We start from the raw sequence: 57,671 nt of genomic DNA, 5'->3' as shown, positions 1-57,671 counted from the left end.
CCTTGGTAAGCCGTCCACATCTTTTTGTAATAGGATTCCAATTCAGGATTGTTGTCGAATTGTTCGTAATCCCGGCCACGCTTCTTGATCCGGTGAAGAATGGTGTCGAAGTCGGCGTCAGCGTATACTAACAAATCTGGTGCCTTCTTTGGGAGTTCGTTCAGTTCAGTCATCATGTTGTCGAGGAGTTGTAAGTAAACCTCGAGTTCGGTGTCCGTAATGTTCCCTTCAGCGTTGTTTTCTCGTGTGAACAGGGCGTCTTCATAGATCGAACGGTCGAGGACGTTGTTGTCGTCCGCGAGCGCGCGCTTGATCATGCTAAAGCGCTTGTTCAAGAAGTAGATCTGTAGCAAGAAACCATATTGCTTTGGGTCCCGGTAGTAGAGTGGTAACACCGGGTTATCACCGACCGGTTCGAAGAATGCTTGCGTATTTAAGTGTGATGCGATTTTTCCAGTTAGAGTCGTTTTACCGACCCCGATCATTCCAGCTGTAATTATCACCATGATAGCCCCTCTTTAATTAGAAATACAAGATATAGTGTACCATAAAATGACTGACTACTACATCTGCCGGGAAGAAAAATTTCCGCCATTTCCAGTACTTTGGTCATTGTTGTATAATGAAACCGTTGGTATTAGTGGATTAGGAGGTTGATTAAATGTATCAAGCAATCGTCTTTTTTGACTTGGATGGAACATTATTTGACGACGACAAGAATGTTTTACCGACAAGTGTCGCAGCCATTCAAGAAATGCAACAACATCATATTCTACCAGTTATTGCGACTGGAAGAAACATTTTTGAAATTCAATATGTCCTGGATGCCACGGGAATCGATGCTGTGGTCAGTGCGAACGGCAGTTACGTCCAGTATCAGGGCAAAAAATTAACTGCGGCCGTAATCGACCAGAAGACGTTAGCGGCCATTACGGCCTTCGCCAAGGAGCAGGGTGATCCGTTGGGTTACTTCAATAACCAGGGATTTCGCCTGAGCCAGGCGAACCAGGATACGACCGATAACTTTAAATTATTGCGCTTAGACGCGCGGGTTGATCCCACCTGGTATCAGTCCCAAGATATTAACTTCTTGAACGTCTTTAACCGGGATAAAGAAAAAATCTATCAAGAAAAGTTTGCGGGCACGCTGTCCTTCGTCCGCAACAACCCACGGGCTCTGGATACCATGCAGACGGGCGTCACCAAACAGACGGGTATTCGCACATTTCTGAAGAAAGCTGGTCTCGAGAAGGTCAAAACCTATGCCTTTGGGGACGGTTTAAATGACCTGCAGATGTTTGACGAGGTCGATATTCCAATCTCCATGGGTAATGGGGTCTTTCAGGCCAAAAATAAGGCGGCGTATGTCACGGCCAGCAATATGGACGACGGTATCGTCAAGGGTCTGCGTCACTTCGGCTTGATTCGATAAGTTAGAGGACCAGTCTCGTTAGTATAGCGTATTTCGATTGGGAAAAATAGGTCAAAAAATACAGGCGACACTCAGTCCGTTCACTCACCGTTGCGGTGGGGGATGGCTGGTGCTGCCTTTTTATTATTGAATTTGTGAGAACCTAAATTTTTATAAAGTTGTCAGAAAAGATGCGACAGATTTCCCATTTTTTACATTAGTACTAAGTAGGAACAACACAAAAACGCCACCGTTCCATGATAGGAACAGCGGCGCTATATGCTACAGGTATAGTTTTAGCCTAATTTCTTCGCAATGTTAGCGAGTGTGACGTCAGCCGTGTCCGCAAAGACCATGTCGGCGGCCCCAAGTTCGGTGGCATCACCGATACCTAAGGAGACTTCACCAGCAGCGTTGATGGCTTGGACGCCGGCAGCGGCATCCTCGACCCCAATGCATTGTGCGGGTGGCAGGTTTAATAGCTGTGCCCCCTTGGTGTAGATTTCGGGATCTGGCTTACCGTGCGTCAGGCTAGCAGGGTCGACGACTTTAGGAAAGTAGTCAGCTAACTGTAGCTTGTCCAATACACGAGGGGCGTTCTTAGAAGCAGAAGCCAGGGATAATTGATAGCCCTTAGCCCGCAGATCGTCCAGGAAGGCCTTCATGCCAGGCAGAATGTTGGCGGGCGTCATCTTGTCGACTTCGGCCACGTAGTTCGTGTTCTTCTTGGTAGCTAATTCTACCTTTTGGGCTTGAGTATAGTCGTTTTCCTTGCCCCCAGCCTTGAGAATCATTTCCAGGGAGTCCATCCGACTAATCCCCTTGAGACCGTTAGCGAGCTCATCGCTCCAAGCCACGTCGAGATAGTCGGCCAGTTGGTGCCAAGCGGTACCGTGTAAGATGGAAGTATCGGTGATAACCCCGTCTAAGTCGAAAACGAATCCTTTAATATCAGCAAATTTTGTCATTGCGAAACACTCCTTAATATGAAATTGTTGCGGGTTGTTGCGGTTTTAGTGAAACTTTATGTTGACCAATAGTTAGTGTGGCAGCGTGATCGGCGGTTACCGTGACTTGACGGTGGTCAATCGCAAAGGTATAGCGAATGCCTCGAACCAGTTGGTGAAACCGCAGAGTTTGCCAGTTCTCTGGCAAGTGAGGGTTCACCGTGAGCTGCGGTGCCAGGACATCGACGCCGGCATAGTGCCGGGTGGACATCAGTGTGACGGCACCCATGACGCCGAGGTGAATCCCTTCGGCAGTGGTGCCTCCCTGGATGTCGTAATAGTCGGATAACAGGGCCTGTGAGAAGAGTTTCCACGACTGATCCATGTTCCCCGCCATTGCAGTCAAAACGGCGTAGACGATACGTGAGAGGGTGGAGCCGTGGGTCGTTCGGTCGAGGTAGAACTGGAGGTTCTTCATCAACGCTTGCTGTGGTAAGTCATAACCCAATTGTTTGAGTAGACCCATGACGGCTGTGGCATCTAGACTGTAAAAGGCCATCAGCGCATCGGCCTGCTTGGCGACCTGGTAAGCGTCGGGTGTTTTACCCTCAGCCTTTAAGATCCGATCCATCCGCGAGATGTCCCCGTACTTCTTCTGGTATTTACTAAAGTCTAGGCGTGGGAGCTTAAAGTAACCCTCAAATTGGCCGATGATGCCATCTGGATTGATATCGAGCTTGAGATGATGGCTCACGTCGGCGACCTTTTTAGCCACGGCTTGATTAAAGCCAGTCTTCTGATCGACGGCTGCAACCTGTGACTGTGGTAAGGATTGCCGTAAGTCGGTCAATTGATTGAACAGCCAGGTGACCATCAGGTTAGTGTAGGCGTTGTTGGCCAGTCCGGTCGAATCGGCGTTAGGATAATTTTCGTGGAATTCGTCGGGCCCCATGACCTGGTCGATCGTATAGCGGCCGGTCTTGGTGTCCAACTTGGCCTTGCTGAGCCAGAACTGCGAGATTTCTTCCAGCATTTCCAAACCGTAGTCGGCCATGAAGTCGGTGTCACCGGTGATGTGGGTGTACATGATCACGTTGTAGGCAACGGCCAATGAAACGTGGCGTTGTAGTGAGGAATAGTCCGGGTCCCAGGTGTTGGTCAGGGGGTTCAAGTGAACGACTTGCGATTGTTCGTCGCCAACTTCACCGGATTGCCACGGGTACATGGCTCCAGCAAAGCCCGCGTCCTTGGCATTCTGCTTGGCTGCGGGCAGCCGCCGGTAACGGTACATCAGAAGCTGCTTAGCGAGTTGTGGATCGTGCAGCGCGTAAACGGGAAGATCGAACATTTCATCCCAGAAGACGTGCCCCCGGTAGGCTTCACCGTCGAGCCCTCTGGCGTTGACGGAAGCGTCAATCTTGCCAGAAGCAATAGCTTGTGCCGAGGAGAACAGGTGATAGAGGTTGACCCGCGTTAGCTTCTGCGCGGTGATGTCACCGGTAATTTGGATGTCGGCGCCGGCCCACCGCTGTTGCCAGTAGGCTGTTGAGCTAGCTAGGGTATTGGCAAAACTGGCTTGTTGGAGTTCTGACGTAGCGGTTGCCATGAGATCCGTCTTGGTTTCGCGGTTCGTAAAGAGAACCACGTTTTTTTCAAAAGTATAGGTTTGATTAGGTTGGACGGCGACCGAGCGCATCTGTTGAATGTGTTGTTCGGCATTCGGCCGGGTGTCGACGGGGGCATCGAGGGCCTTACCGGGACCGACGAGTTGCGAACCAAAGATGAAGTCGACCTTGGAGGCTCTGGTTTGGCCTTCCAAGTAGATGGTATCGGGTTGTTGGCCGGTGCCAGTCACCTTGATGTGGTGCTGATCGAAGGCGGCATAGCGGTCAACATTGCTGTTGATAACGCTACCATCAATTTCTGAATAGATCTGCAGGGTGCCCGCAAAGTTGAGGGGGGTCACACTGTAGCGAATGCCGAGGCGATGCCAGTCTTTCATGTTGGCGAGCTTCGTTGTCTTGATCTGTAAGCTGTGGCCGGTGGGCAACTGGACCAGCATGGTCGTCGTCAAAGCACCGGTGTGGAGGTCGAGGCTGCGGTAGATGTCTTGAATGTCGCTAGCCTTGATCTGAAACGGATTCTGATGATCCACGCCAAAGGTCAGTGCCTGCGCATTAGGTAGGTTGACCAGGTCTTCGTTCGTGACTTGACGACCGTTGATATTGGTCGACAGTTGGTCGTAGAGACCCGCGGCGTACATGCCAGGATAGTTGTCGTGATCGGCATGGGCCTCGGTGTAGGCGCCCCGTAGACCGAAGAAGCCGTTGCCCACAGTGAGCATGGCTTCTTGACCATAGTTACGCTTACCTTGATACTGACCATAATAATCGAGGTGCCAGCTCAGGTAGTTACGCTTGGCGGTGAGAGCCGCATTTAACCCCTGATCGGCAATCGCTTGACTGCTGACGACGGGGATGTTGAGCATGTTGGTAATGGCAAGCCCGATGTCGATCCGTTGGTGATTGATACCGACGACGGTGTCGGAGAAGGGGTAGCTCAATGCATTGTCGATGACGGCAGCGTCCACATCGAGACCCGCTAACTTCAGTCGTAGGTTTTCCAAATTTTCGCCGATGGCTTGATCCGAATTGTAGGCAATCGTGAATTGACGCTGGGCAGCGGGTTGGCCGGCCGGTGCGTAACTCACCTGCAAGGAATCATCTAAAACGTGTAATGTAATTATTTTCAAGCTTGATCGTCGTCCTTTCTGCTAAAACTTAGCGTATTATTCACTATTAATCTTAGGTTACCCGCTGACAATAAGCAATTAATTCCCCTTAATTTTGATAAAATTTACGTGAAGTAAAACGCTAAAGCGGCGCCGTTGCAAGCGATTGCACGATTTGAGATTTTACCCATTGGTTCGACCAATTGGATAAGCGAACGTCCGTAAAATAGGCTTCGATAAATTGGCAGAAACGTGGTAAGCTTTTGGTATTGAACTTGTGAAGGGAGCTAACGCTGTTGAAAGTGTTAACGATGATCCTAATTGTCTTGGCGACTGGCCTCATTATCGGTGGCACCCTCTGGGGATTGCTGGCGTGGGCCCTCGTTGGTTGGGTGAAGATTGCGGTCGGTTTTGGCGGGTTACTGCTGGCGACGGTGGTCAACTTCTTCTTGTACTGGACGTTGTGGCCACACCGACCATTTGAAGATGACGATGAATAGAGCATTTTCTAGAAGACAAAGCCTTTAAAAATAGACACAAAAAAAGCCATTACGATAAGTCGCAATGGCCAAAGAGTAAGGTTACAACATAATTGGGGGATTATGTTGTAAAAATTTCATCTACTTTGGGGGAGTAAAATGAAATCTGTCTGTTGAATGAGGACAGAAGCCTCACGCGTAAGCAGAAGGTTAGTTCAAACTTACCCGCAACCTTATAGTAACGCAGAACAAGAAAAAATGCCATTAAAAAATAAATATTTGGCAAACTTTTTGCGGTTTTTAATAGAACTCGAGAAACAGTGGTAACCTAGACGGGTTATGGGTTTGTTCGGCAAAAAAACAAAGTGATAGAGGGAATGATAACGTGAAAACTAAGCAGCAACCAAATAATTATTGGAATTTTGGATGGGTCTTGATTATGATCGTCGTGACGTCGGTGGTTCAGATTCCACTGAATTTTATGGCGCACGGCACCACGCTGAATCGTGGGCTGTGGGCGGCTGGCTACTTGGTTGGTTTTGCCGTGGCAATTGCGTTGGGTGCTTGGATCTTTCGGCAGGTGCATCCCGTGCACTGGCAGCGATTGACACGGCAGGACTGGCAATTGATGGTCAAGGGATACGTGTTCATTATTGCTGCGGAGATTGTGTTAAATGTGGTCAATAACGTTTTCTTCGGTGAAACCAGTACGAAGAATAACACTCTGATTGCTGACATTATGGGTCATAGCTCGCTGACCCTGGTGATGCTCAGCCTGACAGCCGTTTTAGCCTCGCCATTTCTGGAGGAACTGACCTTCCGGGGAATCCTCGTTGGGGGATGTTTCCCAGCCAAGATGTTTTGGATACCAGTCATCACCAGTGGCGTTGTCTTCTCGCTGGTCCACCAGAGCGACAACATTATTAGTTGGCTGATCTACGCCTTGATGGGGGGCACGTTCGCCTACATTTACCGGAAGACGGACAAGCTTCAGACAACGATTATCCTGCACGGATTTAATAATTTGATTGCGGTGGCTGTGATGATTGCGACGCTGCACTAAGACAATTGTGTAAACCAGAATCGATAATTTTTAACCAGTAGGGATGACAAAAAAGGCCAACGCACTCGCAAATGGGGGCGTTGGTCTTCTTTAATTAACTTTGTCGACTTCTTTTGTAATGAGCCGTTCGTTGCTAACTGTGTCGAGTTGATGCTTAACGGTCACCAGTTCGGTCATCATTGAATCAATTTCCTCTGACGACATGTCAAGTAACGTTTGACACTGACCAATTCGTGAGTAGACTTCATCACGCTTGGTCGTAGCCATTTCAGTCAAGTGAATCAAAACCTGTCGTTCGTCGATTTGACTTCGAACCCGAGTGACCCAGCCTTGCTTTTCCAGCCGTTTTAGTAACGGCGTCAATGTGCCACTGTCTAATTCCAAGCGTTCGCCAAGTTGGTGAACAGTTAGAGGGGCCTTTTCCCACAGAACAAGCATGGCAATGTACTGGGGATAGGTTAAGCCAAAGGGTGCTAAAGCACTCTGGTAAAAATGATTGAATTTCTTGCTGGCCGAATAGATCGAAAAACATAACTGTTCATCCAACAATACGGGGTTAACGTCTGCCATCGTATTGGCCTCCTTTCGTTTACTTTCCAGTGTATTGTATACAATTAAATTGCTGCTGGCAAGTAAAGTACCTCAGATTGCTCGTCATGAACATGACTTGGTCACGTGAACAACCAAAAGACGAGACAATCTGGCTAAAATGTAACATCATCATGATTATATATCATGTCTATAGGTGAATACAGCAATTGTTGACATGATTAGCCTTATCCTACATTTAACATTTAGGGGAGCAGCCAATTTGTGAAAGGTATACGCAATTACTGCGAGTAACTTATGATAACTTAAAAACTAAACTGCCGCGATAACTATAGTGGCGTCAACCTGATAAAAAAGCTTTGTGAAAATATGATTAAAGTGGTCAATTGATTACCTGGTTGACAAGACTGCTTAAGTATACCAGAAGATTTTGAAATGAAAAGTTAAATTTTATAGATATGATAATGAAAAACTAGTGAGAAAAAACGATGATTCAATGCAAAAGAGGGGAAGCCAAGTGATGGCCACTGAATACAAAAAATAGGAACTTCATTAGACGTTAATCTAACGAAGTTCCTATATCAGTTATTCATGATGCCCCGAGCAGGATTCGAACCTGTACTTGATCTCTCAAACAGCGACCTGAACGCTGCGCGTCTGCCAGTTCCGCCATCGGGGCAACTCAACAACAAATAATATATTACACTATCTGTGTATAAATGTGAACCCTTAATTTAAAATTTTTTTATTTAGGGAATTTAACGGCTGTCCCGTAGCCATGAACGACCAGAAATTTTGGGGCAACATTCATCTGAGCAATCTCAGTGTTAAAGCGCACCTCAATCAGACCGTCTGCTCCCATTTCCTGAGCTTTCTTCATCAACTCTTGCTTAGCCTCGTCGAATAGGCCGTCGAAGAGTTCAAACTGATCCGGCTTTTCCGACCGCAACATGGTGTGCGCCGTTGCCGTCAAGATACCTTGAATTTGGTGGGACCGGTTTAAGCCCCCAGTCGTCATAAACATAGGTAGTTCCTCCTCATTTTAAAACCTGATAATGGCGTTGCAGGATCAACATGCATGCCGCGCCAATGATCACGCCCGTACAGTTTGTTAGGACGTCGTTGATGTCGACCCAACGCCCCAGACCGACTAGCCAATTAAAAATTGCCTGACCACTCTCAAGGGTCAACCCAGTGGCGAGACCGGCGAGTAGCCATTGGCGCCATCGATGTTGACTGTGATTGTATTGCCAGACGATGCCTTGGGGAATAGTCATGACAATATTTAGCCAAAATGACAGATCGATACTGGCTGGTTGTAGGGGCCAAATGACCCAGGTACCACCGGCGATCCAAAAAGTTTGAATATGACCAACACTGCTTCCCAACGTAATCGCGACTGGCGTCCACGTCAGGGCATTTAGTCCCCAGCACCCCAGCCACCACCAAATTCGTCGAAAGCGGCGGTTATGCAAATCCCTAAGACTCAGTGTGGCCCACAGCAGGCTGACGCCGATGAATGGTAACCAACGGATCATATTTTCCCGCCTCCTAACGTTTCCAGTATACCGATTTGCCGGAGTGGGGACAATTGCTTTTGTCTATTTAATTTTTTGTTAGAATTTGTCGTGAATCGTCTGGACAAGTTTGATTTCTGCTCGGGGATTCATTTTTGAAAAATGTCCTTACCATACGCCTTGATCATGGCCTTTCGCCAGTTGCTGTATGTGAGGTAGGGGCCCATCCCCAGTTCGCCGGTCTGCGGATCGAGATACTGCCGATTCGTGGTCGTTGGGAGATCACCCGTGCAGGGGGTAGCGATGCACCGGCAACCGTCGTGGAACGGGGGATAGTTGATGCCTGGGCGGGCTTCGTCTGTCCGGTAAACGCGGCCATCTTGTGCACCGCAGTCCGGACAAGTTTCCCGGTCAAGCACACAGGTGATCTGGTAGTAATCGGTGTAGGGGGTTCCAACTGGCTGCTGGGGTTGCTCGGCTTGTGGTCGGTTAAGGCCAACTAGGCGGCCAATCTGGGGAAATAACCAGTAGATGATGGCTAAGACCAATGCGATGACCGTGGACCACGTAATGGCGTATCCCAGCGTGTAGAAGATGACGCCAAGAATCACATCTAGAATTAAGAAAACGATGACACTAATTGAAATGCCGCTTCTTTTTTTCACGGGAATTGCCTCCATAAAGTAAGATTTGAAAGTCCTATCACCGTATTATACACGAGACGCTCGCCGATGTGCGAAACAGTTCGCGAGTCCGACAATTATCACAGGCAGTTACCCAGGGGAACGACTACTTCGGGGCTAAAACGATAGTTAAGCCGTAAACCTGAATTTTCAAGGCAATTAGGGTAGAATAAAAGCACTGACTAATTTCGAAAGGGATCCCGGTGGCGGGATTGCTGGAGGTCAACTGGTCGCGACCGGGACACCAGCCGCGGTCAGCGAGAATCCAACGAGTGTCACGGGTCAGTATTTAAAGGCCCATCTAGATCTATTCGCCTAAATTTTGAGACAAAAAGAGCGCCGACAAATCAATCTTCGTCGACGCTCGTTTTATCTAAATTAAAGTTAAAGTTTCTTGGAAATTTGGTAACGCTCGCTGGCCGCGTGGCCGGTCTGGCCATTTCCCAGTTGTGATTCTGCTAGGAAGATATCAAAGGAAGGCTCACCTTTTTCGCTCTTCACTACCAAAACGTGACCGGCATCTGTATGCCGTTCTTGATAGATCTGCGCCGATTGGACGGCTTCGTGATAATCGTGAAAGTTACCAATTGAATCGCCAGGATTAAAGAGTACAACTTCATCCATTATAATCATTCCTTTCAGGGCTAGCTGCTAATTTCATTATACCGCACTTACTCTGAAAACGGTATCAATTCACAAATTCTGGTCCATGGTAAATGAGAGTTGCGACTGTTCAGCGTTGGCACAGAGCAACTTGCCAGCCTGGGCTTCAATTTCCGTTGCAAAGCGTTGTGCGGTGTCCGCATTGAAACGACCTAGACTGGTGTCATCGGTCGCCGTCAGCGCATCGCCAGCGGTCACGCGCTGAATCCCCAATGATTGCGTGTGTTTCAAGAAGTCCGCGATGAGCTGGCGGTTTTGGTGATAGTGTGTCTCGCTTAGGTCTTCGAGCAGCTTGCCGGCCCAGTAGGGATTTTGTGGTGAGAACTGCTGGTTGTCGGCCGCATAGACCGTACCGAACTGGTCGCCATTGGCATAGAAGGGAACGTACGGATTGAACGCGGGGTTGCCCAGACACTGCCAAATGAGGCCGGCCAATTGTGGAACCACGTGGCGTCTGATTTGCAAAATGTGAGAATTTTCCGTGCGCGAGAGGCCAATCGACCGATAGAGGTGGCGTTCAGTTTCGCTACCATCACCTAACGGATCGTAAGGGGTCTCCTGATAGTGAGAACCCAAGAGCTCCGCGACGTCCGGGACACTGATCTTGCGCTCCGCGTGCCGAATGAAGGGCAGTTCCTGATCGGTGGGATTTTCAAAGGCACTCGGGGTAAAGAGCTTGTGCCCGTACCAGACGCGGGGCGTATTGTAGTGGGCGTCGAAAACGGTCTGGGTGCCGAAAATATGGCGGGAGTTGAAGCGATTGCTGTCTGGATTAAGATGGTTAGCTTGAACGAAGTGCCGAATATTGGCGGAGGTCAGAAAGTCTCCAGGACGATCGAAGTCGATGTCCTGAATAGCCAATTGATTGGCAACAACGGCATACATGTCATCCGGAATACGCTGGGCAACCCAGTGATGACCACTGACGATTTCCATGTACCAGACCTCGTCGCTGTCACTGAAAAGAATGCCGTTGGCCTCGGCGGCACCATTGGTTTCAACGAGGTAGCCCAGGCGCTTAATGCCGGCTTGAGCCGAGTCCACGTAGGGTAGGACGACCGTAACCATGGCGTCCTCGGCGATGCCGTCGTCGACGAGTGGGTCCACGCCCAGCACCCGACTATTAGCGTAAGCCGATTCCGTGGCACTCATGGCGACGTTATGACTGTTGATGCCGCTCTCGGCGTAATCGCCTTCGCTGGAATCACTGTCAGGGACGGCGGTGTAGTGCGCCGCGTGGACGGGAAGCGTTGTCGTGAAGTGGTTGTTTTTAGAAATAAAAGTGGTATTCGCGTTGTCGGTCGCCGGGTACACGACCGCTTGTTTAGGCCAGATGGCGACACCGTTATCCTCGTTGCGGGCAATTAAGGGACTACCGTCGATAGTAGCCAATTTACCAGCGAGAAATGAGGTGCAGGCCTGATGGGTTTGACGAGACATGGGGGTTCCTCCTTCGAAAAAGTGCTTAAATATAAGATTTACTATAGCATATTTTGACCGAATAAGCCGTTGCGCACCGTTTCTATCCAATTGTTTGCTAGAATAGACCGTGGATAGTTGTTTAATGTCGCAAATAGTGATTGATTAAGTATCAAACTGGCGCCAGCAATCGGGCTGTGATAATCGAGAATCAAAATCTTAAAGGAGATGTCGTAATGGAAAGTGTCCATACGCATGAACATTCGATTGAACGAGAATTAGAGTGTGTCTCACAGGTGCCAATTTTTCAGCGGTTGTCTGGCGAGCAGATGACCTCGGTGGCCCAAGTAACCCGACCGATTCACGCGGAAAAAGGTGGCGCCGTCTTTAGTACGGGCGAGGTCTCACAAACGCTATATATCGTGAATCAGGGTCAGGTCCGGCTGTACCATTTGGCTGAGGATGGCCGCGAACAGGTCTTACGGGTTCTGAATCCGGGAGATTTCGTTGGCGAAATTGCGCTGTTTACGGATGAAATCCATGCTTCCTATGCCGAAGCAACGAAGACGACGGAACTGTGCACCATTTCGCGAGCCTCACTGACGGCACTGATCAAGAAGCTGCCGCCACTGTCGATGGCACTACTGGGTGCTTTGGCCGATCGGTTGAAAGCCGCCGAACGTCAAGCAACCTTGTTGGCGATTCCAGATGCGCTGCCCCGTTTGGCAGGCTACTTGCAGGAACTCACTGGCCATACGACCGGGACGATTGACTTGCCGATGAGCAAGCAGGACTTGGCCGCCTATTTGGGGATGACCCCAGAATCATTGAGTCGCAAGCTGCGACAGCTGGCAACCGCCGGAATTATTGAAACGATTGGCCGTCGGCAGGTCAAAGTAACCGATTCCATTAAACTTAGTGAATTGGCCCCATCATAGGGCATTTTCAGCGAACCGTTTAAGAATCCTTAATAATATGGTATTCCCGAAATAAATTTGCTAAAATGATGGGTGTTGTGTTTCATTTAAATTTTAATGAACGACCAAATTAGACTTAATAATAAACAGGAAAAAGGGGATACGCACATGTGTGGATTCGTTGGCTACGTGAACCAAAAGGATGTTCCGGCTACCACGATTAACGATATGGCAGACCGCATCAAGCACCGGGGGCCAGATGACGAGGCCTACTTCAGTGATGACCAAGCTGTCATGGGCTTCCGCCGCTTGTCGATCATTGACTTGGCTCACGGTAAGCAACCAATGTACAACCGGGACCAAACCAAGGTCTTAACTTTTAATGGTGAAATTTATAACTACAAGGAAATTCGAGCTGACTTACAAAAGCTCGGCTACGAATTCCAAACGGACGTGGATTCTGAAGTTCTGATCCACGGTTACGATGCTTGGGGTCCTAAGTTGTTGGACCGGCTTCGGGGGATGTACGCCTTTGCCATTTACGACAAGACGAAGAACGAAGTCTTTGGTGCCCGGGATCACTTCGGGATCAAGCCAATGTACTACTACGACGATGGCAAGACGTTCCTGTGGGCTTCTGAAATCAAAGCCTTCCTCGAACACCCAAACTTCAAGAAGGAATTCAACGAAACCTTATTGCCAATCCATTTGAGCTTCGAGTTTATCCCATCACGGGACACCATGTTCAAGAACGTTTACAAGGTATTGCCTGGTCAATACTTCATTCATCACGCGAACGGGGAAACGGAAACGCACCGTTACTTCAAGTTCAACTACGATCACATTGACAACAGCCAAACGGTTGAAGAGGATGCCAAGAAGATTCGTGGCATCGTTGACGAATCCGTTAAGGCGCACATGATCGCCGACGTTGAAGTAGGGAGCTTCTTGTCCAGTGGGATCGACTCTTCCTACGTATTGAATGAAGCCTCCAAGCTCAAACCAATTCAATCCTTCTCCTTAGGGTTCAAGAACTCTAAGTACAGTGAGTTGAGCTGGTCTACTGAGTTTGCCAAGGAAATCAAGCAAAAGAACACGCCACTCTACATGACGGGTGAGGATTACTTCGATATCCTGCCAACCATCATGTACTACATGGACGAGCCGTTATCTAACCCTTCAGCAATGCAGTTATACTACCTGTCTAAGGGGACGCGTGAATCCGTAAAGGTTGCCCTGTCTGGTGAAGGGGCCGATGAATTCTTCGGGGGTTACAACACTTACCTCGAAGCCATTCCATTCGAGCGCTACCAGAAGTGGGTACCAAAGGGCATTCGGAAGATGCTGGGTGGCATCGCCGAAAAGTTCCCACGGTTTCATGGACGGCGTTTCTTAGTGCGTGGTGCACAGCCATTGAGCGAACGCTACTACCGGGTCAACTACGTGTTTGACTACCATGACCGGAACAAGATTCTGAAAAACCCGAAGCTCAATCAAGATGCGGGTGCTTACACCAAGCACTTGTTTGATGACGTTAAGGGCTTGGACGAAATGACCCAAATGCAATACTTCGACATCAACACCTGGTTACCTTACGATATCTTACACAAGGCTGATCGGATGAGTATGGCGAACTCTCTGGAAGTTCGGACCCCATTGGTTGATAAGGAAGTGGCAAAGTTTGCCGCGACCATGCCAGTGAAGACGCGGATTCACACAGATGAAACGAAGGTTTCTCTGCGGACTGCTGCCGAAGCCGAATTGCCAGAACGGGTAGCGAAGAAGGAAAAGATGGGCTTCCCATCTCCAATCGCTACTTGGATCAAGACGGAACCTTACAAGTCACGGATCATTGAAGCCTTCAATTCTGACGTGGCCCACAAATTCTTTGATACCGAAGCCTTGATGGATATCTTACGTGAACACATCAACGGTAAGTCCAGCATGCAAAAGATCTTTACCATCTACACGTTCATCCTCTGGTACGAAGTTTACTTCCCAGAAGACACGACGGCCAAGACGGTTGATCTGGTCCACCGGACACAAGTTTAATATAATTTAAGATGCGCCGTGCATTCACACGGCGCGTACATAACGCTCAAGGTTGCTATTGGACTCGTCCGCTAACAACCTTGCTTGCGTTTAATCAGATAAAAAGTAGTTGTGAAGGGACTTTAAAATAGTTATGGAAAACAATGGCGTAAAATTCACCCCAATTCTGTTGGGGAGTGACTTCAACGTTTACGGGATGGCCCGGTCATTTTACGATCTGTACCACGAACCCGTTCAGGCCTTCGCCAGCATTCAGTTGGCCCCGACCCGCTACACCAAGGTGGTTAATCTGGAACTGATTCCCGGATTCGATGAGGATCCCGTGTGGATCGAAACCATGCGTAAACTCAAGGAACGGTATGCCAATCATCCCGAACCCGTTATTTTAATCGGTTGTGGGGATGGCTATGCCCAACTGATCAGTAAGCATAAGGCCGAACTGGAAGATGTCTTTATTTGCCCATATATCGATTACGACAAGTTGCGGCACCTCAACAACAAGGAAAACTTCTACAAGGTGTGTGACCAGTACGACTTGCCTTACCCGGCAACGCGAATCATCACCAAGGATGAAGCGGCCAGTGGGGATGTTGAACAACCCTTTGACTACCCAGTTGCCCTGAAGCCAGCCAACAGTGTGGAATGGCTCGACGTGCACTTTGAAGGTCGGAAGAAAGCTTTCCGGATTCAAAGTGAAGCCGAATTCAAGGACATCGTGGTCAAGGCCTACGCCAACGGGTATACCTCCGACCTGATCTTGCAAGACTTCGTGCCCGGCGATGACAGCAACATGCGGGTACTGAATGCCTACGTGGATCAGCACCATCACGTGAAGATGATGTGCTTGGGTCATCCCCTGTTGGAAGATCCCGCACCATCGGCCATCGGTAACTACGTGGCCATCATTCCGGAATACAACGAAACGATTTACAAAAACATCCAGACCTTCCTGGAAGCCATCGACTTCACCGGGTACGCCAACTTTGACATGAAGTATGACGTCCGCGACCACAGCTTCAAGTTGTTTGAAATCAATTTGCGGCAAGGACGGAGCAGTTTCTTCGTGACGTTGAACGGCTATAACCTTGCAGACTGGGTCGTTAAGGACTATGTTAAGGGTGAACTGGTTGATGCACCGACTGTTTATGGGAACAAGGACGAAAGTCAACACGCTTTGTGGTTAGGGGTACCGGTCAAGGTATTCAAGCAGTATACGCGTGAAAATGCCGACAAGGAACGCGCCCTCAAGCTGATTGCAGCGGGCAAGTACGGGACCACGTATCGTTACGATCAAGACATGAACTTGAAGCGTTGGGCCCTGATCCAGTGGATGCAACACAACTACACGGTTAACTTCAAGAAGTACTTCGCAGAAAACAAGGGGTAATTGCCATGCAAAAATTCTTTACGATTATTGGCGGCATGGGCACCATGGCCACCGAAAGTTATTTACATCAACTGAACTTACGGACGCCGGCTCACGCCGATCAGGAGTATTTGAATTATATTTTGGTCAACCACGCCACGGTGCCGGACCGGACAGACTACATTTTGGATCACAGTCAGCCCAATCCACTACCGAGCTTGTTAGAAGATATTCAGCAACAGAGTCAGTTACACCCAGAGTTCTTTACGTTGCCATGCAACACGGCGCATTATTTCTATGACGACCTGCAAGCAGCCACTGACATTCCCATTCTGCACATGCCACGCGAGACCGTTAAAGAGATCAAGCGCCGGTATCCGGATGCCAAACGTATCGGGATTACCGGGACGCGAGGAACCATTGCCGATAAGGTCTACGAGGATGAGGTGAAGGCAGCAGGGTTAACGCCCGTCCTGCCAACTGAAGCTATCGAAGCCGAGACGATGAAGCTGATTTATCACTATATCAAAGAAAACAACGAAGTGAACGCCGACTTGTTCCACCGTATCATTCGTGAAATGATGACGGAACAACATGCCGACGTGGTCATCTTGGGCTGCACTGAGCTTTCATTGGCTCAGGAACGGGAGCCCGAGACGACCTTCCCAACGGCCGACAGCCAATCTATTTTGGTCGACCGGACGCTGGAACTGGCTTTGAAGATGCGTAATAAATAAGTTTGGTAGTCAAAAACGGACCTGCTCATGACGAGCGGGTCCGTTTTGTTTACAGGCCGGGGACAAAATCCCAGACGCTATTGCTATCCAATTTTATATGGTCGAAACGTGAGACAGCAGGCAGCTAGCTGCGCTTAACCCCATAAGGAGAATAATCCAAACCCGGGATTTTCCCCTTATGATGTTAATGCTTACTAGCTAATCGCCTGTTGTCCCACTCTGTTTACTACCGAAAAGCCAGTGTCAGGCCCAAACCAACCGTAATCAGAGCGACGACGCCCAGTATCCAGTAGATCAGGTGAGGGGTGTCACGTTCCATTTTACGGCCAAAGCTGACTTCAATCAGCGCGATGGTCGCAATTCCCAAGGCAAACTTGAGACTGATCAGCAGGGGTGCGTGGCCGAACGTCCGAATACTCAGGACAACACCACTAATAATCATGACCAGATAGGCCAGTCTTGCTAGCAGTAAAAATTGGGTCACTCGCTTTTCCGAGTGCCGCGTCAGACCAACGATCACCAGGATCGTCAGGACAATCCAGGTCCAAAAATGTAAGGCTAACCACATCGTAACCGCTCCCTTAAGCACTATTTGCTTCTAGCGTACCATATTGACGGGGCCAAAGGGAACTAATTTACCCGGTGATAAACGACTTCGGCCAATGGACCGTATTGATGCGTCGCGACCAACTGGTAATCTTGAGGCTGTGCCAATTCGCCGAACAAGCGCTTGCCGTTTCCCAAAAGAATCGGCGCGATTTGAATAAACAAATCGTCAACGAGGTTGGCGGCGAGTAGGGGCATTAAGACACCACTCCCACCGACCACCCAGACGTTACCCGATTGTTGGGTTAATTGCGTGGCTAGGGTCACCACATCCGTTGACGTGAAGGTGTAGCCGGGCTGAGCAGGCTTGGAGTGGCTGGTCAGTACGTAACTGTCCATTTCCGGATTGTGCGGATTCAGGGGACTTCCGGGTGCCATGGCCTGAATTGCCTCGTAGGTGACGCGACCGAGGATGGCGGTTGACATGGCGGCGAGCGTCTTAGCACCCACGTCGGCGGGAATGTTTGGCAGGCTAGTCAGCCAATCAATATTATCATTTGTCGTTGCTAGGTAACCATCGAGGGAGATGGCGCCGTAGAATTGAATTTTACCCATTTTTAGGTTGCTCCTTTAGACAAAAGGGGCGAAACACGCGCGGTGTTTCGTCCCCTAAGTTATGATGGTTTAGTTCAAGTTCAGACTTGTGGACTTTGCCCAGTAGGTGTTACCCGCAACGGAAACGCGGTACCAAGTGGAGTTGTCACTAGCCTTGTAGCCTTTTTTGTTGATCTTAGCCGTTGTACCAGCCTTGAAGTCTTGTGTGTGAGCCGTCGTCTTGGACAGGTAGTTTGAATTCAGGACGTGGTTGTATAAAGCGTAGTTCTTGGTAGTCTTTAAGGTAGGGGTGCCGCTGGCATCACTGTAGGTGACTTTTTGGAAATTCAAGACCTTACTGTAGACCCAGTACTTGTAACTGGAGTTCTTACTGAAACGAATCCGGTACCAAGTACCACTCCAGCCGCCTTTCTTAACACCACGACTGTCGACGTAGACCTTGGCGCCACGGTAGTCGGAACTCAGGTTGGACCAGCCAATCTTACGTGCACCGTTCGTGCCCTTAACGTGGTTGTAGACACTCCAACTGGTATAGTTGTTGGCTAAGGTGGCCGTTTCATTGTTGCCACCGTGGTAATATTTCACAGTCTTAGGCTTGGCCACCGTGTGTTGCGTAGACTCGTCTGGTGTTTGATCGGTCGTTGTATCAGTATCTGTATCGGTGGTAACCCCACCTAGGTTCGCGTACTGCGTCTTCACTAGGTTAACGAAGTCCGTCATGGTGTAAGTTGTGCCAAAGTAGTTTCTGGCATTCGTGGACCAGTAACCATCGGGGTCGGTATGGTTCGTTCCACCCAGTTGATTAGAGACATCGTGGTGGGAAAGAACCGTCGTGTACCGCTTCGGTGTTAACCCGTATTGTTTAAGGATGTAAGCCGTATAGTAGGCCGCGTTGTTTAATTCGGAAGCGAAGGCCGACTTGGAGTGGACTTCGACTTGTTCGAATTGCACGTAACGTTGGTTGGCTACCGGCCCAGCTCCCCAGCACAGGTATTTCGTGTTAGCAATGTTGATGATGTTACTGGCATCAACGAAGGTGTGCACGAAGGCGTTGTTGTAGTGACCAGTCATGTAGTTAATTTCACCATAAATAGTGGAATTCGGGTTAGCCGTTTCGTGGACCACAACCCCTTCAGGCTTGTTATACCGGTAGCTATTCTTTGGCAGAACCGATTGATAGGCCTTGGTGATCTTAGGTGTGCTGTAATCTTGATTACCAATGTAGGTATTGATTGCATTGGCACTAGCAGTCGTGGATGACCAGAATAATCCCAGACATCCCGCCGTGAGGGCGATTCCCCGAATCGCCCAGTGTTGCCATTTCTTCATAATAACTTCTCCTCCTACCGAATATCCTTTATCTAAAAAAAGATGTAACGCAACGACTCGATTATAACGTATTTTTCAAAGGTTGAATATTGAATAGCTTATGGGGTGATCTATCAGCCAAGTTCGGGGTTTCGGCATGTATGACGGGAAAAGGGCGGATGAACTCATCAACTATCGGATTCTTGTGATTTTTACATGGTATTTACAATCAAAGTTCGGAATTAGCTGATTGTTTCAATGTTCTTACAATTCTGTGGCAGAGATGCCGGAAGCATTTGCTTGCGGTTACGGCGGAATTTAGCTATAATTATTATTTGCATACGAAAGGAGCGACGAACAATGGCTGATGAAACGACTGATACAGAGATTAAGATTGGCGATTACGTTGCGGCAAAGAAGTTTGGTCCCCTGGAACACGATTTCACGGGTGAAGTGACCAAAGTGTATGATAATTCAGTTTTAGTTGAGATCCGCGACTACGATCCAGCTGATAAAACGGCGGTCGGGGACATGAATAACCGTGCCGTTGTACGTAAGTCAGCTGCCAAGATTACGGGCAACAAAGCAGACGAAAACTAGTTTTTAACAACTTTTTGAATTTATTTGCAAAAAGATAATGACAACTCACAGATGGTATGCTATACTTTTCTGTGTTGTGCGGGTGTAGTTTAGTGGTAAAATTCAAGCTTCCCAAGCTTGTGTCGCGGGTCCGATTCCCGTCACCCGCTTTCGAATGGGGCGGCCTTTAGGGTCGTCTTTCTTATTATTCGAAAGCACCTCAGACGAATTAGTACGGTGGTTATAATTTTCAGCGAATCCGGGAGGCTGTGAGCCGGGTAATTTCACCATCGGAACGGAGCGGCTGAGTCAATTAAATTGATCATTTAAGTGGACTTTTAAGTCAATCAGAGTGGTACCGCGGGAAATCTCGTCTCTTACAAATATTTTTGTAGGGGACGTTTTTTTATCCCACCGGTGAAATGATGTAAACTAAGAGCACAACGTCATTGATGAAGTGAATTATAGGGAGGAAAATTAGCATGGATTACAAACAAAAAGTTACTGCAGCCTTAGCCCAAGCGCTCGACGGCCAATTGACCGCTGACGAGATCAGCGCCAAGCTGGAACGGCCAAAGACATCTGATAAGGGGGACATGGCGTTCCCAACATTTACGCTGGCCAAGGTTTTACACCGCGCACCCCAACAGATTGCGCAGGACTTGGCTGACAAGCTGGATACGACTGACTTTGAAAAGGTCGAGGTCGTTGGTCCTTACCTGAACTTCTTCTTTGACAAGGGCGCTTACAGTGAAGCAACTCTGGATACGGTTCTGACGGCTGGTGCCAGCTACGGGAAGAACGAAGACGGTAACGGCGGTAACGTGCCAATCGACATGTCTTCACCTAACATTGCCAAGCCAATGTCTATGGGTCACCTGCGTTCAACGGTTATCGGGAACTCGATTGCTGAGATTCTGACCAAGAACGGTTACCACCCAATCAAGGATAATCACTTGGGTGACTGGGGAACCCAATTTGGAAAACTGATCACCGCCTACAAGTTGTGGGGGAATGAAGCCGATGTGAAGGCTGATCCCATCAACAAGTTGGTTGAATACTACGTGCGTTTCCATAAGGAAGACGTCGACAAACCTGAACTGGACGACGTTGCGCGTGAATGGTTCAAGAAGCTAGAAGACGGCGATGAAGAAGCTCACCGTCTGTGGAAATGGTTCCGTGAAGCTTCTCTCCAAGAATTCAACGATGTTTATGAAGAATTGGGTGTGAAGTTCGACACCTACAATGGTGAAGCCTTCTACAACGACAAGCTGGAAGAAGTTGTTCAGATCTTAAAGGACAAGCACTTACTGGTTGAGTCACAAGGCGCCCAAGTGGTTGATTTGAGCAAATACGACTTGAACCCAGCCTTAATCTTGAAGAGTGATGGGGCATCCCTGTATATCACCCGTGATATCGCCACGGCCTTATACCGTGACCGGACTTACGCGCCAGCTAAGAACTTATACGTGGTTGGGTCCGAACAGACTTACTACTTCAAGCAATTGAAGGCCGTCCTGAAGGAAATGGGCGTTAAGTCTGCCGACAACCTCCAACACGTGCCATTTGGTTTGATCACCGTTGACGGGAAGAAGTTATCGACCCGTTCCGGCCGGATCATCCTGTTGGCCAAGGTTCTGGAAGAATCCGTTAAGTTGGCTGGTGAACAGATCAACGAAAAGAACCCAGAATTGGCAAACAAGCAAGAAGTCGCCAAGCAAGTTGGTGTCGGTGCCATCGTCTTCGGTGATTTGAAGAACGAACGGACCAACAACATTGACTTCGTATTGGCTGACCAGTTGAAGTTCGAGGGAGAAACTGGTCCATACGTACAGTACTCTCACGCCCGTGCCGAAAGTATCCTGCGTAAGGCATCTAACGTTGACGTGCAGGCAGCTGGCAACCATATCACGGACCCAGAAGCTTGGGATACCATTAAGGCATTGGCTGACTTCCCGGCAATGGTCAAGATGGCTTGCAAGGAACTGGAACCATCCGTCATTGCCAAGTACGCCATTCGCTTAGCGAAGACCTTCAACAAGTACTACGCGCACTCCAAGATCCTGACGGAAGACGCCGAGTTACCAGCACGCTTAGCACTGGTCAAGGCCGTTTCCACGGTTCTGAAGGAATCCTTACGCCTGTTGGGTGTTCAAGCACCAGACGAAATGTAAGCTCAAATTAAATTTAAAGGTTAGAAGAAACGGTCATCAACTCGGCATAAGCTTAGTGGGTGACCGTTTTTTATCTATGGCATGGCGCAGGAAGCTAACGTCCATGAGATTGATTTAGGTGCAACACATCAAGATAGTTAGAGCAGGTACATAGCTACTGACGGTATAACCAGCGTCCTTATTAAATGCTGTTTTGGCTGAAATTGATGGCTGGATGATTAACTAACGTCGTGCTTAAACGTTAGTAAAGCTGGAGGAGGCCAGGGATGACACCGCAGTGACTGTGCGACGTAAGCGCGCACTTTGGCTGTAGGCGGTCCCCACAGTAGCAGAATCTATGATCACCGCAGGCGACAACACTTAGCCACAACAGTTCGTTAAGAAGTTTCCCGTTCCTGAGGAAGCTTCTTTTTGCGTTGAAAACGAATATTTGGTACACTTGCTTTATAAATATGCAGAGACGTGTGGCTAAATTGCGCATCCTTTGTTATACTTAATGCAATTTTATGCGGGAAGGGTGGTCGCAATGAAGAAAAGTATGCGTCAATCACGTATCGAGCAGCTGATCAATCAATATCCGATCGGTACGCAGGAAGAGTTAATGGAACACCTCGAGGAGGTTGGCATTCAAGCTACGCAGGCCACCATCTCGCGGGATATTCGGGAAATGCAGATTGTTAAGGCCCAGGATGGTCACGGCCACCTGCGCTACACAATCTTCAAGGCCGGTAATCGTAGTGAGGAAGAGCGGCTACGGGAGACCATCAACGAGGTCGTTACGGGCCTGACTCGGGTTGAATTCGTCAATATTTTGAAAACGCTCCCGAGCAACGGGAACCTCTTAGCAGCAATCTTTGATGACTTGAACTTGCCAGAGGTTGCCGGAACTTTGGCCGGACATGATACCATTTTCATTATCAGTCCTAGTGCCGAGGTAGCGGTCAAGCTCCATGACATGATCGCGGACGAAATGAACCCGGACATCGTCCATTAAACTTACCATAATTTGAGAGGGCGTAAAGCGAATAGCCGTTCGCTTTACGCCTTTTTGCCGATTCGGTAAACTTAAGTGTTGGCACCGTTAAGATTCGCGGAGCGCCAACGGAAGTGCCGCGTCAACCCAGAGTTAAGCTATTTTAAAGGTTCGTAAAGTTTTTGGGAAACGCCGGGCGGGTCGATGGACTATGCTAAAATAGTGATATTACACGTGGCGAGTTTATTTAAAATCAGAGCCGCAGGGGCGCGTCAGTTGAGAGATGACGCGACTAGCTAATGAATGCGCAAGCCAGTGCCGATTGTTTGCGACTAGTAGTCCGGATAGGTCAGCCTAGCCTGAGTGTTCAATTCTAATTGAGATAAGAAGAGGCTATTTATGAATAACCAACAACCTAATCAGAACTTTTGGTCAGGCTTCAAGGCTCGCTTCAAGTACGTCTGGCACCGATTTCAGTTAACGCGGTGGTTGATCGTCATTGTGCTGAGTGGGTTCTTGGTGTTAAGTGGCTACCTGACGTTCATGGCCAAGACGGCCAACGTCGGCGACCTGAAGGCTGCGCTGGAAAATCCAACGCAGATCTATGACCGCAGTAATCAAAAAGCCGGGACGTTGTATTCCCAGAAGGGTACCTACGTCCCATTAAAGAGTATTTCACCGAGCGTTCAGAGCGCCGTGATCTCCACGGAAGATCGCAACTTTTATCATGAGTATGGATTTTCTTTCAAGGGATATGCGCGGGCCTTCTTTCTGTATGCCAAGAACAAGGTGCTCCGGCACAACTACATTAGTGGTGGGGGGAGTACGCTGACGCAGCAGTTGGCGAAGAATGCCTACCTGACACAGGAGCAGACCTTTACGCGAAAGTTCAAGGAACTCTTTTTGTCGATTGAAATCGAAAATGTTTATACCAAGAAAGATATCCTCTCGATGTATCTGAACAATGCCTACTTCGGTAACGGGGTCTGGGGGGTTCAGGATGCGGCCGAACGGTACTTTGGAACCTCGGCCGAACAACTGACGGTGCCCGAATCGGCCGTCTTAGCGGGAATGTTGACTTCACCGAGTGCTTACAATCCCATCGACCATCCCCAGGCCTCACGCGCCCGGCGGAATGTCGTGTTGGGGTTAATGGCGGAGACTGGGGCGATTACCTCGGCTCAAGCCAAGCAGTATCAGGCTACGGCACTCACCACCAATGACAGTTATGCGTATAAGAATTCCTATAAGTACCCGTACTTCTTCGATGCCGTAATCAATGAGGCTGTCAGCAAGTATGGCCTGACCGAATCGGAGATCATGAACAAGGGTTACAAGATCTATACGACTCTGGATCAATCCAACCAGAAACAAATGCAGACGCTGTTTAAGAATACTAGTTACTTCCCAGCCAACGCGGCTGATGGCACCAAGGTTCAAGCAGCCAGCATTGCCATTGATCCGGATACCGGTGGCGTTGAAGCGGTCGTCGGCGGTCGGGGTAAACACGTCTTCCGGGGCTACAACCGAGCGACGCAGATGCAGCGACAACCGGGATCGACCATCAAGCCACTGGCCGTTTACACGCCAGCCTTGGAGAATGGGTACTACTACGATTCTGAACTGACCAACAAGAAGAAATCATATGGCTCGAACAAGTACACGCCAGAAAACTATGGCAACCAGTATACCGGTAAGATGCCGATGTACCAGGCCCTAGCGCAGAGTGCCAACGCACCCGCCGTGTGGTTGCTGAATAAGATCGGTGTGGACAAGGGTTACGAATCCGTGAAGAAGTTTGGCTTACCCGTCACGAAGTCCGATAAGAACCTGGCGTTAGCGCTGGGTGGTTTGAAGACCGGGGTATCACCGCAACAGCTGGCTCAGGCCTACACGTCATTTGCCAATAACGGGACCATGACTTCAGCCCATTACATCCGTAAGATTGTGGATGCCTCGGGGAACGTGGTCGTCAGCACGGATGACAGTAAGGCGAAGAGCACCAAGGTGATGTCGGAGAAGACCGCTAAGCAGATGACCAGTATGATGATGGGCGTCTTTAACTACGGGACTGGAACTAGCGCCAAGCCTTACGGGTACACGATTGCCGGGAAGACCGGGAGTACCGAGGCCGATGGGGATGCCGATGCAACCCGTGACAAATGGATTGTCGGCTATACCCCTGATGTGGTCGTCACAACCTGGGAAGGGTTTGACAGTACCAGCAGTAAGCATCACTTGGAGAACGTTAGTGGTACCGGTGAAGGCCCACTGTTCCAAGCAGAAATGCAAGGGATTCTACCCAACACCAAGGGGACTTCGTTTACCACCAAGGATGCATCGACGTTGGCCAAGGCTGAAAGTTCTGGCACGACCTCTTCATCCAGTGATATCTGGGATCAGGTCCAGAATGGCATCGACAATGCGGGTAAGTCATTTAACAACGCTGCCGACACGGTTAAATCTTGGTGGGAAAAGGCGAAATCCTACGTGGAATAGCTGATTCTCGCTAGGGTTGCGTGAGAAACCATGGTACAATAGTTGGTGATTAACTTATCCGGGCGGATGCCCAACAAGGAGGAACACTAATGGCAGACATGCACGCACTGGGCGAACAAGTGGCCCAAACCTTGCAAGAAACACAAGAATTCAAGGATCTTCAAGCAGCTTTCGACACGATGAAGGCTGACGATGAAACGTACAAGTTGTTTAAAGAATTTGAACAAATTCAAATGGACTTACAACAAAAACAAATGACGGGTCAACAACCTACGGACGAAGACATGAAGCACGTCCAAGAAGTTGCCGGTCGCGTTTCCGAAAAGGATGCCATCAAGGCCTTGATGGATAAGGAACGGGGCGTTAACGACCTGTTGACTGATTTAAACAAGATGATTACCGAACCCATTCAAGCTATCTACAAGGGCTAGGCGAAAAGAATCGTCGGCGCAACCATTCCGTTGGGAAGGTCGGCGCCGACGTTTTTTTTAACTGGTATTGATTTGGAGAGAATTTAGTGAAGGCTTGGAATCAATGTTGTTTGTATGAATATAGATAGTATTGTATAGGTTGTGAGTAGTATCCCTCGTCTGGGAATCAGAGTGGGAAAAAGAAGGTTGCGCTGGTTTAACATCTAGTGTAGCCGGAGGAGGCCAGGAATGGAGCCGGCTGTGTCGGTGCTGTTAGCCCGGGCGTTTGGTCCTTCCCGGGGTTACAGCATGGGACGTGTTTGGAAGCTCACCTGGTCTTGGTGAGGTTTCAAACCGAGGTGAAAGATCGTTCCTCAAGCTTTCACCGGTCCCCACAGCAGGTAGAATTCCTGGCAACCGCAGGCGACAATGTTAAACCAAGAGAAAATTAAGAAAGGCAGGCCCGAACCATGAAATTCATTCATGCGGCTGATTTACATTTAGATAGCCCGTTTTTGGGGCTGCAGTATTTGCCCAACACTTTGTTGGCCCAGGTGCGCAAGTCAACTTTTACCGCAGCAACCAAGGTTTTTGATAAAGCGATTGCCGAACACGTGGACTTTGTCCTACTCGCCGGTGATCTCTTTGATCGCGCGGAACAGAGTGTGGCGGCGCAGGCCTACTTGTTCGAGCAGTTTAACCGACTCAACGACGCTAAAATTCCGGCGCTGATCAGCTTTGGGAATCACGATTACCTCGCAGACCAACATCAGACCGTGGCGTATCCCGCCAACGTGACTGTATTCGGCCCAGAGGTCGGGACGCAGACGCTGACGTTAACGTCTGGAGAGACGGTGGCCATCAGTGGTTTCAGCTACCCGCAACGCTGGGTACCGGATGATCAAGCGGTTCAGTTTCCCACGCATGCGGCAACCGACTGGCACATCGGCATGCTACACGGTGCCGTCAGTACCGGTAGTGGCGACCACTACGCGCCCTTTACGGTAGATGAGTTATTGGCGAAACACTACGATTACTGGGCGCTGGGTCACATTCACCATCGGCAGTCGCTAAACGACCAACCGCCAATTCTGTACGCAGGAAATACGCAGGGGCGGGCCATTACCGAGACCGGCACGAAGGGCGCCTACCTGGTGACCAGTCAGAACGGCCATCTCGTGCCTGAATTCTTTGAAACGTCGGCGATCAACTGGGAGACAGTCACGCTGTCCGGTGGCGAGTCTCTCCAGACCGTGAGTCAGCAGCTGGTAGATTGGTTAACGGCGCATCCCGCGGACCGCACGACGCTCACGGCCTTCACCGTGCAATTGGCACAGCCACTGACTGGTGAGGATGCCGCCCAGCTGCAAAGCGGGGATTGGTTAGCGCTCTGGCAGCGGACGCAACAACGCACTATGCGAGCGTCCCAACGCTATGTGATTGCGGTTAATACAGCCACCCAGGCGGCCAAGATGGTTGCCCCACAATTGGACCAGCACTACTGGGAACAGGGAGCGAGCGGGGTCTTTACACCGGAGAACTTACAGCAACTTTTTGGCAAGCTTAATCAGGATCAGACGCTGGCGGCGTGGTTTGCCCAGCCAGAGACAGCAACGGAAGTGGAAGCCGCCGCGCGTCGGCAGTTAGCCGAGTTAATGGGAGAGGAGGAGAACCATGGAGCTTAACCAGTTGACGATTTACGGTTTTGGTAAATTTCACGATCGGACCTTTCCACTGAATGCAGGCTTAAATGTCCTACTAGGACCAAACGAGGCGGGTAAGTCCACGTTGACGCAATTTATCAGCGCCATTCTCTTTGGTTTTCCAACGAAGAAGCACCCGGAGCTCCGCTATGAACCCCTCGATGGCAGTCGCTTCGGCGGCGAGATTGCCTTTACACAGGATGGGACGGACTACCTGGTCACTCGTGTGGATGGGCCACGCGGAGGCAAAGTGACCCTACGCAACATCACGCTTGATTTGGTTTTGCCAGCAACCACTTTGGCTCACTTATTGGCGCCGGTCGACGCCCAGCTTTTCAGCAACGTCTACGCCATCAATGAGCCCCGGTTGGGTACCGTGTTTGCGGCATCTAAGCAGGAGCTGATTGATCGGCTGCGTCACGTGGGCGCCGTTGGGAGCGACTTTTGGCTGACACAGGCACGTCGATTGGATGATGCTGCGGATGACCTCTACAAGCCACAGGGCCGCAAGCCGCGTTTGAATCAGCAACTTCAGGAATATCAAGACTTAACTGAGAAATTAAATCGAGCCAATGCCAGCTACACCACTTATTGGGATCTTTTGCAGACGCAGCAGCAACAGCGTTCTCAGCAAACGGAGCTACAGCGGCAGTTAGCGGTGCAACGGCAGGTGGCGAGCCAATACGACCAGCAATTATCGCTGTGGTCCACCTATCAGCAGTGGCTGGATTTAGATGATACGACAACACCAGTAGCCAGCGGCTTTCAGCAGAACGATGCCACGGCCTTGGAACGGTTGACCAATCAGGTAAATGCGACGGCAACCACCCTCCAGGGAGATCAGGAGCAATTGGCGAGTTTGCAAGAACAAGCACAATTGCCACCGCTTTTTCAACAATACTTATTAGTCACGGCACAGGTTGATCCCCTGATTGCGCGGTTACCCGACGTGACCATTGCCGCGCGGGAACGCGAACGCTTGCAGACTGATCAGGCCGACCTGCAGCAACAGGCCGGTAATATTGAGCATCAGTACGCGAAGCACGGCCAGATGCCGCGGGCGTTTTCACTGGCGACCACCCAACAGGTGCAGGAGTTAACGGCGAGTCTGTCGTTGGCCAACCAGAAGCGGCGACGACTTCAGCAACAACTTAATCAGCTTAACGAACAGTATCGCCAGCAACAACCAACTCGGCAACAGCGTAAAAATCCGCTGGCTGACAAGCAGGTTGGCTGGCTGTCAGCTGGGCTAATCGTGCTGATCGGGGCGATGTTTCTTCCCGGTGCCCTGTTTAAACTAGTGGGTGCGCTGCTTGGCGTGGCCGTGGGCTACTATGGTGTCTTCATCGTGGATAGCAGCACACCAGCCAGTCGGCAAATGCAGACATTAGAGGAAGACATCCGGGATGTTCAGGCGCAACTGCGGGAGGGTGGTAGAGATATCGATCACCTGACCCAGCAACTCGATGATATTGGGGATGCCCACGGATTGAGTGATTTGGCACTGGAGCAGTGGAATGCGGCTCAGGATGCTATTGTGACCTGGGATCGACTCACGCAACGGCTGGAAAATGTCGCTGAGCAGTTGGCAACGGTGGCAAAGACGGTCACCGACTTCCAGACAGCCGTTCAGCGGGCACTGCCGGTGGCAACGACCACCAATTTTTCCGAGTTGGCACGTGAATTGCAGGACTTACAGAGCACGCAGCAGCGGTTGCGGACACAGGAGAGCGATGTCACGGCGGTGGCCGGGCGGTTAAAACGCGACCAGATTGCATTAGATCAAGCCCAACGCGCCGTCACAACCTTCTTACAGACGCGTAATTTACGCAGTACGGATGCCTTTTATCAGCAGTATCAGCAGGTACGTGAGCAGGGGAATCGGACGCAACAGCGCGCAGCTTTGGCCCAACAGCTGGGAGAACGTAACTTGGCGGCGCTGCAGCGGGTTGCCAGTCAAGCGGATCTCGGCCAACGTGCGCAGTCGGCGACGACGCAGGTCACAGACTTACAACAGCAGTTAGATGCCATGACGGAGCATCTCGCGACGATTGCCGGTCAGCTAGACCATTTGACCGCCAGCGGCACGCAGGCTAGTCTGCGCCAAAAATTAGCCAATCTAGCGGCACAGATGCAGGCGACCACGCAACAATGGTTGGTCGATCGGTTAGTGAGTCAGTGGATCGCGGCGACTTTGGCTGCGGCATCCGGCGACCGTTTGCCCCAAATCGTCAAAACGGCTAGCCAATTCTATGGTAAATTAACGGAAAACCGGTATACTGAAATTGAACTCACACCAACCACGCTCCGGGTCAAACGTGCGGATGGCGACTGGCGTGCGGTGGGGCAACTGTCACGGGGGACGGCCGAACAACTCGACTTTGCCGTGAAATTAGCCTTTGCCGTAGTCATGGCGCAGCGGGTGGCCATGCCGGTAGTCATCGATGACGGCTTCGTTAATTTTGATGCCGATCGACGACAGGCGGCTTATCAGCTGTTAGCAGCCATCAGCGACGACATTCAAGTGATTCTATTGACCGCGGATGATGGGGTTGCGGATAGATTACCCACAGAAAACTTAATTCGATTAACTGATTAGGAGGGGCTAACATGGCGGCAACAAAACAATTAATGGACTACGCAGTGGACGAGGCGGTCGACCTATTTGTGTTATTAAAGTCGGCGGACGTCCGGGTGGCGAAGAATGGCAAGCAGTACATTGCCTTAGTTTTTGAAGACCGTTCTGGAGAGATTTCAGGTAAGTACTGGGACGCTTCCGAAGAGGATGTTAAAAACTATGTCTCTGGTCAGGTCGTGCACCTACAAGGGAAGCGGGAGAATTACCAGACCCATCCGCAGATTAAGATTTTCCACCTGCGCTTAGCTAAGCCGGGAGAACCTACCGATCCAGAAATGTTTATTGAACAGGCACCGATGGATCGGGCGGCCATGGAAGATTACATCAACCAGACCATTTTTGAGATTACCCAGCCAACTTGGAACCGGCTGGTACGCAAGCTCTTGGGCGAATATCAGGATCAATTTTTCACGTTCCCTGCAGCTAAGAGCAACCACCATGCGTTTAAGGGTGGGCTGGCTTTTCATACGATTTCAATTTTGAAATTGGCCCATTCTGTGGTCAAACAGTATCCGGATTTAAATGCGCCACTGCTCTTTGCCGGTGCAATTCTACATGACTTGGGTAAGACCATTGAACTGTCAGGCCCGCAGTCGACGACCTACACCTTGGCCGGTAACCTAATAGGCCATATCGTGCTGATCGATGGGGAACTGGTCCGAGCCTGTGATCCCCTGAAGCTGGATCCACAAGCCGAGGATGTCTTACTGTTGCGGCACATGATCTTGAGTCACCACGGTTTGTTGGAATACGGTTCGCCTGTGCGTCCGGCCCTACGTGAAGCCGATGTGCTCCACCAATTGGATGAATTGGATGCTTCAATCATGATGCTGGATACGGTCGTGGACCACACGGAACCGGGAGAATTCTCGGAACGGGTCTTTGCCATGGATGGCCGCCGTTTCTACCGGCCAACGACAGATGTACCGGAAGAGAAAAAAGATTAAAGTGCAATGGGGCAATCAAGTCTCAAAATTTTTTGATAAAAATTAAGTATGATAGAAAGCCGCACCAGTTATTTTGGGCGTGGCTTTTGTTTTACGAGATGAATTTTTAAATGATTGGCTTTTGGCTGATGATGAATAATGTAAAGAAAGAGGGGGCCGGCTTGGCCTGTCATACGGGGATGTGAGTACGATGAATTTTTGTAGGCTGTTGTAATTCATCAGTGGGCGGTCGTGCAGATGATAGACAATTGTAGTGTAGCTGGAGGCAGCTAGGGTGGAGCCGGCCGTGAAGATGGTGGGGTGCCCGTTCTTACGCCATGGGATGTGTTTGGAAACTCGCGGTCTTGAGCGAGGTTTCAAACCAAGGCGGAAGCCTGTTCTGTGGCTGAAGACGGTCCCCACAGCAGACGTAACCCTGGCAGCCGCAAGCGACAGAGCCACATTTGTATTTTGCCCACCGCGTTCCAGTTTATTTTCACCGCCCGGCAAGGCGAAATGCAAAGACAAAAAAATCCCCGGTACGCCGACGGAAATCGGTGAACCGGGGATCAGTTTAATTCAGAAATTACTTAGTTGAAGATGAAGTGGTGGAAGACTTGCTTGATGATAAGTAATCAGACAAGATGTTCTTCAAATCGTTATCCTTGATGGAAACGTCACCCTTCTTCAAGACCTTGGCAACCACGTTGTGCAGAACAGTAGAATCGTTCATGTCGTTGTCAATGATTTGCTTCTTAAGTTCAGCCTTGTGTTGGTTCATAGTACCCTTACCAGGGTTCTTCAACATCAAGATGACGTGGTAACCGTATTGCGTCTTAACAGGCGTAGCGGTGTATTCACCAGTCTTAAGCTTGAAGGCAGCCTTCTTGAAGGTTGAGTCAAGGGAAGTGTCCGTGCTATCGAAGGCACTCAACTTACCACCCTTGTTCTTGGTAGCTGTATCAGTAGAGTACTTCTTAGCTAACTTCGTGAATTCGGACGTCATGTCGCTCTTCTTGGTACCCTTCAAGTCGCTGATAATCGTGTTAGCAGTAGACTTCTTGGAAACTAAGATGTGGGCAACAGTAACTTCTGGTTCGTAGCTCTTGAATTGCTTCTTGTATTGCGCATCAGTAACCGTTACGTTGTCCTTAACGGCTTCCTTCAAGAGTAAGTTAGAACGGATTTCAGTCTTTAAGCTGGATTCCGTCATCCCACTTTGAGAAAGAACGCTCTTGAATGATGAGCCATACTGTGCCTTATAGGTATTGAATTGCTTAGTAACAGCGGACTTCTTGACCTTGCTACCGTATTGCTTTTCCAAAACCTTGTTCAGGATCATCTGTTGCAGAACTTGCTTACCAGATGAAGTTCCCTTCAAACTGCTGTAGTAAGCACTTTCGGTAACCTTACCACCGCTAGTGGTTGCAACGGTTTGGTTCCCACAACCAGCAAGCGTTACAGTCAGTAACAAGCCAGCAAGGGCGATAAACCATTTCTTCATATTACTCAACACATCCATTCATCAAAATTGGTGTAAACACCATACTTGGATATCATAACACAAATATGGCGAAACCTAAAAAGGTACGCGAAGCTTTACAAAAAGTTCAAATTTAGAACTTATCCCAGCGTGAGACTGTGTCCTGAATTTCTTCCACGCGTGGGGCAATTTTAAACGCAAACTTTTCGACATCGCTTTGAATATCCTCGATGGCAGGGGTGGCGGCAGTAACGGTGGCGTTAAGGGCGGCTACCTTTGTCGTCATATTATCCTTAGCCGTCTTGACGTCGTCAACCTTGTTGGCGGTGTCCTTGACCTGGTCACCAAGTTGCTTGGCCCAGACACGGGGATCTTGCTTGGTCAACGTAAAGTAGGCTGCCAAACCAACACCGGTTGCCAGGGTGACACCGGTTAGAAATTTACCAAATCCCATGATTAATCCTCCACGTGTGCTTTGATCTTAGACTGGATAGCAGCGTAATCGTCTGGCGTGTAGTTGCCGGAGTTATCCTTAAAGATCATTTGGAAATCATCGTCGTCGGTGTAGCGGGGAACGAGGTGAAAGTGGGAATGGAATACGGATTGATAGGCCACCTTACCGTTGTTATTGACGATGTTCATCCCAGTAATGGCGGGATCTGACGCCTGAACGGCACGGGCGATGCGCGGAATCCGGGAGAAGACGGCCGCTGCGAGGTCACTGTCGTAGGCGAAGATGTCCTTGACGTGGGTCTTCGGAATGACCAGCGTGTGGCCGGGAGTCCCTTGTGAAATATCTAGGAAAGCCTTGACAATGTTATCTTCGTAAACGGTGTAGCTCGGGATATCTCCCTTTAAGATTTTGCAAAAAATACAATCGTCATCATAGTGCGGTTCGAGTGTCATTTTATCCATGAAATCTCCTTCTTTCGGGTTGATTTCGTCTATTATACACCATCGTTAGGGGCGGATTCATCTCCATCGTTCGTTCACAGTCTGCGCTATGGTATAATAGCTGAGTTATCACCGAGTATTACCTCGAATTATTAGCGTGCGTATGCTGGTCGCCTGCGACTGTCAGGGGTTCTGCCTACTGTGGGGACCGCTTGCAGCCAAAGAGCGGGCTTTCAGCTCGGTTTGGAACCTCGCAAAATCCGCGAGTTTCCAAACACGTCCCGTGGTGTAAATTGGCCGAAAACGCCAATTAACACCACAATCACGGCTGGCGCTATCCCTGACCGTCTACGGCTAGGATAGTGGCTGGAATTGCCAATATACTCGCTGATAAGGTGATTCAGTCATTACCGTTGCAATGATTTTAGCAATTGCCGGCGTACTGAGACACTGTATTCTAAAGCGCGGTAATTAAATTTGAGGTAACTAAATTTAGAAAAAATTAAAGACTGTCCAGCTAACAACAGGCGGTCAAGAAATGAGGGAATGTTTATGGCTTTAGAAGTTAGCCACGTTGTGGGGGGGTACTCCCAGATTCCCGTCTTAAAGGACATTAGTTTTGACGTTAAGGACGGCGAATTGGTTGGTTTGATCGGGCTAAACGGTGCCGGTAAATCAACGACGATCAATCATGTTATTGGGTTATTAACGCCCCACAAAGGGACGATTACGCTTAACGGTGTCACCATCGATCAGGATAGTCAGGCGTACAAGCAACAGATTGCCTACATCCCTGAAACGCCAGTGTTGTACCAAGAATTGACGCTGCGGGAACATTTGGAAGTGACCATGATGGCCTATGACTTGGACCATGATCAAGCCTGGGCAACGGCTCACGAGTTGTTGAAGACCTTCCGGCTGGATAATAAGTTAGACTGGTTCCCCGCGAACTTCTCCAAGGGGATGAAGCAAAAGGTCATGATTGTCTGTGCCTTTTTGACGCAGGCTAAGCTGTTTATTATTGATGAACCCTTCTTGGGACTGGACCCATTGGCTGTTAACGACCTGTTAAATCTGATTGAGGATCGGAAGAAGAAGGGCGCTAGCATTCTGATGTCGACCCACGTGTTGGACACGGCCCAACGGTACTGTGACCGCTTCGTCCTGTTACATGATGGCCAGGTCAAGACCGAAGGCACCCTCAGTGAGTTACAAGCCGCTCTTCCCGAAGCGGGGGAATCGCTGAACGACATTTACCTTTCTATGACGAAGGTCGATCGCGCATGACCGGTTTATTTAAGACCCGGCTGCAGCGCCATCTCCGGGAAATGGCGAAGTATTTGCGGTTGGTGTTCAATGATTTCTTTGTCTTTGCCTTGCTCTTCTTATTGGGTGGGTTAGGGTACGGTTATTCAAATATGTTAAAGACGCTGAAGACCGGTTACTGGTGGGCGCCCGTCGTGGCACTGCTGGTGTTGGTCATTGTGGCGCAAATTGGCCGGTTCGCAACGTTGATCGAGGATGCCGACCGCGTCTTCCTCTTGCCAAAGGAACGGGCGATGCACGCCTATCTGGTGGCCGCACGGCGGTACAGCCAGGGGTTGGCGCAGGCTACTCAGGTGATTGCCGTTTTCTTATTGGCACCATTTATGAGTGTGACCATGGCTTGGCCAGTACTGAGCTTGGTTGAATTGGGGCTGGCGCAGATCATCTTAAAGGATGCGCTGCTCCGCTTAGACTTAGCGAGTGCCTATCAGGTGACGGGGCAAACGCGGATGAATCGCTGGGAGTTCAAGTGGCTACTGAGCATCATTGTGCTGGCAGCCGGACTGTGGACACTGCCACTGGTTGCCGTTGGCTTAGCCTTGATTCTCGATATTGCTGTGGCTGTCTGGTTTGCGCAGCACTGGCAGAAGCAACAGATTCGCTGGCGCGAGCAGATTAAGATTGAAGATAATCGGATGCTAGGCATCTACCGGTTCTTCAACATGTTTACGGAAGTGCCAATGCTGTCTGGAACTATCAAGCGGCGGCGTTATCTCGATGGCCTATTCAAGCTGATTAAGCCACGTCACGATAAGTTTTACCTGTACCTCTACAGCCGTGGCATGGTGCGGGGGAGTGAATTCAGTGGATTAGTCGTTCGGCTGACCGTGATTGGGATGCTTCTCCTGTACTTTGTGCGGGGCGAATGGCTGCCTGTGATTCTCGCCGCACTGTTCATCTACCTGATTGGCTTTCAATTGCTCCCATTCTTCCAGCAGTACGATGACGTTGTATTCACTCACGTCTATCCGATCCTGCCGGCACAGCGCTTAAAGAGCTTCGTGACGCTGATCACTTTGATTCTGAGTGTGGCTGCCTTGCTTCTGTGGCTCGTGGTCGTGGTGGCCAATCCACACCTGATGACGGCCGGGGTGACGTTACTGGTCGAGGTGGTAGAAGTTTGGTATCTCGCCAGAATCTATACACCCCAGCGGTTAGCGCGTTCGATTGAAAATAGGGCTTGACGTGGCTTCCGTTTCCCCATAGAATTAATAATAGCTGACAAATCGAGGAGGGGTGACCATGGCACTGGATATCAGTGATGGCTGGAGTCTATATCCGCTGGGCGGGAATACCGGTACAGCGTATATGGGGACGAAGGCGTCACAAAAAGTGTTCTTAAAACAAAATGCGTCACCATTTCTTGCCGCGCTCTCGATGGAGGGCATCACACCCCGGTTGGTGTGGACGAAGCGGCTTGCCAGTGGGGATGTCATGACGGCTCAAGAATGGCTGAACGGTCGCACGTTGCATCGCGAGGAAATGCGCGAACAGCGGGTCGCTCGGCTCTTACATCGGGTTCATCATTCTCACCTACTTCATGATATGTTATTAAAAGTCGGCGGACGATTTACCACGCCCGCCCAGTTGTTAACTCGCTTACAGCCAGCCTTAGCCGCTGACTTACGGCGTCATCCGCTGATTCAATCGGCATTTGCAGCGCTACAAGCTGAGCAACCACAACTGCCCAAGACGCATTACGAAGTATGTCATGGTGATTTAAATCATAAGAATTGGCTGTTGTCTGACCGGCGACGGCTGTACCTGGTCGATTGGGATGCGGCAACGTTTGCTGACCCCGCTTACGATCTGGGGGCCTTGCTCTGTGAGTACGTGCCACTGGAAGAGTGGCAACGCTGGTTACAGGACTACGGCGAAAAGATCACGTCTGATTTAACGGCGCGGGTCAACTGGTATGCACGGATTCACTGCTTGACGGTGATTGCCGACAGCTACCATCAACAGCGTTTTCAAATTATGAATCAACATTTAATCTTACTAGAAAAACTGACGAGAGAGTCAGTGACGGACTAAGCGTCGGCGGGAGCGAGGAAGGACCTTGCGCCCGCCGTTGTGATTGAAGGAGGAATTGGACATTGCGTGTGCGTAATAAACCGTGGGCCAAGGATTATGTGGCCGAACACACTGAACGACTAGTTGAAGAACCAGAACCATTGAAGGGTAAGTGGCAGAGCCGTTTCCCTAAGGAACAGCCCTTGTACGTTGAAATTGGGACGGGGAAGGGTCAGTTCATCGTTGAAATGGCGAAGGCCCATCCCGATCGAAACTTTATTGGGATTGAAATCCAGTTTTCCGTGATTGCGGCTGCCTTGAAGAAGGTCGTTGCTAGCGAACTGACCAACATTCAATTGGTCCACACGGATGGTGAGGCAGTCAACACGTTCTTTGCAGCGGGCGAAATTGCCGGTCTGTACCTGAACTTCTCCGATCCATGGCCTAAGTCACGTCACGCCAAACGTCGACTGACATCGCCAGTCTTTCTGGCACACTACGCCGATGTCTTACAGCCTGAAGGGTCGATTCAATTTAAGACCGATAACCGGGGCTTGTTCGAATACTCCTTAGGGAGCTTGAACAACTTCGGCTTGGTCTTCGATGGGGTCTGGCTCGATCTGCACGCCGCTACGGATGATGTGGAGGACATTCAGACAGAATACGAACAAAAATTCTCGGCGAAGGGGCCAATCTACCAAGTGATTGCCCACTTCCCAACTGAAACGAAAGATTAAATGTGAGAGCCCGTGGGGGCAAACAGCGGTGATGACGCCGGTGTTTGTTCGCGCGGACTCTTTTTTGAAATAAATTTCAGAAATAAAATATATTTCGGCCCTTTTTACGGAGTTAAAGAGTAAAGGGGATGGCGACCATGTTGATTGCGCTACTGAAAGGGAAGTTGATTGATGCGGCATATGCCGAACGGCTACAAGACTACTGCTGTCCCACTTGTCAGCAACGGGTAACCTTGCACCATGGGACGCACGTGCAGCCGTACTTTGCCCATCGTCCTAGGGAAGCCTGTACAATTTTTAGTGAGGGTGAGACACAACAACATCTGAGAGGCAAGCGCCAACTCATGACGTTTTTCGAGTCATGGGGCGTGGTGTCTTTAGAGCGAATTCTACCAGACATTCAGCAGCGCGCAGACTGTTGGGTGGAACGAGAAAAGAAGTGTCCAATCGCTATCGAGTTTCAATGCAGTCCAATCATGACGAGCCAGGTCTTGGGGCGAACCAGGGGCTATCAAAAGCTGAAGGTGTATCCCTTTTGGATCTTAGGGAGTCGCTACGGCAAACAAAAACTAGGGTGGTCGCTAATTGAACGCTTCGCCACGCGACTGCGTGGGTGGGGGCTGTGCCTCCTGTTTTGGGATGTTCAGCGTCAGCGGATGCGAATCGATCACCACCTTTATCAAGATGCGCTCGGCAACTATCATCGTCGGACAACCTGGTTGCTAAATATTGGAGAATTAGTTGCCGGTAATCAGCTACCATTGCCTAAACTCGTTTTGGATTATCCGCAATGGCGCTCTCGATTGGCGCGTGACTTACAGACAAAGCGGCCTGCAGTGTTAGCCATCCAAGAGGTTCTGTATCCCACGGGCCATCACATCTTGGACGTTCCCGATTTTTTGATGACGACAACGATTACGTTGCCAGTCTTTGGACAGGGACTCTTGTTGTGGCGTGCGTTGATGATGGCCCAATTATTTGCGTTGCCGGTGCTACGGATCACAGGGGCCACGATGGATTTCCTGGTGGTGAGAAGCTTTAAAACGGTGGGTGGCCATCAACAGGCTGTCTGGTTTTCAGCGGATGAGGCGTTGCTTAAGGCGCGACGTAGTTTGCTAGCGGATTTAATGGGGCTAGGCTATTTACGACCAATTGAAGAGAACTGGCAGATTTGTCGGCGACCGAAATGGGCGGGGGAAGCTTAGTGACTGTGAGAAAATGATGAGAATAAATAAAGACCCAATACCCAACTCTCCCAACAAAAGTGGTAAACTATTGTTATGCAAAAATTAAAGGAGGATTAGGAAAATGAAACAAATTCCCGAACGCGCGGCAGTTCCCGAGGCTTTGACCTGGGACCTGACCCCAATTTATGCCGATGACGCGGCCTTTAAGCAGGCCGTTGCCGCAATCAAGGCGCAAGCCAAGCAAGTGGCAACTAAGCAAGGTCAACTCGCAGAAAGTGCAGGCGACCTTTACGAAGTGACCGCTGCAATTTTTGACCTTAATCGCCAGCTGGAAAAGGTGTACGTGTACGCCTCCCTTAAAAACGATCAAGATACCAGTGACGCCAATGCACAAGCCCTGTCCGGCCAGGCCGAAAGCCTAGTTGCAACAGTAGCTGCGGCAACTTCCTGGTACGAACCAGAAGTGCTCGCCTTACCACAGGTTGCCTTACAAGCGCTGATTGACGCCGAACCACGGCTGACTGAATACCAACACTTCTTCGATGTCTTAGGCGAACAACGTGATCACACGTTGTCTGCCGCTGAGGAAAAACTACTGGCCGGTGCCAGCGATATCTTTGGCGCTTCTGCCAAGACTTACAGTGTACTGAGCGATGCCGACCTGAAGTTCCCAGTAGTTCAAGACGAAGCAGGGAATGATGTTCAGCTTTCCGAGGGGTTATATGGCGTCTTACTGCAATCAACCCAACCCAAGGTTCGTGAGCAGGCTTTTAAGGCTCTGTACAGCGTCTATCAACAATTCCGGCATACATTTGCCAGCACGCTGTCCAGCGAGGTTAAAACGCATAATTTCAGTGCTGAGGTCCGGCATTACGGCAGTGCCCGTGAAGCTGCAATGAGTAGTAACAACGTGCCCGCTGTCGTTTACGACACGCTGGTCAAGACGGTCAATGACCACTTGGATTCTCTACACAAGTACGTGAACCTACGTAAGGAGATTCTGGGCTTGCCTGAGCTCCACATGTATGACCTGTATACGCCGATTACGGGGGAACCCAGCCTGTCGTATACCTATCCAGAAGCGCAGCAGGAAGCACTCAAGGCACTGAGTGTGCTGGGACCAGATTACGTGGCCAACGTACAGAAGATGTTTGATGGCCGTGCAATTGACGTGGTCGAAAACAAGGGCAAGCGGACTGGGGCCTATTCAGGTGGGATGTATGACACCAAGCCTTACATCCTTCTGAACTGGCAGGATAGCCTGGAAAGCCTGTTCACGCTGGTTCATGAAATGGGTCACAGCATGCACAGCCACTATACGCGGACTAATCAACCTTACCAATACGGGGATTACTCGATCTTCGTGGCGGAAATTGCCTCGACGACTAACGAAAACCTCTTAACGGATTACCTGTTAAAGACGCAAACCGACCCACAAGTCAGAGCTTACGTCTTGAACCATTATCTGGATGGCTTCAAGGGGACGGTCTACCGTCAAACGCAATTTGCCGAATTCGAAGACTACATTCACCAACAGGCGGCTGCCGGTGAAACATTGACCGCAGACTTCATGAGTAAGTTTTACGGCGACCTGAATCAACGCTACTATGGTGACGGGGTGATTTCCGATCCACAGATTGCCGACGAATGGACGCGGATTCCACATTTCTACTACGACTACTACGTTTACCAGTATTCCACTGGTTTTGCGGCCGCAACCACGCTGGCACAACGCATTCTGAGTGGGGATGCCACTAAGCGCGATGCCTACCTGAACTACCTGAAGTCCGGGAGCTCCGCCTTACCAATTGAAGTGATGCAGAAGGCTGGGGTCGACATGACCAAGCCAGATTACCTGGAGACGGCATTCAAGACCTTTGACGAACGGCTAGCTGAATTTAGTAAATTAGCCCGTGAGTTGAAGAAGTAAAACTAATGAAGACTTGCATGACTGTCGTAAACAATCTGCAATGAAAGAAAGCTGGTGTCATCGCTGCACAATATGCGGTGATGACGCCAGCTTTTTTGGTTACGCGTATGATCTGTAAGGTTAAATCGATTGCCAATCCTGTTGCCACAGTACACCCATCGTCTTTTCACCGGTATGCACGCTAATGGCAGGGCCTAACGCGCTTCGTGAGACACGAACTTGCGGGAACTGCTCGTGCAAGGCCTGTTGCCACCGGAGGGCGGTCTCTTCGTTATTAGCGTCGATGACCGTTGCATGGAGCGGGTAATCAACTTCCTGCAGACGGGCGGTCAGGTGGTCGGTGATGAAGCCAAAAGCCTTACGCATCGTCCGTTCCTTGTCGATGGCAATAATCTTACCAGTGTCGTCGAACGTCAGGAGTGGTTTGATGTTGAGGAGGTTGCCAATCATGGCTGACCGATTACTCAATCGCCCGGTTCGCGCTAAATGACTCAGGTTATCCACGGCGAAGTAGACCTGTTGTGTATCGCGGAGGGCGGTCAGCTGGGGAATAATCTGTTCGGCGGTCTGGCCGGCTTTGATCAGCTTACCCGCCAACAGGCAAAGATTAGCTTCGCCGGCACTGGCGACTAGGGAATCCACCGGGTAGATTTTCGCCTTGGTATAGGTCCGGCAGAACATCTTTAGATTGCTGAGAAACGAGGTGATCCCGCTGGAGAGGTGAATCGAGATGATTTCATCGACGCCCTGACGAGCCAGCTCGTCGTAGGCATCCTCAATCTGCCCCAGGGAGACCTGTGCAGTCGTTGGCAGTTCATTATCGGTTTTTAAATAATCGTAGAAAGTTTGTGGACTTAGTTCTGACTCGGGATACTGTTGCCCACCGAGAATGACCGTGATGGGCAAGACCGTTATCGGGTTTTGTGCGATTTGGTCGGCAGTGAGATAAGACGCAGTATCGGTAACGATGGCAGTTGTCATAAGCGTTCCCCTTTAAAAATCCAAAATAGTTGGGTCAATCATACCATACTGGATGAAACAAGGGGAGAATATTGTGTCACTTTTTTAGGGCCCCCGTAATCCATACAAAAAGGCTCACGCGATTGCACGTGAGCCTTGCTGTAAAACGATTTATAACACCCGCAGATGCGGTGGAAAAGCACCCAATGATGTTGAATTGGCTTGGTCATTTTTGGGGTAATTAGGTTCAGCCATTAACATTTCTCGCGTAGCTACACCCTGACTCTCGCAGACATCGCACAGGGAGTCGTAAGTCACATCGTTTAAGAGTAACCCACATTGGGAAACGTCACAATTGAAGATAACTGCAGATGAAGACTGTTGAATCTTCATTTCGGCTGCGAGCTTTTGATCCGTCTTAAAGGCTTGTTTCGCCAAGTCGGAGTCGCAGTCTTCCGTGAACATGTCGAGGTCTAAGCGACAGTCCTTCGCCACTTCCACTGCCAAGTCCTGTGAGAACTTTTGGTGGTCACTGACAACGGCCGTTTGCATGTCGAGTAGGAATTTCCGTCCCTTACGTTTGCCCTGAAAGAGGGCTGCTTTATAGGCTAAAATAGCCTGGTAGTAAACGTTGAAGTAGGCGTTGCGTTGGGCCAACGTGGGCCGTGCGGGCAAGGCCTGTTCAATGATTTGTTGATTTAGCAGCGGGACGAATTGAAACGACACCTTGCTATTTAAATGGTCGGCCAACCGCATAATATTCTGTTCTGAACGCATACAACGCGCGCCCAGGGGGTTGACGAACAAATAGACTTCTAACACATTGCTTCCTCCTAATATCTATCCTGTCTGACGATCAACAGGGGTCGTCAAACAAAAAGTAACAATAGCACTACTTTAGCAAATTTTCAAAAAATAGCAATCCAAACGTTTGTTTGAGGTGAATCCCGTCCGTTTAAAACGCAACCTAATCATGCAACATTTTTGGCCGGAGGTAAAGCTAAACGCCTCGTGAAATCAAAACTGGCAGGAACTTTGAAATTTAACGGGATGATACCAAGTAATTAGTCTCGGTTCCGGCTGAATTATGGTAAAATTCAAAGGTAAGCTGTGTATTAAAGGTTGGGGGATAGTCGTCATGATAGCAAATTGGGATCAATTTTTATTGCCCTATCAACAGGCCGTGAGTGAGCTGAAAGTCAAGCTCCGCGGTATCCGAAAGCAATTTGAGAATCGCAATCAGCGGCCGCCCATTGAGTTTGTTACCGGACGGGTCAAACCGGTACCCAGTATCGTGGAAAAGATGACCCGTCGGCACGTGGCCGAGGAACGCTTGGAACAAGATATGCAAGACATTGCGGGACTACGTATTATGTGCCAATTTGTTGAGGATATCTACCAAGTGGTCGACCTGCTTCGGCAGCGGACGGACCTGACGATTCTTGAGGAACGCGATTACATCCATAACGAAAAGCCCAGTGGCTACCGGTCTTATCACATTGTGATTGAGTATCCGGTCCAATTGGTCACGGGAGAAAAGAAAATTTTAGCAGAGATTCAGGTGCGGACATTGGCCATGAATTTCTGGGCAACGATTGAACATTCATTGAATTATAAGTACCAAGGTGACTTCCCGACAGAGCTGAGCGCACGGCTCCAGCGAGCGGCGGAGGCCGCTTTCAAGTTGGACACGGAAATGTCCGAAATTCGAGAAGAGATTCAGGAAGCCCAACACTATACGCCGAAAAATGGCGCTGGTGGGGATTCTCCGGACTCACCTCACAGTAAGGAAGATTGACGCAATGAAGGTTTCCATTTATGGCAATAACGGCCAGGCCTCGGTGAAGGTCGCGACGGCTTTAAAAAAAGGACTCACGGCGGCAGGCATCGAGCTGGACAGTCTGGACCCCGACATCGTGATTACGGTGGGCGGCGATGGGACGCTGTTATCGGCCTTTCACCACTACAGTGATCGCTTGGATCGGGTACGTTTCGTGGGTATTCATACGGGTCATCTCGGGTTCTATACCGATTGGCGGGATTATGAAGTTCAGGAGCTGATTGATAGTCTGGTCAAAGACAATGGTCAGAGTGTCAGTTATCCCTTGCTCACGATTAAGGTGGAGTATGCGGACGGTACCCATCCCGACAAGGCCTTGGCGCTGAATGAGTCAACGATTAAGAAGGTCTCTGGGACCATGGTGGCCGACGTCTACATCAAGGGTGAATTTTTCGAAAGTTTTCGAGGGGATGGTCTGTGTATCTCGACGCCAACCGGATCGACAGCCTACAATAAGGCTGTGGGTGGTGCCGTATTGAGTCCCCAGTTTAACGCCATTCAGATGGCAGAAATAGCCTCAATCAACAACCTTGTCTTCAGAACACTGGGGTCACCACTGATCTTGCCGGCCGACGAGTGGATTCGCGTAGAACCAGCGAGCTCGGCCAATAATGTCTTGATGTGCGATCAGCTGAGTATTGAGGGTCGGCCAATCAAGGCGATTACCTACCAGATTGCGCAGCACCGAATTTCTTTTGCGGAATATCGGCACACCCACTTCTGGCAGCGCGTCGAGTCTTCCTTTATCGGGAGGGACAACGGATGACGGCCTTTTCGTGGCGCGTGACGGGAACTAGTCCGATTCACGTGCGGACGGTTCTGATGGATCACGGGGTGACTCGGACGTTCTTGAAGAAGGTCAAATTCCATGGCGGTATCGTCACGCTGGATGGCGTGGAAGTTCGCGTTATTGCGATGGCTAACCCCGGCCAAACGGTGGGGCTGCAGTTGCCACCCGAGCAGGCCAACGACCACGTTTCAACGTCGTTTGCGCCGCTGGAGATTCTCTATGAGGACCCCCACTTTTTAGTGGTGAATAAGCCGGCTGGGATGGCGTCTGTGCCATCGCACCTCTATCCGGATGATACGTTGGCTAATCGCGTTAAAGGGCACCTGACGGCAATCAAGGCCGATAGCACGGTGACCCATATTGTGACACGGCTCGATCGCGAGACCAGTGGCGCCGTGATCTTCGCCAAACACCATTTTGCCCACTCGATTCTTGACAAGCAGTTGAAGTTACATCAGCTGGACAAACGTTACGTAGCGGTGGCCGCGGGCGTCGTGGCGCCGCGTCATCAGATGGTGACTGCCCCGATTGGCCGAGCAGCGGGCTCGTTTATTAAACGAGCCGTTCGACCGGATGGGCGCCAAGCCAGTACCGAACTTCGGGTAGTGGCCCAGTCGCAGACGGCTAGTCTGTTGGCGGTCAAGCTTCACACGGGGCGGACGCACCAGATTCGCGTGCATTGCGAGTCGATCGGGCATCCGCTTCTGGGAGACTGGCTGTACGGTACGACCACAAATCCGTGGATTCACCGCCAAGCTTTGCACTGCGCGCGATTATCCTTTTACGAACCGTTCATACAGCAGTGGGTGACGTGCTACGCGCCGTTACCGAGTGATATGGCACGGGTGATTCAACATGAGATTTATGATAATAATATTAGATAGCTAATAAGTTCCGAGTCACGGTGAAAACTGATGGCACGGGGCTTTTTCGTTTGTAAGGCCGCTTTACTTCCCTAACGGATGTTGGTGATTTGAGGTGGATTAGTTGCGTGCCAATTGAATTTAGCTTAAGTTATAATCATAGAATTGCAAGTGCTTTCATTTAGATGGGCATTTTGAAGCACGTTCGAATGAAACATTTGCGTAAAGAGGTGAGGGTGTCGTGAATTATTTTGTAGATATGAATTTGGGGTCGGCGGTGACTGGCATTGAAAAGGCCCAGTTTAACCGGATGCACTTGTTTCAAACGGCAGGTATGCCGGCAGCTCTGGTGTATTTGGCGTATGGCTCACGGTTGCATGAACATTTAAAGAAGTTTGGTTTCCAAGGCGTTGGCTTCTCCATGTATGATTATTTTCAGGAAAGTCGTCAGTATCAAGATGTGGGGCATTTTGATTGGCGCCATTATTGGCAGATGACCTGCCATTACCAGTTGCGGGACGTTCCAGACACGTATGATGTGCGGGTCGACAATGAGGATGGCCAGTTTTTAATGTATGCGCATTTTCTAGATAAGGATTATAGTCAAGTCGATTACATTAATTACTTTGATCACGATCACAACAAGATTCGCCGGGATGTTTATGACAGTAGGGGGTTCTTGAGTCGAACGAGCCTATTGGTTGAGAACAATCAGGTCAATACGGAGCTTTACTACAGTCCAGACCAACAAGTTAAAATGATTAAACAATGCAAGCAGGTCGATGGGAAGTCTGTATTGCGGTCGGTAACGCTGAAAAATTATGGTCAGCGAGATTACTACTTTAATGATGAGACAGAGTTGCAGACTTTCTTTTTCAATGAATTGGCTCAGGATGGCGATATTTTCTTCTCTGATCGCAACGGGAAGATGGCGCCGGCTCTGGATCGGACACGACCAGATATTAAAATTTGCCCAGTCTTTCACAGCACCCATGTTCGGGTGGGCCAAGACATTGTGACGGGGGCACTCAAGCATGGTATTTACGATTATATCCTGGCGCATCCAGAGCGGTTTAACGGGATCGTCGTGTCTACCGAGCAACAACGGACGGATCTTTTGGCGCGTTTCAGTAATCTGCCACCAATTACGACGATTCCAGTAGGGTATGCGACGGCCCAACCGATCGATGTGATGCGGCGGGACCCGCACCGGATTATTAGTGTGGCCCGGTACTCACCGGAAAAGCAGCTCATGCATCAGGTCAAGGCGGTTGAAGCACTCGTTCCGGAATTTCCAGACATTCAGTTACATTTATTAGGATTTGGGAATAAAATCAAAAATGAACTTCAAAAGTATATTAATGAACACAGTTTAGGAGATTATGTCTTCCTCAGAGGGTTCCAGAAGGACCTGACTAATGAGTACCGACAGGCTTCTTTAGCCCTGATGACGAGTGTTGAAGAGGGCTTCTCACTGTCGACCGTTGAGGAATTAAGCTATGGTATTCCCGTGATTGGTTACGATATTCGCTATGGACCAAATGAAATGATTCATGACGGTGAAAATGGCTTCTTGGTCCCCGTTAATGATCAGGAACAGCTCGTTGAAAAGATGCGTGAATACCTGTCAGATAGGGAACTCCAGCTGACCTTCATGGGGAATGCACAACGATTAGTACAAGCCTATTCGCCGACAAAAACGATGGAAAAATGGGAAAAATTGGTTCAATCTTTGAATAGTCAGCCAAAATGAATTTTTGAGCTGAGTAGTAATTGGTTTTAATTATAAAAGAAATTAGGTATAATTGAATGAATCGCTATGCGAACGTCTCATTTTGATGAGACCGCATACATCAGGAATACAGGAACCATTAATCAAAACGAATGGGAGAGTGTTGCACTGTGTATTATTTTGTCAACGAGTATATTCTGCAAAAAAATTCAAGTGTTGAGCATACGGCGATGAACCGGGTTAAGTTGTTTAACCACTACAAAGCACCTGCAAAGATTGTCACGAAGATCTATGACCGTCTGCTTCATCGGACGATTGGTGATTTTGGGGTAACTGACGATCAGGTTGTGAACATGTTCGATTACTTCCAAGGGGTTACGGATTATACGGATGTCAAAGTGGTGACTGCGGATAATATCAATATTCCAATCGAGTATGAAGTTACCGTTGGGGCCAACTTTAGTGGTGTCGCTGACGGGGACCGCTTGGTGGGAAATGTTGGGTTTATTCCTGGCACCATTGGCCGCGTCTTCTATCAGGAATTCTTCGATCCACAGGGTAATCGGATTGGAACCGATCTCTGGGATTGGCGTGGATTTAAATCGGCGACGCAGTACTTTGGTCAGAATGGCAAATTAATTTTACAGCGGTACTACACCCCAGCTGGGCAAACGGTGCTGGAAGAGTACTATGCCCAAGATACAGAGGGCAAGCCGTTGCCTTCACGGATGATCTTGAAGGATTATCACGGCGAGGGGGACCGCTTCTTCCAGAACGCGGACGACCTGTTCAATTTCTTCTTAAACGAATTGAGTAATCAAGACAGTGAGACGACGACCTTTATCGTCGACCGCCCAGGTACTGGGGTTCAACCATTGTTGTCCTTAAATGATGCCTCCCGGAAGTATCTCTATATTCCAATCAACCACGCAGTCAATCCGAATGACCCCGTACATGCTGAGTTGGATGGCTTCCTGGCACCAGCCTTTGAGCATTTTGGCCACTTTGATGGCTTTATCACGGCAACTTCTCAACAAGCAGAAAACCTGACGACGCGTTTCCCAAAGGCACACGTCTTCTCCATACCAGCCGTTACGACGCTACCATTATCTAAGGAGGAAACGGAGAAAGTCGCACCGGCACAGCGGATACCGCATAGCTTGCTGTATGTTGGCCGGATCGGTCAAGATAAGCAGATTGATCAACAATTGCGGATGTTTGCGCTCGTTAAGGACCGGGTGCCGGATGCCACGTTCACGCTATTTGGCTACGGCGATCCGCAGTATGTTACGGACATGAAGAAGCTCACGGGTGAGCTTAACTTGACCGGCAGTGTCTTTTTTAAGGACTACGATGCTAATTTAACTGAGCAATATGATCATTATCAGGTCCTGACGAATATGTCGCTGGCCGATGGTGGACCACTGGCTATGATGGAAGCGCTGATGCACGGGATTCCAGCTGTCAGCTACAGGTTTAACTATGGTCCAGCTGAGTTGATCACGGAAGGCCAGGATGGTTATCTGATTGATCCAGGGCAGAACCTCCAGATGGCTGAGAAGATTGTGGGCTTGTTCACTGATACGGCCAAATTAACGGCGTTTAGTGATGCTGCTTATGCGAAGTCGCATACACAGTGGACGCGGCGGAAGGTCTGGAATCGTTGGCAGAAGGCGCTCAAAGCCTAACGTAGCGGCTTGAGAAAGGAAGGTCCGGGAATGTATTATTTTTTAAATGACAACATGCAATATTCAAAATCAGGAATCGAACAAGCCGAAATCAACCGGTTACGGCTGTTTGACAAGCATCAGGTGCCAGCTAAAATCGTGACGCGTGTCTTCTCGATGGATCTCACAAACATCCTGCGGCAGGCAGGTATTGCGCGTGAAAACTTTGTGAACTTGTTTGAGTTCTTCTGTGGCAGTGTTGATGTGGTTGCCAAGTCATTTGCCATGAATGACTTCTCCTTACCGGCAAACACGACGACAACGCGGAAGGATAATCAGCTTCAGGTCTTTGCCCAGGGGAAAATGATGATGATCATCTATTTCCGCAAGGACAGTGAGGAAATTAGTAATGTCCAATACTTCGACGTTAACGGCCGAACCATTAAGATGGTTTGGTGGGACGTTCGTGGCTTCAAGAGTCTCGAGCAGCTCTTTGACTGGGAAGGCAAGATTTCTCAGGAACAGTACTTTGGGCCGGATGGCCTGGTGCATATTGAAAAGAATCATTACCTCAATCGTGCTGGCAAGGCCTGCATTTCTTGGCGGGTATTGAATTATCGTCAGAGTAACTGGGTCTTTAGTGGGATGAATGAATTGACGCGTTTCTTCTATGATGAGTTAAATGCGCAGTCAACAGCCAACGTCTTCATCTGTGACCGAACTGTGGAATGTGACTGGGCACTCTTTCACATGCAGACGTCGGCGTTTAAGGTGCTCCATCTGCACAACGACCACGTCAGCGATCCCAGTGATATGTTACACTCGCCGCTGAATAACAACTATACGAATGCGTTAAATAATTGGGACAAGTGGGATGCCGTAATTTCGGCAACACCAGAGCAATCGCAAGATATTGTGGACCGGTTCGGGACGGCAATTCCGGCATTTACCATTCCCGTTGGTTATGTGACCGACGAGGAGATTGCTCGCAAGCACCAGGCGTTCGACAAACGCCAGAAGAATCTGATCGTGCACGTGGCTCGGTTGGCACCGGAAAAACAGCAAAATCATTCTATTGAAGCCTTTGCGCAGGTGCATCAACAATTTCCGGATGCCCGCCTCGAACTCTGGGGTTACGCCAACGGTGATATTGAAAAGAAATTCAAGCAACAGGTGGTCGATGCTGGCCTGACCGATGCTGTCAGCTTCAAGGGGTACACGCATGATATTGGCGCCGTGTACGACCGTGCTCAACTGGGTGTTCTGCCAAGTCGTGCAGAAGGTTTCTCGTTGACCTTGTTGGAAGCCCAATCTCACGGGGTACCGATGGTTGCTAACGACGTGAAGTATGGACCTAGCGATATTATCCAGGATGGCGAGACCGGGATCTTAACGGAAAATGGCAAGCCACAGCAATTAGCAGATGCCTTGATTGAGTTGCTCAGTGACCGGGAGCAACTGCGCGCATACAGTGATGCTGCGTATGAGAATGCCAAGCGTTACTCCGAAGATGCTGTTTTTGAACAGTGGCAACAACTGCTGGACTACTTTACCAGTCTGACCCAAGATAAGACCGCCGTTACAACGGATTAAAGTAAAGGGAAACCGCCGAAAACGTTTTTTGTTGGGGCGGTTTTTCTATCTAAGGAGGTGTGCACATGCATCGTTCAGGAGGAATCTGGATGGCTGTAATCTTGGGAATTATTCTCGTTGGATTTTTGGGATATCAGGTCACGCAGCGTGTCGTAGGCGGTCCGAACCGACACTACTATCAGCGAACGAAGACCGATAATCGTGGGACCATTGCGCGAGGGTACTATTCCCAAGAAGAGCTGACCAAGTTGACGCAGATAACGCATGGCGGCCAATATCATGGCAATACGAGCTTGGATCTGGCCGCGACGAAGTATGCCTATCAATTGGAGGGGAAGCCACTTCCGAACATTGTTGGGCAGGATGGCGTGCTGCAGCTGTACAACAAATCTAATTTTATGACGACGGCAATGGTTCGAGATGCGGCTGCTTACTGGAATCAGATCGCAGGTGCTCAAATCGTTGAAGTTGTCGACAGTCAGCGGCTAAGCGATGAGGTGATTCATGACGATGAGATTCAGCGTGGTGTCTTAGGACGACAGGCTTACAACGGCCAAGGCTTGGTGTTTTTTCCTCAAAATTGGCACCTGAGTGGCCTCTCAGCCAAGGATCAGAAGAATTGGCAGGAAGCGGCACTGATTCATGAGATTGGCCACGCCTTAGGCATTCCACACTTGGGTGGCGGACCACTGGGTGGGAACGCGGCCAGTTCAGGAATCATCACGACGGAGTTCATGGCGCCGTGGCGACCGGTGCGTAATCCTTTGGGTGTGCGCAGTACGGCGGTTGATGCGGCGGCACTGGCCCTTGCTGGTTTGAGCTGGCAACGACCGCGTAAATTGGCTAGCTGGGTGCTGACGACCCCAACGGCTGCGGTCACCTACAATCACGGAAAATTAACGTCAACAATTCCACGGGGGAGTGAAGCATGACAAAATTAACGAAACGACTGGCCATTCTGTTAGTCCTAGCACTCGTGGTGGCGGGTGTCTTCATGGGGCTCAATCGGTTGAATGCTTCGATGACTGACGATGCGCACTATTATCAGCGGACGAAGGCGACGAATACAGTCGATGGCGTCATCAATTTAAAAACGTATAAGCAGTCAGAGCTCGAACGGCTCACCAAGATTACCCATGGCACAAAGTACACGGGTAATCATAGTTTGGATGCAGTTGCCACCCGCCACGTTTACAAAATGAATGGTAAAAGTATCCGAAACTTTGTGGGGAGCGATGGCATCTTACAGATATACAGCGAGTCTAAGATGATGACAACGCCAATGGTCAAGGATGCCGCTGCGTTTTGGAATCGGGTCGCTGGTTATGACATTGTGCAGGTTGTCGATAAAGCGAAGGCCAGCGATGAGATTATCCATGATGCCAAGAGTAAGGATAAATACATTGGTGGTCAGCAGTACGATGGCACGGGGATGAAATTCTACCCGGCAAATTGGAAGACGAAGGGATTCACCGCGGCTGAGGATCAGAATAACCGTGAGGCAGTGCTGATTCGTGAGATGGGACACGCACTGGGTATCCCGACGTTAGGCGGTGGCAAGACTGGCGGGAATGCCGGGGCCATCGGCTACATTACGCCGGAGGTCATGAGTGTCTGGGAGACCGGGCCTAACATGTTGCCAGCTAATCGCAAAGGAATTCGTAGCACGCCGATGGATGCAGCGGCAGTCGCATTGGCTGGAATCAGTTGGCAGCATCCACGTAAATTAGGAGCTGCTGTTTTGAGTGGCCAACAAATGACCGTCATTTATAATAACGGTCAACTTTCAACTAAATAGTGAGATAGGGACTCAGCATTGGTGAATACCAGTGTTGGGTCCTTTTGGTTTGTCTATGTAACTAATAAGGGGTAGGTGGCCAGCGATGAGAAAAAATCACCCGCAAACTTAAGAAGTTACAAATGGTCACTTACAAACGATTTCATTGCACCTTGAAATGACGTAAACATTTGTGAAAACAAATGAATTCGCCTATTTAAGGGATGTCTGTTCTTGAATTAAGAATAGGGTAGGTTATCAGCTGATCAAGAAGCTGTAGTTTGTATGTTACGTTTTTTAATTAGTGTGAGTAAATTGGCGTTTTGATGCAACCGGATGCACACGATTTACTGCCATATTTGCGAATCATATGCTTGCTTTATTGATGGATTTATGGCCAGTAAAAGAGGCACAAAATCATCAACCCATACAGATTTTTTAATCAAAATATCATAAAAGTAGATAAAAAAAGAAACTAACGAAAGTGCATTCGTTAATGGTATCAGCTGTATATAAAGTCCCCCCTCCAAGATGAACAATAGTTCATATCACTGTAAGTACTGATATGTCGGCACTTATAAACTGACACGAACAGTTAAAAATCTTTCATGAACACTAAAAATAGACAGTTAATCAGTTATCCTTAAAATTAGAAGTTGCTGTTATAAAATTAGAACATTTTCAATTTTTATCGTTTTTTAAGATAGACCAATGATAATTTTATCTTTAAAATAGTGTGCATAGTAAATTTATGATAAAATGATTTTGTTGAAGAGCTCGTTCATAGGGGATACTCGTTTATACGTATGACTCTTCATTGTAGAAAAGTGTATAGACCAATTACACTTAACTTGTAAACCTGTAGACATGATGCGGAACTGGGAGGCATGTCTACAGCCAACATTTCACAGACAACTTAAGGAGGACGATTAAAAGTGAAATTCATGCGGAATAAAGCTTTTAATGGCGACCCCAAGCTGCGGTACAAGATGTACAAGGTAGGGAAGACCTGGGTCTTCGCTGCACTGGCATCATTTTCGCTTTTGGGGGCTGGATCATTGACCGCAAGTGCAGATAGCACTAGTCAAGCCGATACCAGTAGTAATGCACAGGTTGTTTCATCAGCAGCAAGCTCAGCAGGCGCGGCTGCGGATGAACTAGAGTCGAACGCATCATCAACTAATACATCTGAAGCAACATCTGAGGCCGCCAGCTCTTCAGCTAGTGGTGCGGATTCTTCAGCTACTTCTAGCGCGGCTTCATCTGCGGCAACTGCCGTACAAGAGGATGAAGTAGTTGCGACTAGCAGTCATTCAGAAACAACATCTTCAAGTGCCGCGAGTTCTACTAGTGCGACGAGCACTTCTGCTGAAGCCATAAGTGCCGCAAGTGCAGTGACCGATTCGGCCACTGCTGCTAGTTTGGCATCAACGGCTAAAGTAGATGTGACGTTGACCACCAATGTGAATAAAGTGGTAACCAAGGTCGCAACTACTAAAAAGGCAGTTGTAACGCCTTCTTATGAAAGCGCTACGGTCGGATCAAGTGCTGCCAATGATAATAGTACAGCTGAAGAGAATGCGGAAGCGGCTGCTAATTTAGCAGCTGCTTCGTCCGCAGCTAGTTCGGCAAGTAGCTATGCAGCGGTTGTAGAAACTCAAAATGCGTTAGACGTTCAAACGGCAAACAGCGCCGCACAGAGTGCCTACAAGGAAGCTGCAAAAGCTTACGAATTTGTTGAGCACTATAATAGTTTAGCTGCGATGTACTCTCAGGCTTCAATCGATATTGCCGCCGGGGGTGCCGCCGGGGATGTCGGCGCGAACACTATGGCTTACGTGAATGCATTGTCTATGGCAACGTCGTACACGGCTGAAGTGAGCTCATACGCATCAATGGCAGATTCTGCCGCGATGGCTACACGGAACGCCGCAACACAACAGATCGTATACTTGGTCAGCAGTGCTAGCACCAGCATTAACGCCGCTGCCAGCACGGCCAATGAATTGGCTGCATCGGCTGCCGCTGCTGCAAGTAGTGCTTACACGGCAACACAATATGATAAAACCAATTCTGCTGCGTTATCAGCTTACTCAGCAGCTAACAGTGCCGCAGCTGAAGCAAGCAGTGCTGCTGCAGCCTTAAACGATGCTGCTACCAAAGCAGCGCAAGCTTGGACGGTGGCAAGTAATGCCGCCGAAGCCGCTGCAACTGCTACGGACGATACGGAATACAACGCTGCGATGGGTGCTCTGTCAACGGCTAATGGCTTAGCGAGTGAAGCTGTGACGACTTTGGAAACAGCTACGACGGCTACGAGCGTTGCACAGGCAAAGGCTGAGGAAGCTTCTACGTTAGCAATTTCAAACATTGCGAACAGTGCAGCGGCCAGTGCAAGCAATGCTAGTTCTGATGCAACGGCTGCTAGTAGTTCAGCTTCGGAGGCGGCACAGTATGAAGGTGACCAATCTGTTCTGTACGCTGCCGATGCCGCCAGCTCAGCAACAATCGCCGCTTCAGCAGCAGCAGCTGCTTCTACGGCAGCGGTGAATGCTGCCAATGCTTCTACAGCTAAGGATGCAACTTCCTACGCTAAGGCAGCTGCCAGTTCTGCCGCTCTCGCATCGTCAGCAGCTAGTGACGCTGCGGTAGCTGCAGCATTAGCAGAGAAATTCAATACGCACGTTACTGGTGAGCAGACTGATAAAGATGGGGCAACATTGACGACTGCAATTAGTGAAGACGCTGTGTCAGTAGGCGATACGATCACGATTACTACGGAAATTAGTAATTTGGGTGCTCTGTACGGTTTGACTGGAACGCAGACTTATACGTGGTTATATTCTACTGACGGTACGAACTGGTCACAATTGAAAACGACGACCGGAACTAAGACTAAGACGACAAATACCTTCACGTTGAACGTTGCGGGAACATACTATTTCCAAGCGGTTGTAAGTGGTAAGAAGAGTGTTGTCCTAAGTTCTACAGCATTTAAGGCAGCCTCCAACGTTTTGACAGTTGTAGTCACTGATGCAAATGGGGATTACACGGATCAAGCGTCTAACGCATCCAGTTTAGCGGCAAGTTATGCGGATGCGGCAAATGCTGCAGCGTCTAATGCTAGCAGTGCTATCTCGAATGCTTATGAAGTAGCCAACATTGATGGCATTGCCGCAGCAACTTCTTATGCAAATATGGCGAAATCAGATGCAGCTGTTGCGGCAACTAATGCCGCTAATGCAACGAGTGCCGCCTCAGCAGCAAGTACCGCATACAGTAACGCGGCTGCCTTTGAAGCGGCTAAAGATTACTCGGCTGCTAGCTCTTATGCTTTAGAAGCCGCTGCCGCTGCTTCAACAGCCAGTTCATATAACACAACGGCTAGTTCAGCAGCAAATGCCGCATTGGGCCATGTGAACACAGCTTTGGAAAAAGCGAAGGCCAATGATTACTTGGCATCTAGCTATGCAGAATTAACAGCGGCCGCAGCTAGTGAGGCAGCGAGTTTAGCGACTGTGGCTGGCTCTCATGCTAACGATGCTACTAACGCCTATTCCTCAGCGGTTGACTTCAACTCGGGAGCAACCGAGTATTACGAAGCTGCTGTCTCCGCCGCTGCTGAAGCATTGGCACAAGCACAAACAGCTTCTAGTGCAGCATCTACGGCAGCGTTGGCTGCTGCAGAAGGCGATGCCGACACAGCAGAAATGATGTATGACCAAGCGGTAACGAATTTAGCCTACACCAAGGATGCATTGAACGCGGCTTCTACAGCTGCTAGTTCAGCAACAAAAGTCATTGTCGATGCGCAACTGGATAACACGACGACCTTAGCATCCTCAGCTGCTGCGATTACATCCTCAGCGACTAGTGAAGCTAACGCGGCATCATCTGTAGCGAACTCCTTAGCCAATGCAATGCCTAATAACACAAGCTTAGGTGCTTCTTATGTGGCTCAAGCAGCTTACTATGCTCAATCGGCCTTGTTGGACGCTGCGTATGGTGATCAAGCGGCTTTAGCTGCTACCAGTTACATGACATTGGCTTCCTCAGCGGTTAGTGCGGGTAATTTCGTCGAAGCGAGTTCTTATGCCGCTGCCGCCGATTCTTCAGTTGCCGAAGCCGCTTCCTACGCGGTTGTCGCAACGGCCGCAGCATCTGATGCAACGATTGCAGCTAGTTATGCAGTGAACTACTCAAACAAGACGAACACTTATCAGAGCAAGCCTAGTGGGAACGCCTCGACACTTTGGGGGATTACGTTAAGTTCTGGTTACACGCAACAACCAGCGCCAATGACGACGACAGTTGCTGGGAACACGATTTCACTGACGGCGACATCTAAGGTCGCTGGATTAGGTAACATCTTCGGGGCCTCAGGAACTTGGTACGTTCAGGTAAATGGTAAGTGGATGACCACTGATAATGCTGTGAAAGCAGGATATATTGAATCAGCCACGCCTTCTGACAAGACCGGTGGATTTATTACAACCTCAACGTTAAGTACAACATTGACGGTCAAGACGAACAAAGACTTTACTGGAACGTTAATCTTCCAAGTGAAGTCCTCATATGGTTTGATTGGTGACACACTTTACAGCAACACCGCAGAAGTTGACATTTACGATAGTGAAATTCCAGCAACTGGAATTGAGATTAGTGGTGATAGCTATGTCTTCACGAATGATGTGACGAACTACGTTGCTAACACTAATCCATCTAGTGCCACTGGAAATGTAACTTGGACGAGTAGCAATACTTCAGTTGCTACCATCGATTCATCTGGTGTGTTGACAACTGTTGCTGACGCGAAGGGTACCACGACGATTACGGCAATCATTACCAATGCGGATGGAACCACTTATAAAGCAACGAAAGTGGTCACAGTTGGTAGTGGTCTGAATGATCAGAAGGTTAATGCCGGGGATGATTTGGAATGGACACCAGCCACTGATGCTGGGACAAGTTCTGACACGGCAACTTACCAATGGTATTTTGCAAGTACTGAAGATGGTACGCAAACGGCTATTGACGGCGCAACCAACTCAACACTTTCGTTATCCGACATCAAGACCAGTCAGGCGGGATACTACTTCCTGAAGATTACTTCTGGCGGAAATTCCACCACTCTGGGTGCTGGGTTATTGACAGTTAATGGTACAACTTCTGAAGATGCCGAAACAGCAGCCTCAGATGCAGCGTCTGCAGCAGCAGTTGCTGGCGATTATGCAGCAGTTGCGAGTTCCTACGCTAACGTTGCTGATCAATATGCGGCAAATAACAAATCAGCTGCTTCGTATGCAGCCGACGCCCAAACTGCTGCATCGACAGCCGCAACAGCTGCATCCGAAGCATCATCAGCAGCCTCAACGGCAGCAGATAATTATAGCAACGCTAAGTCAGCAGAAGCAGCAGGGGACAATGCGGCAGCTAAAGAGTATGCTTCGCAAGCACAAACTGCGGCTTCAGCAGCGCATGCAGCAAAAGACAAGGCTTCTAGCGCAGCAAACGACGCGTTAAGTTACGCAAACTTGGCAATCGCGGCTGAAGGAGATTCGGACTCCGACAGTGACTCAGACTCTGACAGTGATTCAGATAGCGACAGCGACTCAGATTCTGATAGCGACTCGGACTCTGACAGCGATTCTGATTCTGACAGTGATTCAGATAGCGACAGTGACTCAGATTCCGATAGCGACTCAGACTCCGACAGTGATTCCGATTCCGACAGCGACTCGGACTCAGACAGTGACTCAGACTCTGATAGTGATTCCGATAGCGACAGTGATTCCGACTCAGACAGTGATTCTGACTCAGACAGTGATTCTGACAGCGACAGTGATTCAGACTCTGATAGTGACTCTGACAGCGACAGTGACTCAGATTCCGACAGTGACTCAGACTCCGACAGCGACTCCGATTCCGATAGCGACTCAGACTCCGATAGTGACTCAGATAGCGACAGTGATTC

At 49.5% G+C, this 57,671-nt stretch carries 47 protein-coding genes and 2 tRNA genes (1 of these 49 running past the window's edge); 31 read left to right on the top strand and 18 right to left on the bottom strand.

Going from position 1 to position 57,671, the window contains the following annotated elements:
* Nucleotides 1-506: the 5' portion of a deoxynucleoside kinase gene (locus EKM73_RS01010; protein ID WP_125700146.1), read on the bottom strand. It extends 142 nt beyond the left edge of the window; the window shows 506 of its 648 coding nt (coding positions 1-506); its start codon is at nucleotides 504-506; its stop codon lies beyond the left edge, outside the window.
* A 155-nt stretch (nucleotides 507-661) separates the two neighbouring features.
* Between EKM73_RS01010 and EKM73_RS01005 the strand changes: the two genes are divergently transcribed.
* Nucleotides 662-1,432, top strand: a complete 771-nt coding sequence (locus EKM73_RS01005; protein WP_125700145.1) for a Cof-type HAD-IIB family hydrolase — start codon at nucleotides 662-664, stop codon at nucleotides 1,430-1,432.
* A 275-nt stretch (nucleotides 1,433-1,707) separates the two neighbouring features.
* Here EKM73_RS01005 and pgmB read toward each other — a convergent pair whose 3' ends face one another.
* Both pgmB and EKM73_RS00995 read right to left on the bottom strand, forming a co-directional pair.
* Nucleotides 1,708-2,379, bottom strand: coding sequence for a beta-phosphoglucomutase (pgmB, locus tag EKM73_RS01000; protein WP_125700144.1), 672 nt, complete (start codon nucleotides 2,377-2,379; stop codon nucleotides 1,708-1,710).
* A 13-nt stretch (nucleotides 2,380-2,392) separates the two neighbouring features.
* A complete protein-coding gene (locus EKM73_RS00995) occupies nucleotides 2,393-5,110 on the bottom strand; it encodes a glycoside hydrolase family 65 protein (RefSeq protein ID WP_125700143.1) in 2,718 nt (905 codons plus the stop codon).
* 281 nt (nucleotides 5,111-5,391) lie between these two features.
* Between EKM73_RS00995 and EKM73_RS00990 the strand changes: the two genes are divergently transcribed.
* Together EKM73_RS00990 and EKM73_RS00985 are read left to right on the top strand one after the other, a co-directional pair.
* Nucleotides 5,392-5,589 (top strand): hypothetical protein, encoded by a 198-nt coding sequence (locus EKM73_RS00990; protein WP_225421239.1) that lies wholly within the window; start codon nucleotides 5,392-5,394, stop codon nucleotides 5,587-5,589.
* A 364-nt stretch (nucleotides 5,590-5,953) separates the two neighbouring features.
* Complete coding sequence (locus EKM73_RS00985; protein WP_125700141.1) at nucleotides 5,954-6,631, top strand: CPBP family intramembrane glutamic endopeptidase; 678 nt, start codon at nucleotides 5,954-5,956, stop codon at nucleotides 6,629-6,631.
* 90 nt (nucleotides 6,632-6,721) lie between these two features.
* On the opposite strand, the gene EKM73_RS00980 is transcribed toward EKM73_RS00985, so the two are convergent.
* The 7 genes from EKM73_RS00980 to EKM73_RS00950 form a co-directional block, all read right to left on the bottom strand.
* Nucleotides 6,722-7,201: a MarR family winged helix-turn-helix transcriptional regulator gene (locus tag EKM73_RS00980; protein WP_125700140.1), complete on the bottom strand. Its 480-nt coding sequence runs from the start codon at nucleotides 7,199-7,201 to the stop codon at nucleotides 6,722-6,724.
* A gap of 574 nt (nucleotides 7,202-7,775) precedes the next feature.
* Nucleotides 7,776-7,859 (bottom strand) — tRNA-Leu (locus EKM73_RS00975).
* Between the two features lie 66 nt (nucleotides 7,860-7,925).
* Nucleotides 7,926-8,204 carry a heavy metal-binding domain-containing protein gene (locus tag EKM73_RS00970; protein WP_125700139.1) on the bottom strand — a complete coding sequence of 93 codons (279 nt, stop codon included), beginning with the start codon at nucleotides 8,202-8,204 and terminating at the stop codon, nucleotides 7,926-7,928.
* 13 nt (nucleotides 8,205-8,217) lie between these two features.
* Nucleotides 8,218-8,718, bottom strand: a complete 501-nt coding sequence (locus EKM73_RS00965) for a VanZ family protein (protein WP_125700138.1) — start codon at nucleotides 8,716-8,718, stop codon at nucleotides 8,218-8,220.
* A 128-nt stretch (nucleotides 8,719-8,846) separates the two neighbouring features.
* The gene (locus EKM73_RS00960; protein ID WP_164508810.1) at nucleotides 8,847-9,362 is read right to left on the bottom strand and encodes a minor capsid protein; all 516 of its coding nucleotides are present in this window, start codon (nucleotides 9,360-9,362) and stop codon (nucleotides 8,847-8,849) included.
* 402 nt (nucleotides 9,363-9,764) lie between these two features.
* On the bottom strand, nucleotides 9,765-10,004 hold the full coding sequence (locus EKM73_RS00955) for a hypothetical protein (RefSeq protein ID WP_020089229.1): 240 nt from the start codon (nucleotides 10,002-10,004) through the stop codon (nucleotides 9,765-9,767).
* Between the two features lie 69 nt (nucleotides 10,005-10,073).
* A complete protein-coding gene (locus tag EKM73_RS00950; RefSeq protein ID WP_125700136.1) occupies nucleotides 10,074-11,483 on the bottom strand; it encodes a C69 family dipeptidase in 1,410 nt (469 codons plus the stop codon).
* A gap of 215 nt (nucleotides 11,484-11,698) precedes the next feature.
* On the opposite strand from EKM73_RS00950, the gene EKM73_RS00945 reads away from it, so the two are divergent.
* The 4 genes from EKM73_RS00945 (at nucleotide 11,699) to EKM73_RS00930 (ending at nucleotide 16,534) form a co-directional block, all read left to right on the top strand.
* The gene (locus tag EKM73_RS00945; protein ID WP_125700135.1) at nucleotides 11,699-12,400 is read left to right on the top strand and encodes a Crp/Fnr family transcriptional regulator; all 702 of its coding nucleotides are present in this window, start codon (nucleotides 11,699-11,701) and stop codon (nucleotides 12,398-12,400) included.
* A gap of 147 nt (nucleotides 12,401-12,547) precedes the next feature.
* Nucleotides 12,548-14,431, top strand: coding sequence for an asparagine synthase (glutamine-hydrolyzing) (gene asnB / locus EKM73_RS00940; RefSeq protein WP_125700134.1), 1,884 nt, complete (start codon nucleotides 12,548-12,550; stop codon nucleotides 14,429-14,431).
* 133 nt (nucleotides 14,432-14,564) lie between these two features.
* Nucleotides 14,565-15,818 carry a carboxylate--amine ligase gene (locus EKM73_RS00935; RefSeq protein WP_125700133.1) on the top strand — a complete coding sequence of 418 codons (1,254 nt, stop codon included), beginning with the start codon at nucleotides 14,565-14,567 and terminating at the stop codon, nucleotides 15,816-15,818.
* Nucleotides 15,819-15,823: 5 nt separating this feature from the next.
* Nucleotides 15,824-16,534: an aspartate/glutamate racemase family protein gene (locus EKM73_RS00930; protein ID WP_125700132.1), complete on the top strand. Its 711-nt coding sequence runs from the start codon at nucleotides 15,824-15,826 to the stop codon at nucleotides 16,532-16,534.
* Nucleotides 16,535-16,760: 226 nt separating this feature from the next.
* Here EKM73_RS00930 and EKM73_RS00925 read toward each other — a convergent pair whose 3' ends face one another.
* The 3 genes from EKM73_RS00925 to EKM73_RS00915 all read right to left on the bottom strand — a co-directional run bounded on the left by EKM73_RS00925 (nucleotide 16,761) and on the right by EKM73_RS00915 (nucleotide 19,024).
* Nucleotides 16,761-17,102: a YisL family protein gene (locus EKM73_RS00925; RefSeq protein WP_125700131.1), complete on the bottom strand. Its 342-nt coding sequence runs from the start codon at nucleotides 17,100-17,102 to the stop codon at nucleotides 16,761-16,763.
* 62 nt (nucleotides 17,103-17,164) lie between these two features.
* On the bottom strand, nucleotides 17,165-17,695 hold the full coding sequence (locus EKM73_RS00920) for a dihydrofolate reductase family protein (RefSeq protein ID WP_125700130.1): 531 nt from the start codon (nucleotides 17,693-17,695) through the stop codon (nucleotides 17,165-17,167).
* A gap of 69 nt (nucleotides 17,696-17,764) precedes the next feature.
* Nucleotides 17,765-19,024 (bottom strand): peptidoglycan recognition protein family protein, encoded by a 1,260-nt coding sequence (locus tag EKM73_RS00915; RefSeq protein WP_125700129.1) that lies wholly within the window; start codon nucleotides 19,022-19,024, stop codon nucleotides 17,765-17,767.
* Nucleotides 19,025-19,363: 339 nt separating this feature from the next.
* On the opposite strand from EKM73_RS00915, the gene EKM73_RS00910 reads away from it, so the two are divergent.
* The 9 genes from EKM73_RS00910 (at nucleotide 19,364) to EKM73_RS00870 (ending at nucleotide 30,926) form a co-directional block, all read left to right on the top strand.
* Nucleotides 19,364-19,603 (top strand): DUF2187 domain-containing protein, encoded by a 240-nt coding sequence (locus EKM73_RS00910; RefSeq protein ID WP_125700128.1) that lies wholly within the window; start codon nucleotides 19,364-19,366, stop codon nucleotides 19,601-19,603.
* Nucleotides 19,604-19,681: 78 nt separating this feature from the next.
* A tRNA-Gly gene (locus tag EKM73_RS00905) sits at nucleotides 19,682-19,752 on the top strand.
* A 312-nt stretch (nucleotides 19,753-20,064) separates the two neighbouring features.
* Complete coding sequence (argS, locus tag EKM73_RS00900; protein WP_125700127.1) at nucleotides 20,065-21,756, top strand: arginine--tRNA ligase; 1,692 nt, start codon at nucleotides 20,065-20,067, stop codon at nucleotides 21,754-21,756.
* Nucleotides 21,757-22,282: 526 nt separating this feature from the next.
* Nucleotides 22,283-22,750: an arginine repressor gene (locus EKM73_RS00895; protein WP_020089242.1), complete on the top strand. Its 468-nt coding sequence runs from the start codon at nucleotides 22,283-22,285 to the stop codon at nucleotides 22,748-22,750.
* 378 nt (nucleotides 22,751-23,128) lie between these two features.
* Nucleotides 23,129-25,228, top strand: coding sequence for a PBP1A family penicillin-binding protein (locus EKM73_RS00890; protein WP_125700126.1), 2,100 nt, complete (start codon nucleotides 23,129-23,131; stop codon nucleotides 25,226-25,228).
* 89 nt (nucleotides 25,229-25,317) lie between these two features.
* Nucleotides 25,318-25,659 carry a YlbF family regulator gene (locus EKM73_RS00885; protein WP_020089244.1) on the top strand — a complete coding sequence of 114 codons (342 nt, stop codon included), beginning with the start codon at nucleotides 25,318-25,320 and terminating at the stop codon, nucleotides 25,657-25,659.
* Between the two features lie 449 nt (nucleotides 25,660-26,108).
* A complete protein-coding gene (locus EKM73_RS00880) occupies nucleotides 26,109-27,323 on the top strand; it encodes a metallophosphoesterase family protein (protein WP_125700125.1) in 1,215 nt (404 codons plus the stop codon).
* On the top strand, nucleotides 27,313-29,940 hold the full coding sequence (locus tag EKM73_RS00875; protein ID WP_125700124.1) for an ATP-binding protein: 2,628 nt from the start codon (nucleotides 27,313-27,315) through the stop codon (nucleotides 29,938-29,940). The genes EKM73_RS00880 and EKM73_RS00875 overlap by 11 nt, the downstream gene beginning before the upstream one ends.
* Before the next feature lie 11 nt (nucleotides 29,941-29,951).
* Complete coding sequence (locus EKM73_RS00870; RefSeq protein ID WP_125700123.1) at nucleotides 29,952-30,926, top strand: 3'-5' exoribonuclease YhaM family protein; 975 nt, start codon at nucleotides 29,952-29,954, stop codon at nucleotides 30,924-30,926.
* Between the two features lie 565 nt (nucleotides 30,927-31,491).
* Here the strand turns inward: EKM73_RS00870 and EKM73_RS00860 are convergent.
* The 3 genes from EKM73_RS00860 to EKM73_RS00850 form a co-directional block, all read right to left on the bottom strand.
* Complete coding sequence (locus tag EKM73_RS00860) at nucleotides 31,492-32,409, bottom strand: peptidylprolyl isomerase PrsA (protein ID WP_125700121.1); 918 nt, start codon at nucleotides 32,407-32,409, stop codon at nucleotides 31,492-31,494.
* A gap of 112 nt (nucleotides 32,410-32,521) precedes the next feature.
* A complete protein-coding gene (locus tag EKM73_RS00855; RefSeq protein WP_125700120.1) occupies nucleotides 32,522-32,842 on the bottom strand; it encodes a hypothetical protein in 321 nt (106 codons plus the stop codon).
* 2 nt (nucleotides 32,843-32,844) lie between these two features.
* Nucleotides 32,845-33,303 carry an HIT family protein gene (locus EKM73_RS00850; protein WP_382386951.1) on the bottom strand — a complete coding sequence of 153 codons (459 nt, stop codon included), beginning with the start codon at nucleotides 33,301-33,303 and terminating at the stop codon, nucleotides 32,845-32,847.
* A gap of 531 nt (nucleotides 33,304-33,834) precedes the next feature.
* On the opposite strand from EKM73_RS00850, the gene EKM73_RS00845 reads away from it, so the two are divergent.
* The 6 genes from EKM73_RS00845 to pepF all read left to right on the top strand — a co-directional run bounded on the left by EKM73_RS00845 (nucleotide 33,835) and on the right by pepF (nucleotide 40,475).
* On the top strand, nucleotides 33,835-34,569 hold the full coding sequence (locus EKM73_RS00845) for an ABC transporter ATP-binding protein (RefSeq protein ID WP_125700119.1): 735 nt from the start codon (nucleotides 33,835-33,837) through the stop codon (nucleotides 34,567-34,569).
* On the top strand, nucleotides 34,566-35,792 hold the full coding sequence (locus EKM73_RS00840; RefSeq protein WP_125700118.1) for an ABC transporter permease: 1,227 nt from the start codon (nucleotides 34,566-34,568) through the stop codon (nucleotides 35,790-35,792). Before EKM73_RS00845 ends, EKM73_RS00840 begins: the two co-directional genes overlap by 4 nt.
* 58 nt (nucleotides 35,793-35,850) lie before the next feature.
* Nucleotides 35,851-36,642, top strand: a complete 792-nt coding sequence (locus tag EKM73_RS00835) for a phosphotransferase family protein (RefSeq protein WP_125700117.1) — start codon at nucleotides 35,851-35,853, stop codon at nucleotides 36,640-36,642.
* 62 nt (nucleotides 36,643-36,704) lie between these two features.
* Nucleotides 36,705-37,358: a tRNA (guanosine(46)-N7)-methyltransferase TrmB gene (trmB, locus tag EKM73_RS00830; RefSeq protein ID WP_125700116.1), complete on the top strand. Its 654-nt coding sequence runs from the start codon at nucleotides 36,705-36,707 to the stop codon at nucleotides 37,356-37,358.
* A gap of 128 nt (nucleotides 37,359-37,486) precedes the next feature.
* The gene (locus EKM73_RS00825) at nucleotides 37,487-38,563 is read left to right on the top strand and encodes a competence protein CoiA (RefSeq protein ID WP_225421236.1); all 1,077 of its coding nucleotides are present in this window, start codon (nucleotides 37,487-37,489) and stop codon (nucleotides 38,561-38,563) included.
* 103 nt (nucleotides 38,564-38,666) lie between these two features.
* Nucleotides 38,667-40,475 carry an oligoendopeptidase F gene (gene pepF, locus EKM73_RS00820; RefSeq protein WP_125700115.1) on the top strand — a complete coding sequence of 603 codons (1,809 nt, stop codon included), beginning with the start codon at nucleotides 38,667-38,669 and terminating at the stop codon, nucleotides 40,473-40,475.
* A 120-nt stretch (nucleotides 40,476-40,595) separates the two neighbouring features.
* Here pepF and EKM73_RS00815 read toward each other — a convergent pair whose 3' ends face one another.
* Nucleotides 40,596-41,456, bottom strand: a complete 861-nt coding sequence (locus EKM73_RS00815) for a DegV family protein (RefSeq protein ID WP_125700114.1) — start codon at nucleotides 41,454-41,456, stop codon at nucleotides 40,596-40,598.
* A gap of 150 nt (nucleotides 41,457-41,606) precedes the next feature.
* Nucleotides 41,607-42,257: a DsbA family protein gene (locus EKM73_RS00810; protein WP_125700113.1), complete on the bottom strand. Its 651-nt coding sequence runs from the start codon at nucleotides 42,255-42,257 to the stop codon at nucleotides 41,607-41,609.
* 316 nt (nucleotides 42,258-42,573) lie between these two features.
* On the opposite strand from EKM73_RS00810, the gene EKM73_RS00805 reads away from it, so the two are divergent.
* From EKM73_RS00805 to EKM73_RS00765, 9 genes are all read left to right on the top strand, one after another.
* Nucleotides 42,574-43,233: a GTP pyrophosphokinase gene (locus tag EKM73_RS00805; protein ID WP_125700112.1), complete on the top strand. Its 660-nt coding sequence runs from the start codon at nucleotides 42,574-42,576 to the stop codon at nucleotides 43,231-43,233.
* A 4-nt stretch (nucleotides 43,234-43,237) separates the two neighbouring features.
* Nucleotides 43,238-44,041, top strand: a complete 804-nt coding sequence (locus EKM73_RS00800; RefSeq protein ID WP_125700111.1) for an NAD kinase — start codon at nucleotides 43,238-43,240, stop codon at nucleotides 44,039-44,041.
* The gene (locus EKM73_RS00795) at nucleotides 44,038-44,949 is read left to right on the top strand and encodes an RluA family pseudouridine synthase (protein ID WP_125700110.1); all 912 of its coding nucleotides are present in this window, start codon (nucleotides 44,038-44,040) and stop codon (nucleotides 44,947-44,949) included. Before EKM73_RS00800 ends, EKM73_RS00795 begins: the two co-directional genes overlap by 4 nt.
* Nucleotides 44,950-45,169: 220 nt before the next feature.
* Nucleotides 45,170-46,681, top strand: a complete 1,512-nt coding sequence (locus tag EKM73_RS00790; protein ID WP_125700109.1) for a glycosyltransferase — start codon at nucleotides 45,170-45,172, stop codon at nucleotides 46,679-46,681.
* 149 nt (nucleotides 46,682-46,830) lie between these two features.
* Nucleotides 46,831-48,348 carry an accessory Sec system glycosyltransferase Asp1 gene (asp1, locus tag EKM73_RS00785; protein WP_125700108.1) on the top strand — a complete coding sequence of 506 codons (1,518 nt, stop codon included), beginning with the start codon at nucleotides 46,831-46,833 and terminating at the stop codon, nucleotides 48,346-48,348.
* Nucleotides 48,349-48,378: 30 nt separating this feature from the next.
* Complete coding sequence (locus tag EKM73_RS00780; protein WP_125700107.1) at nucleotides 48,379-49,920, top strand: glycosyltransferase family 4 protein; 1,542 nt, start codon at nucleotides 48,379-48,381, stop codon at nucleotides 49,918-49,920.
* A gap of 65 nt (nucleotides 49,921-49,985) precedes the next feature.
* Nucleotides 49,986-50,852, top strand: coding sequence for a zinc metalloprotease (locus EKM73_RS00775; protein ID WP_125700106.1), 867 nt, complete (start codon nucleotides 49,986-49,988; stop codon nucleotides 50,850-50,852).
* Nucleotides 50,849-51,718 carry a hypothetical protein gene (locus tag EKM73_RS00770; RefSeq protein ID WP_125700105.1) on the top strand — a complete coding sequence of 290 codons (870 nt, stop codon included), beginning with the start codon at nucleotides 50,849-50,851 and terminating at the stop codon, nucleotides 51,716-51,718. The genes EKM73_RS00775 and EKM73_RS00770 overlap by 4 nt, the downstream gene beginning before the upstream one ends.
* Before the next feature lie 923 nt (nucleotides 51,719-52,641).
* Nucleotides 52,642-57,671: KxYKxGKxW signal peptide domain-containing protein (locus EKM73_RS00765; RefSeq protein ID WP_225421238.1), on the top strand; the 5,030-nt coding region annotated here is incomplete at its 3' end.

Source organism: Levilactobacillus fuyuanensis (assembly GCF_003946395.1).
In the GTDB taxonomy this organism is placed as follows: domain Bacteria; phylum Bacillota; class Bacilli; order Lactobacillales; family Lactobacillaceae; genus Levilactobacillus; species Levilactobacillus fuyuanensis.
This window is presented reverse-complemented; position numbering and strand designations above follow the sequence as displayed.

What these genes read in the sequence shown, in the direction of transcription:
- pepF (WP_125700115.1), top strand. Translation starts at nt 38,667, where the DNA reads ATGAAACAAATTCCCGAACGCGCGGCAGTTCCCGAGGCTTTGACCTGG.
- EKM73_RS00860 (WP_125700121.1), bottom strand. Translation starts at nt 32,409, where the DNA reads ATGAAGAAATGGTTTATCGCCCTTGCTGGCTTGTTACTGACTGTAACG.
- EKM73_RS00770 (WP_125700105.1), top strand. Translation starts at nt 50,849, where the DNA reads ATGACAAAATTAACGAAACGACTGGCCATTCTGTTAGTCCTAGCACTC.
- EKM73_RS00890 (WP_125700126.1), top strand. Translation starts at nt 23,129, where the DNA reads ATGAATAACCAACAACCTAATCAGAACTTTTGGTCAGGCTTCAAGGCT.
- EKM73_RS00775 (WP_125700106.1), top strand. Translation starts at nt 49,986, where the DNA reads ATGCATCGTTCAGGAGGAATCTGGATGGCTGTAATCTTGGGAATTATT.
- EKM73_RS00885 (WP_020089244.1), top strand. Translation starts at nt 25,318, where the DNA reads ATGGCAGACATGCACGCACTGGGCGAACAAGTGGCCCAAACCTTGCAA.
- EKM73_RS00795 (WP_125700110.1), top strand. Translation starts at nt 44,038, where the DNA reads ATGACGGCCTTTTCGTGGCGCGTGACGGGAACTAGTCCGATTCACGTG.
- EKM73_RS00910 (WP_125700128.1), top strand. Translation starts at nt 19,364, where the DNA reads ATGGCTGATGAAACGACTGATACAGAGATTAAGATTGGCGATTACGTT.
- EKM73_RS00920 (WP_125700130.1), bottom strand. Translation starts at nt 17,695, where the DNA reads ATGGGTAAAATTCAATTCTACGGCGCCATCTCCCTCGATGGTTACCTA.
- EKM73_RS00925 (WP_125700131.1), bottom strand. Translation starts at nt 17,102, where the DNA reads ATGTGGTTAGCCTTACATTTTTGGACCTGGATTGTCCTGACGATCCTG.
- EKM73_RS00825 (WP_225421236.1), top strand. Translation starts at nt 37,487, where the DNA reads ATGGCGACCATGTTGATTGCGCTACTGAAAGGGAAGTTGATTGATGCG.
- EKM73_RS00895 (WP_020089242.1), top strand. Translation starts at nt 22,283, where the DNA reads ATGAAGAAAAGTATGCGTCAATCACGTATCGAGCAGCTGATCAATCAA.
- EKM73_RS00955 (WP_020089229.1), bottom strand. Translation starts at nt 10,004, where the DNA reads ATGGATGAAGTTGTACTCTTTAATCCTGGCGATTCAATTGGTAACTTT.
- EKM73_RS00970 (WP_125700139.1), bottom strand. Translation starts at nt 8,204, where the DNA reads ATGTTTATGACGACTGGGGGCTTAAACCGGTCCCACCAAATTCAAGGT.
- EKM73_RS00835 (WP_125700117.1), top strand. Translation starts at nt 35,851, where the DNA reads ATGGCACTGGATATCAGTGATGGCTGGAGTCTATATCCGCTGGGCGGG.
- EKM73_RS00850 (WP_382386951.1), bottom strand. Translation starts at nt 33,303, where the DNA reads ATGGATAAAATGACACTCGAACCGCACTATGATGACGATTGTATTTTT.
- EKM73_RS00945 (WP_125700135.1), top strand. Translation starts at nt 11,699, where the DNA reads ATGGAAAGTGTCCATACGCATGAACATTCGATTGAACGAGAATTAGAG.
- EKM73_RS00915 (WP_125700129.1), bottom strand. Translation starts at nt 19,024, where the DNA reads ATGAAGAAATGGCAACACTGGGCGATTCGGGGAATCGCCCTCACGGCG.
- EKM73_RS00780 (WP_125700107.1), top strand. Translation starts at nt 48,379, where the DNA reads ATGTATTATTTTTTAAATGACAACATGCAATATTCAAAATCAGGAATC.
- EKM73_RS00845 (WP_125700119.1), top strand. Translation starts at nt 33,835, where the DNA reads ATGGCTTTAGAAGTTAGCCACGTTGTGGGGGGGTACTCCCAGATTCCC.
- EKM73_RS00800 (WP_125700111.1), top strand. Translation starts at nt 43,238, where the DNA reads ATGAAGGTTTCCATTTATGGCAATAACGGCCAGGCCTCGGTGAAGGTC.
- EKM73_RS00935 (WP_125700133.1), top strand. Translation starts at nt 14,565, where the DNA reads ATGGAAAACAATGGCGTAAAATTCACCCCAATTCTGTTGGGGAGTGAC.
- EKM73_RS01005 (WP_125700145.1), top strand. Translation starts at nt 662, where the DNA reads ATGTATCAAGCAATCGTCTTTTTTGACTTGGATGGAACATTATTTGAC.
- EKM73_RS00855 (WP_125700120.1), bottom strand. Translation starts at nt 32,842, where the DNA reads ATGGGATTTGGTAAATTTCTAACCGGTGTCACCCTGGCAACCGGTGTT.
- asnB (WP_125700134.1), top strand. Translation starts at nt 12,548, where the DNA reads ATGTGTGGATTCGTTGGCTACGTGAACCAAAAGGATGTTCCGGCTACC.
- EKM73_RS00980 (WP_125700140.1), bottom strand. Translation starts at nt 7,201, where the DNA reads ATGGCAGACGTTAACCCCGTATTGTTGGATGAACAGTTATGTTTTTCG.
- EKM73_RS00805 (WP_125700112.1), top strand. Translation starts at nt 42,574, where the DNA reads ATGATAGCAAATTGGGATCAATTTTTATTGCCCTATCAACAGGCCGTG.
- argS (WP_125700127.1), top strand. Translation starts at nt 20,065, where the DNA reads ATGGATTACAAACAAAAAGTTACTGCAGCCTTAGCCCAAGCGCTCGAC.
- pgmB (WP_125700144.1), bottom strand. Translation starts at nt 2,379, where the DNA reads ATGACAAAATTTGCTGATATTAAAGGATTCGTTTTCGACTTAGACGGG.
- EKM73_RS00880 (WP_125700125.1), top strand. Translation starts at nt 26,109, where the DNA reads ATGAAATTCATTCATGCGGCTGATTTACATTTAGATAGCCCGTTTTTG.
- EKM73_RS00965 (WP_125700138.1), bottom strand. Translation starts at nt 8,718, where the DNA reads ATGATCCGTTGGTTACCATTCATCGGCGTCAGCCTGCTGTGGGCCACA.
- EKM73_RS00875 (WP_125700124.1), top strand. Translation starts at nt 27,313, where the DNA reads ATGGAGCTTAACCAGTTGACGATTTACGGTTTTGGTAAATTTCACGAT.
- EKM73_RS00870 (WP_125700123.1), top strand. Translation starts at nt 29,952, where the DNA reads ATGGCGGCAACAAAACAATTAATGGACTACGCAGTGGACGAGGCGGTC.
- EKM73_RS00950 (WP_125700136.1), bottom strand. Translation starts at nt 11,483, where the DNA reads ATGTCTCGTCAAACCCATCAGGCCTGCACCTCATTTCTCGCTGGTAAA.
- EKM73_RS00930 (WP_125700132.1), top strand. Translation starts at nt 15,824, where the DNA reads ATGCAAAAATTCTTTACGATTATTGGCGGCATGGGCACCATGGCCACC.
- EKM73_RS00815 (WP_125700114.1), bottom strand. Translation starts at nt 41,456, where the DNA reads ATGACAACTGCCATCGTTACCGATACTGCGTCTTATCTCACTGCCGAC.
- EKM73_RS00840 (WP_125700118.1), top strand. Translation starts at nt 34,566, where the DNA reads ATGACCGGTTTATTTAAGACCCGGCTGCAGCGCCATCTCCGGGAAATG.